The organism is Microcoleus sp. A006_D1, from assembly GCF_036702805.1.
GTDB lineage: Bacteria > Cyanobacteriota > Cyanobacteriia > Cyanobacteriales > Microcoleaceae > Microcoleus.
Genome location: NZ_JAUBVZ010000004.1, coordinates 411,975 through 469,645, shown reverse-complemented (window position 1 = coordinate 469,645; position 57,671 = coordinate 411,975). Strand labels below are relative to the sequence as shown.

The window sequence follows — 57,671 nt, the reverse complement described above, 5'->3', positions numbered from 1 at the left end:
GTGAACGGAAATAATGTCAGCACCAGCCTTAGCAAAGTCTTCGACGTACTTCTCCGGCTCCACAATCATCAGGTGGACATCGATTATCTTGGTGGTAACGGGGCGAATTGCTTCGACAATCAGCGGCCCGATAGTAATATTAGGAACAAAGCGACCGTCCATCACATCTACGTGAATCCAGTCAGCCCCGGCTCGATCGACAGCCTGAATCTCTTCTCCGAGACGGCTAAAATCGGCGGATAATATTGATGGAGAAATAACGATCGATTTTTGGGATTGGGTCATGGCTAGGTCTGTGTCTCCTGTCTCCTGTGCTGTATCCAGTTTATCAAAATACGGCTCTCCAGGTCGAAAACTTGCCAACGCTCGATCGCGGGCGATGGATGCGCCGAAAAATTTTGCATCTGACAGACAAGTTTTGTGCAAAACCTGCGCTACTGGTAATCTTGGTTTAGGATATAAATTTTTCATCTAACAAATAACTTTTGTGCCAAACCTCACCTCCTGCAAATTTTGAGTAGCGAATTATGAAAAATAGAGATCCCTTAGAAAATCCTGAACTCGATCGGGCAAGTCTGTTTGTATTAATGATCCCAGTCATTGGCTTTTTCCCCGCCCTGTGGAATCTTTACCGCCGTCAGGGCAGCCCCGAACGCCAAGCCGTCAGCCGCTTGGCAATTGCCCTTGCTTTTAGTTGGCTCTTAGGACATATTCTTTTAGAAGCGGGAGCGATTTCTGCGGAATCTCCGACACTTACCATGTTATTAATGAGTAGCCTGCTGACAACCAGCTATTTCATCGTCGCTCTGGGACTGATGGTTCGCCTCTGGAAACGTCAACCGCTATGGTTGCCCGGAATTAGCCGCGTAGCCGAGCAAGTGGTTGGCAAACATTTATCATAATTTAGGGTTCCTTTAAGCCCCTACTGTATTGATTGAGTGCGTCTTCAGCTTGATACTACATATTGCTACGATCTTTTTTATTTTTGTTGTGTGTGAGGAAGCCAGTGCCAGCTCAAAAAACTCCTAATCAAGACCCTATCAAACAATCAACCGCTCAACCTCCAACCAAAAAATCGCACCAGCCACATCGAGGCCGTTGGCTGGGTTTTGGTTTTGGTTTGGCTGGAGTAGCCATGCTCTCAGCCACAGCCGGAGCACTGCTAGCCGTCTCCCTTTCCACAACGCCGCTTCAGCAACAAAAGTTGACTCCTGAAGAAGCGGCGGTATTTTCTCAAGGCGACATGGCAAAGCTCAACATGAAGATGCCGGAGCTGACTCGCCCAGTTAATATTTTAGTTTTAGGACTGAAGGTTCTGAGTTCAGATCTCGACGGCCATCCCGACGAAAAGTTGGGATACGATGTCTGGCAAAACTCCTTCAAAGGGTTAACCGATACTATGCTGTTGGTGAGGTTTGACCCTCAAAATAAAAAAATAAGCGTGCTGTCCATTCCGCGAGACACCCGCACCTATGTTGAAGGTAGGGGTGTCGTGAAAATCAACGAAGCTAATTACTACGGCGGCCCGGCTTCGTCAGCGAAGTCAGTCAGCGGACTGCTGGGCGGCGTGGGAATTGACCGCTATGTCACAGTCAATATTCAAGGGATCAAAAGTTTAGTAGATGCCCTTGGCGGGATTACTATTAATGTCCCTAAAGACATGAAGTATACCGATGAAAGTCAGCATTTATATATAGATTTAAAGGCTGGCAAACAGCGTCTCAACGGCGAACAAATCGTGCACTATTTGCTTTACCGACACGACGATTTAGGCGATATCGGGCGGGTGCAACGGCAGCAAACTTTGATGCGGGCTTTTGTGGAAGAGCAAGTTAATGTTAGTTTGCTGTCTCGGATGCCGAAGATTTTGTCGGTGATTCAATCTCACATTGACACGAATCTGAGTATAGAAGAATTGGTGGCTTTGGCTGGTTTTGCTACTCAAACCGATCGCGCTGGCGTGCAGATGTTGATGGTTCCGGGCAAATTCAGCGATCCTAAGGACTACAAGGCAAGTTTTTGGTTGCCAGACCAAAATGCCATCGAAACTCTGGTGGCAGAACATTTTGACTTCGGTCAAAATACTTGGAAAATTGATAATGTTGATTCAACTTTTCTGAAGGTGGCGATTCAAGACAGTACGGGCGATCGATCGGCGGTTGAAGATTTTGTCAGGACTTTAACTCGCGCAGGCTATCGCAATGTTCAGGTTTCTAGAGCTTGGTCTGAACCGCTGGAAGTAACTACTCTAGTGGCTCAAGATGGCGATATTAAAGGTGCCCAAGCGGTTCGCCAGTCTATAGGTTTTGGAGATGTACTGGTTGAGAGTACGGGTGCTTTGCAGTCGGATGTGACAATTAGATTGGGTAAGGATTGGTTGAATAAAAGAACTCAGTCTGGTCGGGGAACTTAAGCATTTTTAAACTGGCTTTTAAACGCGGTATTTGTAGGGACACAGCAGTGCTGTGTCCTCTTTTTCGGTTGACTTATTGCAGAAATATTTGATAGAGCCGGTCAACCGCTCCTTCCAGGCAGATCAACGCAGATAATTTCAAGAATTGAGAGCGAATGAATGCAAGAGGTCTGATTTAATACCATGTTGAAAAATTAGACAAGATTGCAAAAGTCCTTTGAATCAAATTTTCGGACGATGCTCAGAGCAACGTCCCACAAGAAGAAAAAAAAAGTTTGTGGGATGGGCCGGAGAGCCCGTCCTAGCTATTTTTGCAAGAAGTCTATTGTTGCTACGGTTATTAACCGTATAGAAATTATCTGTCATTGGCATAACGAGAGAGCCGGACACGGCAGTGCCGTTTCCCTACAGGTGAGAATCTCTAATTTCTATGTAGCAATATTTTTCATAATTGGTATAAATCTAAAATCTCCAATCTCAAATCTAAAATCGACTGACTGGCGCAAAATCGTAACTTGCACCGGATTGAGTATCGGGTACAATTTGCAACAGAACTACATTGCTGTTGCGATCGCCACTCGACAAAAATCTAATTTCCCCAGTCGCACCGCTAACTTTGAAATCCGCACCAGCTAAGGTTTTAGCCAACATCACCCGCCCGGCTTGACCGCTAGAAGGAGCAATTTTGCCGATCGACCTTCCCAGCCGCAAAACCTGCACCGCATCGTAGCTCATCGCCGTCCGCCAGTTAACATCAATTCCCCACAAGTTTCTAGCTAATTCTACAAAATTTTGATTTTTACTATCAGCAAAATGCCAAGGAACAGAAATTACTGCTCGGTTCAAAGCTGCTCCACCTTGTTTTAATAAATCCGTATTGTAGAGAGCATCGCCGCCAATTATTGGCAAACCTTTTTCATTATTTCGAGCAATTTCTAAAGCATAATTCACTGTATCTGAATCCGGCAACAATACTAACACATCTGCTTCAATCCCATCCAGGTGCGCCCTAGAATTTGGCTCAGACAAATCTATTTCCTTAACAACTTGACCGCCTTCCAAAATCAAAGTCGTAGAAAAAGCTGTTTGCAGTGACTTGCTGTAAGAACTTTTGGAATTGTAAAAAACCGCAGCCGTACTTTTTTTTATGCTATTTAACATATAACGAGCTAAAGCCGTACCTGTGAATTGGTCGCTCGGTATCGTCCGAAAGAAATAGTTCACGCCGTCGGCGCGCCTCGGAACCGTTGCTAATTCAATGCTCGTGCTCGTAGGTGCGATCGCCACCATTTGATTTTGACTGTAAATTGGAGCAACTGCGATCGAGGTTTTGCTGGTTCCGTGACCGACAACCGCTAAAATACTGCTGTCAGCTATCAGACTATTCGCAATAGCTTGCGCCCGATTTTCATCGTTACCGTCATCAGCAATTACCACCTTCAAAGGCACTCCCACCTTAATTGCTTCATCTTGAGCTTGAGCTATCCCGCGCAAGATTTCCGCCGCCGCGCTGAGATTGTCGCTAATCGGAACTACGGCGGCAATTTTTAGAGCTGGAGCAGTACCGAGGCGAGCGTTATTGAGATAAATCAAACTTTCCGCGTCAGTGCGATCGACTTTAAAAGCCGCTTCTAGCTTATTTACCGCCGTTTTGAAATCACCGGCGGCGATCGCGCGAACTCCTGCTTGCTTGTCAGGAGTATTGGTGCTAGCAAACAAAATGCGATCGCCCGCACTGATGTAACTGCTGACATCTACAGGCGAGGAAGTCTGGGCATTTTCCGCTGGTAAATTAGGTAATTTATGAGTGCTAGGATTCAGGCTAATATCAGCAAGATCTACAGCACTTTTCAAGATGCTTGTCAACTGATTTTTGAATAAAAAAGCACCAGCACCTACAGCAATTAAAAATATCAAAAATAGATAAACAAGCCAGCTTTTTTTAGGAGGATTTTTCGAGTTTTTCGGCTTGTGAATCTGCGCCAAAGTATCCGAGGTAGGCTCCTGCAAAGCCGCCAACATTTCCTTAGCAGTAGCGAACCGAGTTCGCGGGTGAAACCTAATCGCCTTATCCAGAACCGCCGCAAATCTCACACTCACTTTTGATGCGTAATTCTGCCAAAGCATCTCCCGAGTTTGAGGGTCAGTTTCTAATTCCTGCGGCCACTTTCCAGTCAGCAAATAAATTGCAGTCAATCCCAAACTGTACAAATCGCTCGAATATTCCGGCCTACCTCCGGCTTGTTCCGGGGACATAAATTGCGGCGTTCCAATGGAGATAGTTACATCATTTCCCCCAGTAGTTACCGCTTGATTAATTGTTTCCTTAACTACGCCAAAATCTATCAAAACTGGTTCATCGTCAGACTTACGTAAAAGAATATTTTGCGGTTTAACATCTCGGTGAATAATCTGTTTTCCGTGGATGTAATCCAAAACTCGCAGCAAACTTGCGATAATTTCTTTAACTTGCTCCTCGCTCATTTTTCCAGCAACTTTTACCCGGTTGTTGAGCGTTTCCCCGTTGATCCATTCTAAGGCTAAGAAAAATAAACCATTTTCCTCAAAGTGCCCGTAGAGTTTGGGTATTTGAGAATGTCCTTCGCCCAACTTTTCCAAAACAGCAGCTTCTTGAGAAAAACGCTCTCGAACGCTTTGGTCAATATCAGGATTATCAGTCTGGGGTTTTAGCTGCTTAATCACGCAACACCGGTGCGAAGGCATTTGCGTGTCTTCGGCGAGTAATGTTAAGCCGAAACCTCCTTCTCCTAGCTTGTCAATCACCCGGTAGCGATTGTTTAAAAGTTGCTCGCATTCAGGGTTTGGTTCCGGCGGCTGCAAAATTTCGCCGTTGATTTGCACGGGATTTTCTAATGCTAAAATGCCATATTTGCCGCTCCCGTTTGGTTCAGCATGAATTAGCGTTGATGTATCGCCGTTGTCTTTTAACTTTCTCCTGAGTTGCAAAATGCAATCGACGATTATTTGATTTTCGTCACCTGTGGGCTGACGCTTGTAGAGCACATTGAAAATCGCGGCCGGTGCGACATATTTGCCGTAGTGCTTGCTCAACAGCAGCAGCACGATATATTCTTCTTTGTTTAGCTCTATGCACTCAGAACCCAGCTTGACGGCGCGGGTTTTAGTGTCGATGCTCAAGTTGTCCATATCGACAAAAATTATTGTTCACAGCAGAAGGAAGTTCGGCAACGGATTATGTAACGGATGGATGTTCGAGGGAAAAGGGCATAAATTTACCGCTAATACTTGAGAAAGTAAGAATGTCCTAACTATCTTGGCGGTTGCCAAAACATAAAATTAATAAACTGGCAAGTAATTGGGAATAGAGTTAGTAGTTATGAGTTTTAAGTGCACAGTTGTGAATTGGGAACTGTTTAACTTAAAAGTTAAAACTCATAACTCAAAATTTTTATTCAGGTTAGCTTTCGGTGATGCTAGTTGCCAAGCTTACGGAGACTGATTTTCTGTCAAGGCAGATCGCTCCATAATCCATTCGAGTAAAATAGGATTGACTAATTCCGGCGCTTCGTCTTGGGGACAGTGGCCCACCCCTTCCAGGGGAATAAACTTTTCCACAGCCGGAAACTTGGCCAATTCTCGCCCCAGGGCGATCGGCTCCCAAGGGTCATTTGCGCCCCACACAATCAAAGCCGGACAGCTCAAACGTGGCAGCAAATCCTCCGGTAGCGGGCCTTGAGAATAGCTGATAAATGCCACAAATACGTCCACTGCGCCACTGTCTTTAGCCGGTTCCAGCAGGATATTTACCAGCTCGTCGGTGACAGCTTCGGGACGGTGATAGGCTTGCAAAAGCACTTTTTTTACTGTTTTTGGCGTTGCTAATTGTTTAAAAAATAATTGACTTATCCACTTGATATTTAAAACTTTTTGTGCTATTGGCGCTCCAAAACTGCGATACCAAGGCATTTCGGCGCGTTTGCGATCGTGCAGCAAGCGCAGGGAACAATTGAGTAAAATTACACCAGAGGCAATATCGGGAAAATCAACGGCGGCTTGCATAATTGCGACACAGCCGATCGAATTTCCCACCAAAAAAGCAGGCCCGCCCGCAACTTCCCGACAAAAATCAGCAATTAACTCTCCCCAAGTTTCAAAAGTATAATCAATCTCCAGCTTAGGCGCGGGTTTAGCAGAACCGCCAAAACCGATAAGATCAATCGCGTAACAGCGACAATCAGCAGCCAATGCTGGTAAATTCTTGCGCCAGTGGCCCCAAGACGCGCCGAAACCGTGGACAAACACCACCGCAGGGCCCTGGGTTCCCGCAGCCTGGTAACAAATCGGAAAGCCTTTCCACAGCCAAGTTTGAGGTGCGGCAACTGTTGACAGAACGGGAGTAGAAGGTGTCATAAGAGTAAAAATTTAAGAGTAAGAAGGACTGAAGTCCTTACTACAAACGGTAGCGTAATTCGAGGCAACCACGGAAGATTGCTCCCACTGCATAAATCCTCAGCCTTCTCTCCCTCGAACCCCTTCCCTCGAACCTCTTCCCCAGAACATCCGTTAAATCCGCTACACAATCCGTTGCCAATCTTCCTTCTTTTTGCAGTTAGAGCCGCTATTATGCCACCATTAAAGATGCTGAATTTTTTGCCTTATTGAAATTTCCCCTATGCCAACGATCGCTCCAACATCCGTATTACCGTTTCTCGGTTCCGAAATTGTACCCGACTACGACACAGCCAAAGTAGTAATCTTGCCAATTCCCTACGAGGCAACCACCACCTACCGCCGGGGCTGCGAAAACGGGCCAGCTAAACTGCTAGAAGCTTCTCACCAGCTCGAATGCTACGACGAAGAACTCGATTCGGAAGTTTGCTATGATGTTGGCATTTATACCGCAATGCCGATCGCCGATACTCGCAACCAGCAACCAGTGTCATCCTTAGAAATGCTGCGAGTCACGCAAAAAACCGTACACCAGCTAATTACTGAAAATAAATTTGTGATCTCCCTCGGAGGCGAGCACAGCATCACCGCCGGCGTTGTCGAAGGTTATCGCCAAGGATACCCGGATGAACCCTTCACAGTCGTGCAAATCGACGCCCACGGCGACTTGCGCCACGAATACGAAGGCTCGATTCACAACCACGCCTGCGTGATGCGGCGGATTGTAGATATGGGATTACCCACACTGCAAATCGGGATTCGCGCTATCTGCAAGGAAGAAGCAGACTTGATTAAAGCCAAACAGCTAAATGTGATTCGAGCTAGGGAAATCGCTAATCAACCGGATTGGGCCGATCGCGCCATTGCCAGCATAACAACGAAACGAGTATTTTTGACGATCGACCTAGACGGCATCGATCCAACATTAATGCCAGGGGTTGGCACACCCGAACCGGGCGGGTTAAATTGGTATTCGCTCACCGGATTTTTGCGCCGCGTCTTCGAGTCCCACGAAGTAATCGGCTGTGACATCATGGAATTAGCACCTGTGGTAGATTCTGTAGTCTCAGAATTTACCGCCGCCAAATTAACATACAAAATGATTGGATATCAAGCTCTGGCGAAAGGTTGGCTAAAGCAAGACGAAGAATAAATCGCCACGCACGAATCAAAACTGGCTGTTGGCAAGGCTAAAATCAAGCTCAACCCAAAAACAGCCCATTTTATTCGTGCAGATCCTGTCATATTTGATAATAGCAAATACTGCTATTCACTTGCTGCAAACATAAGTTTACCAAGGAAAAAATGGGTACTCCGATTAACAGCTACGCTCCTGATTTTGAACTGCCGGGAGTTGACGAAGAAGTTCACCATTTAGCTCGATATTTAGAAAAATTTAGTGCGATCGGGGTAGTATTTATGTGCAATCATTGCCCTTACGTACAGTTGTATCTCGATCGCCTCAAAGCACTGCAAGCAGATTTTCAAGATCGAGGTGTTACCTTAATCGGGATTAATGCTAACGATGCCAACCAGCATCCCGACGACAGCTTTGAAAACATGAAAATTTTTGCGACAGACAATCAGCTCAACTTCCCGTATATCAGAGATGTTGCTCAAGATGTCGCTGAAAGTTTTGGAGCTTCTAAAACGCCGGAGGTTTTTTTGTTAGACCGAGATGGCAGATTGCGCTATAAAGGTTTAATTGACGACAACGCCGACGATCCGGCGGCGGTGCAGGTTTCTTATTTGCGAAGTGCGATCGACCAATTGCTCAAAGACGAATCGGTAGAGCCTTCGAGTACAGAGGCAATTGGTTGTTCTGTCAAGTGGCGAGAATAGATAAGACGGCGGTTGAAACCGCGACTACACAAACGATGTCCGCCTCCGCGGACTGAAGAAAATCACATATTTTAACCGTCTGCTCTTCAACCCGCTCCCGTCGGGTTTCGTCTGTATCGACGCGGTTTCAACCGCCGGGTCTTCTATTTCCCATGAACTTAAAAAATACACGCATCCTCAACTTGATTATCGCAGCAATTGTGGCGATCGCACTATTGATCAATTGGACTCCAGCCACAGCGCAGCAGCGTACATCATTAACCGTATCCGCTGCAATCAGTCTCTCGCCAGCCTTAACAGAAATAAAGACTGTTTATCAAAGCAGCAATCCCAATGTTAATATTACTTATAATTTTGGTGCTTCCGGGGGACTAGCGCAGCAAATTCAGCAAGGAGCCCCGGTAGATATATTTTTCAGCGCCGCTACCAAACAAATGGATGCTTTGCAGCAAGCTAACTTGCTCCTTAACGAGACACGGCGCAATTTGCTGACAAATCGCCTGGTTTTGATTACTCCTAAAAATGGCGTATTTTTGAACGATTTTAAACAGTTGACAGATGCTAAAATCAAGAAAATTGCGATCGGCGAACCCAAAAGCGTACCCGTCGGACAATACGCTCAGGAAATGTTAACTAAACTTGGATTGTGGCAGCAACTCCAGCCAAAATTAGTGCTAGGAAATAACGTCCGCCAAGTGCTGACATTTGTCGAAAGCGGTAACGTTGATGCAGGAATAGTTTACACGACTGACGCCAAAGCATCCGACAAAGTAACGGTGCACCTAACCGCTGCCGAAAATTTGCACTCGCCCATTGTTTATCCCCTGGCAGTTATCAGAAACAGCCGCAATTCCGCTGCGGCTAAAGCGTTTGTTGAGTTTTTGGCGGGCGATCGGGCTAAAATAGTATTTAAGAAATATGGATTTGGTCTAGCCCGTTAATTAGTTTTTGCGCTGGTAAGATTAAGACGGCGGTTGAAACCGCGCCTACAAAAACAAAGTCCGCCTCCGCGGACTGAATAAAACAATCTAATTTTAATCGCCTGTTCTTCAACCTGCGGAGGCAGGTTTTGCTTGTATAGACGCGGTTTCAACCGCCCGGTCTTCTTAATCCCAAATATGGAATTCGACTTATCTCCATTATGGATATCCCTAAAATCATCAGCCATCGCCACATTCTTTACCTTCTTTCTGGGAATAGCCGCCGCCCGGTGGATGCTTTCAACTCGCATCCGAGGTAAAGCCTTGATTGAAGGCATTTTCATCTCTCCCTTAGTTTTGCCGCCCACAGTAGTCGGATTTTTGCTGCTGCTGCTGTTTGGGAGAAATGGCGCGATCGGTCAATTGTTGCTAAAATTCGACTTAACAATCATCTTCACTTGGCAAGCCGCAGTAATTACAGCAACTGTCGTATCATTTCCCCTGATGTACAAAACTGCTTTGGGATCTTTTGAGCAAATTGATGCCAATCTCCTCAATGCAGCCCGCACTTTAGGCGCATCGGAGTGGACAGTTTTTAGGCGGATTATGTTGCCGCTAGCGTGGCCAGGAATTCTCGCAGGAACTATTCTCGCATTTGCCCGCGCTTTGGGTGAATTTGGCGCGACGTTGATGTTAGCTGGGAATATTCCCGGACAAACTCAAACTATCCCGATGGCAATTTATTTTGCTGTGGAAGCCGGGGATATGAGGCAAGCTACTATTTGGGTTTTGATTATTCTCAGTCTTTCTCTGAGCGTTTTAACTGCTGTTAATTTTTGGACTGATTTACAAAGGATCTCGGCGAAACAAAATTCCAGTTATCGCAATCCGCAGTCAGCTATAAAAGTGGTTCAGGGTTCTTCTAATCGGGACGGGCAAGATGCCCATCCCACGACTTATTTAGAATTCCCATATAAACGGCAATCTAATATTGCCACTCCCGCTCATTATACTACAACAAAACCCCAAAAACAATCAGAAAGTGGACTTTGTTTAAACATCTTTAAACCTCTCTCTGGCTTTGCCTTGGATGTCGGCTTTGAAATCGGCGCGGAAGTGCTGGGAATTTTGGGCGCGTCGGGTTCGGGCAAGAGTATGACTCTGCGCTGCATCGCTGGTTTGGAAACTCCAACCAGCGGTAAAATTGCAGTCAACGGCAAGGTTTTGTTTGACTCCGCACAGGGCATTAATGTAGCTTCTAAAGACCGTCGCATCGGTTTTGTGTTTCAAAACTATGCTTTGTTTCCTCACTTGACTGTGGCTGAAAATATTGCTTTTGGCTTGCAGCATTTATCTGCAAGTGAGCAAAAACTTCGGGTGAAAGAACAATTAATCTCGGTGCAAATGTCTGGACTGGAAAACCGCTATCCGCACGAACTTTCGGGTGGCCAACAGCAGCGGGTGGCTTTGGCGAGGGCTATAGCGAGCTCGCCGGATTTGCTGCTGTTAGATGAACCGTTTTCGGCTTTGGATACGCACTTGCGGAGTCAACTGGAACGGGAGTTAATGCAGACTCTGGCTAATTATCGGGGCATTACTTTGTTTGTCAGCCACAATTTAGAGGAAGTTTACCGGGTGTGCGAGAATCTGTTGGTTTTGGCTGACGGAAGTGCGATCGCCTTTGACAGCAAACAGCACATTTTCGATCGCCCGCGCAACTCCACCGTCGCCCAGTTGACAGGCTGTAAGAACTTCTGTGCCGCTAAACCAATTGCTGAAACTCTCGTGGAGGCGATCGACTGGGGCTGCACTTTGACTGTTGTCGAACCAATTCCTACATCCTTAGTTTTTGTGGGAATTCGAGCTCATCAAGTCAGTTTTGTGAGCGGGTGCGATCGCGAAAATACATTTGCTTGTTGGATCGCCTCAACGGTGGAAACTCCGCACCGGGTGACATTATATATCAAGTTGCACTCGCCTCCCCATGATTCCCAAGATTATCACTTGCAAGCTGAATTTTTCAAGGAAAAGTGGCGGGCGATCGAGCACAATCCTTTTCCCTGGTATGTTCATTTGGAGCCAATTAGGTTAATATTAATGGAGGCATGAGTTAACCAGATCCGACGTAGGGTTGAAACCCCATCTATACAAACAAAGATTGTCGGACGGCGGTTGAAACCGCTCCTATACAAACGATGTCCGCCTCCGCGGACTGAAGATAAGACGCGGTTTCAACCGTCCGGTCTTCTTGGTCTTCAACCCGCGCACCATCCGGGTTTTGTCTGTATCGACGCGGTTTCAACCGCCGTGTTTTCTTCAACCCGCGCACCATCCGGGTTTTGTCTGTATCGACGCGGTTTCAACCGCCGGGTCTTCTTATCTAATTTCATCTACACCAAACATTAAACCATGACAGACAAAGTTAAGAAAACCGATGCCGAATGGCAACAGCAACTAACCCCGGAACAGTTCAAAGTCACCCGAAAAAAGGGAACAGAAAGAGCTTTTAGCGGCGAGTATCACGACAACAAAAAGCCCGGAATTTATAAGTGCATTTGCTGCGGTACTGAGCTATTTGAATCGGGAACCAAGTACGATTCCGGCACCGGTTGGCCGAGTTTCTACGCTCCCATTAAAGAAGAAAATGTCAGGAATGAGTCGGATAACGCCTTGTTCATGCGCCGCACTGAGGTACTGTGTGCTGTTTGTGACTCTCATCTCGGTCACGTATTCAACGATGGGCCCCGGCCAACCGGTCAGCGTTACTGCATGAATTCTGCTGCGCTTGATTTCGTTCCCAAGGAATAAATTCCGTCAACACTTGTGGGCCAAGTTTTCTGGAACAAGCTCAAAAGCCTGTTCCAGGCAATTGATGTTCAAAATGCACCCGTGCTGCTATCTTATGGTGGAGACAAAAAGAAAAAATAGTGGCGGCATGGGGATGGTTTATCAGCGGGTTTTGCTGAAGCTCAGCGGTGAAGCGCTGATGGGTGGCTTGGGCTACGGGATCGATCCGGTAGTCGTTCAGTCGATCGCCCAGGAAGTCGCTAAAGTCGTGTCCGAAGGCATTCAAATCGCGATCGTTGTCGGCGGCGGCAACATTTTTCGCGGCGTGAAAGCTGCTTCCGCAGGCATGGATCGCGCAACAGCCGATTATGTGGGTATGATTGCTACGGTGATGAATGCTATCACTTTGCAGGATGCCCTGGAACAAGCAGGAGTGCCCACAAGGGTGCAATCGGCGATCGCCATGCAAGAGATAGCTGAACCCTACATTCGGCGGCGGGCAATTCGTCACCTGGAAAAAAAACGGGTAGTGATTTTTGGTGCCGGTTCTGGCAATCCTTTCTTTACTACGGATACTACAGCCGCATTGCGGGCGGCTGAAATTGATGCAGAGGTGATTTTTAAAGCTACTAAGGTAGATGGGGTGTACGATGCCGACCCCCACGTCAACCCCAACGCGCGCAGGTATCAAAGCCTCACCTACAGCCACGTCTTGAATCAAGACTTGCGGGTGATGGACAGTACCGCGATCGCCCTTTGCAAAGAAAATAATATTCCTATTGTGGTATTTGACCTGACGGTATCGGGAAACATCTACCGAGCAGTAATGGGAGAATCTATTGGAACTCTTGTCGGAGGATTTTGTGAAGTTAGCTGAAGCAGAAGATCATATGCAAAAGGCAGTTGAGGCTACTCAACGGTCTTTTAATACTATTCGTACGGGACGAGCCAACTCCTCCCTGCTCGATCGAGTCATGGTAGATTACTACGGTTCTCCAACTGCGATCAAATCCCTTGCAAATATTAGCACGCCGGATGCGACTACGATCAACATTCAACCGTTCGATCGCACAGCGCTAACCTCCATCGAAAAAGCAATTTCCCTGTCAGATGTCGGACTTGTTCCTAACAACGACGGTTCAGTTATTCGCTTGAACATTCCGCCGCTGACCAGCGAGAGACGGCAAGAATTTGTCAAAATGGCCGCCAAGTTTGCCGAAGAAGGTAAAGTCGCAATTCGCAATATCCGCCGCGATGCAGTTGACTCGATTCGCAAGCAGGAAAAAGGCAGCGATATCTCTAAAGATGAATCGCGGGACTTGCAAGATAAAATTCAAAAGCTGACGGATAAGTACATCGCCAAAGTAGAAGAAGTTCTGGCAGGCAAAGAGAGAGATATCACGACAGTATAAAAGTCAGTTGACAGTTGACAGTTGACAGTTGACAGTTGACAGTTGACAGTTGACAGTAGTCAGTAGTCAGTAGTCATTAGTCATTAGTTGCCAACTCAAAAATCAGTGACAATGACTAATAACTAATAATATCAACAGTCAAGGACGCACGATAGTCTTGAGAAACCCGGTTTTTGCGACAATCTTGCTTCCATGACTATTGATATTAACAAACCGGCTTGTGTGTCCAGGATTGCTCAACTAATAACTAATGACAACAGACACTAAAAATTGACTACTGACTACTGACTACTGACTACTGACCAATGACCAATGACTAATGACTAAGTGACTAATGACTGATGACAACAATATTTGATTGCATTATTGTCGGTGCAGGCCCGGCAGGCAGTACAGCAGCTTATCATCTGGCAAAGCACGGACGTTCTGTTTTGGTACTAGAAAAAGCGTCTTGGCCCCGCAATAAGCCTTGTGGCGGTGGTGTTTCTCCGGCGATCGCCCAATGGCTCGATTTTGACCTGACGCCAGCTATTTCCATGAAAGCTAACAAAATTAGCTACACCTGGAAAATGGCAGACGCGGTGCAAGTTCAGGTAGATTCGCCAATGTGGATGGTACAGCGAGATGTATTTGACGACTTTTTAATCAAACAAGCTCAAAAAGTTGGTGCCCAACTGAGAGACTCAACAGAAGTTAAAGGTATTGAATTTAAGAACTCTATTTGGGAAGTTAAAACTAACTCAGAACCAGTTTGTGGCCGCTATTTGATTGCTGCTGACGGTGCTGGCGGCCCGATGACTAAGTGGCTGGGATTGAAAGAACCAAAACTCTGTTTGAGCGCAAGTTTAGAAACTCGCTCAATCAAGGGCGATTCGCTCAATTTCGATTTTGGCACGATTAAAAAAGGTTTTATCTGGAGCTTTCCCAAAGCTGACGGCTACTCTTTGAGTATTGCTGCGATGCGCGGCGACAAGCCAAAAGATCTCAAGAAAATTTTGGCAGACTACGCAACTAAGTGCGGTGCGGATGTTAGTGTCAGCAACGTGCGCGAACACGCGCTTTGTCTCTGGGATGGCGATCGCCAATTGCACTCCCAAAATGCGCTGATCGTAGGAGAAGCCGCCAGTCTCGTAGACCCCCTCACCGGAGAGGGGATTCGACCAGCCATATTTAGCGGATTTAAGGCCGCTGGGGCGATCGATCGAGCTCTCTCAGGTGCCGGCGACGCCCTAGAGCAGTACACTCAAGCGATCGCCGAAGAATGGGGAACTGACATGGTTTGGGCCAGTCGCTTGGCTCGGGCTTTTTATCAGTTTACTGGATCTGCTTACAGAGTGGGCGTCAAATCGCCGAGCGCTACTCAGTTGATGAGCAAAATTTTGTGTGGCGAACTGCGTTATGCCGATATTGCTAACCGTGCTCTGAAAAAGCTGATGCCGTTTTAGAAGTCCGATGGAAGTCGGAAGAGGTTCGAGGGAAGAGGTTCGAGGGAAGAAGAAATAGTCTTAAATCCCCATAAAGTAAGGTGCACAGTACGCACCCTACATTCTAGACTTTACCAGAAAGAATTGGTTTAAAGCCCCAAGCCCTAAAGGCTAGAAATTAAAATCAGACTATTCATTACTCCAATCCTCGGACTTCTAGGTCTAGGCGAGCTGTCAACCCTTCGACTGCGCTCAGGGCGAGCTGTCAAGCGGTCAACTGTCAACTGAATGAAGCATAAATCTTGTACAATTTAATATCTAATATCTAATATCTCAAATAGTTATGATAATTTATTTTTATAAAGTAGAGGAGCCTTACGGCTGCTTTTCCAATTTTTCACTACACGATATTTGCCTGCAAGGGCAAGATTGGTTGACTGTGGAACATTACTATCAAGCCCAAAAATTTGTCGGTAGCGCCGATGAAAGATTAGTGGCGGCGATTCGAGCCGTACCAACTCCTCAGGAAGCCGCCCAATTAGGTCGCGATCCCAGCCACCGGATGCGCCCTGATTGGGAAGCGGTGAAAATTCCGATTATGCGGAAAGCAGTTTTAACTAAGTTTCTGGCTCATACAGATATTCAAGCTATTCTCCTCGCCACAGGGGATCGAGTGATTGTGGAGGATTCGGCGACGGATTACTACTGGGGGTGTGGCTGCGATCGCACTGGCCAAAATTATTTGGGTAAAATTCTGATGAGCGTCCGCAGCGAAATTTTCAGCGCCGGATGGGCTGATCAAAACTCAATTTTTTCTAGTTAACTTTCATTATATGAAGTTATCTAAACAAATGTCAAGTTACCCTAAAAATCAATAATTATGATAGTGAGATTTTAAGATTGCCATAAATTTATGAGATTATTATAATAATAATTATCATTTGGTTAAGTTGCTCTGCCTGTTGAAGGCAAAGACTAAAGCTGAAAGCTGCGCGATCGCCGATTTTTGTTCTTCAGGGTGCCACAGCCGATACACCGTCGTCCCTAACCAGTACGTCGCCGATTAATAGTAAAGCTCGGTTTAGTCAAAAACTCAGGCTGAGGCAGTGCGCGTTCGATCGCGACCGCATCACATCAAAACTTCTTACGATCGTTATATTATTTCAAAAGGAGATTTATGCAACTCACAGAAAATACACAAGAATTAAATCATAAACTAGACAGAGAAATTTTGGTGCGGCTGATAACTGAACGCATCCGCCAATCTCTAGAATTAGAAGATATTTTAACCAGTACAGTAGCAGAAGTGCGCTCTTTTTTGAAAACAGATCGCATCATGATGTACAGGTTTAGTGCCGACGGCAGTGGAGAAGTTGTTGCCGAATCAATTAATAACAACCGTCTCCCTTCCTTGAAAGGCCTGCACTTTCCAGCAGACGACATCCCTCCCCACGCGCGGGAAATGTATGTCAGTATGCGGCAGCGGACAATAGTAGATGTTAACTCCGGGACGATCGTCCTAAGTCCCCTGGATGCCGCAGACACCGGTCAGCCTTTAGTCGATCGAGAGATACACTACCGATCGCTCGATCCTTGCCACACAGCTTACCTGATGGCAATGGGAGTGCAATCTTCCTTAGTCGTGCCGATTTTGCACCGCAGGAGTGTGTCGCAAAACAGCAAAACAGATATCTGCGAGGCCCCCGCGTGCATGACTAGATACGAGCCAGGAAGCGACCGAAAAACTCACATCGAACTGTGGGGACTTTTAGTGTCTCACCACTCCACCCCCCGCAATATTTCACCAACAGATTTAGAAGTAGTTCAGCTCGTAGCAGATCAATTGTCGATCGCCATTAGCCACTCGATCCTGCTCCAGCAAACCCGCTCTCAAGCAGCCCGGGAAGCCACCGTGAGCCGCATAGCAGCTTTGTTGTACGGTGGTCACGCCAACATTCAACTGCAACAGGCTTTAGAAGCCACTGTCACCGCTTTGGGCGGCAGCGGCGGCAGACTGTATCTCAACCCCCCGAAAATCAACAGTGAAAAGTCATCAGATCCCAAGATCGATCGAGCATTTCCCATTACCGCTGCTCAAAGGGATACTAACTTTGAACTATTTACCACAGGCGAGCAACCGAAACTTCCCGACTGGGAAAAAGTCAGGGAGCTGGAAGCTCATCCCCTGTGGCAGCAATGGCTAACCAAAGGAGGGAAAAATACCGCAGAGATTCCCAATTTCCTAATTCCTGATTCCCAATTCCCAGTTTGGATAATTACAGACTTATACAATGAACCTCTATTTAGAGTATTAGTTCCAGCTTTTAAACCTACTCAAATTCGGGGCTTGCTGGTAATTCCTCTCCACTATAAACAACAAGTAGTCGGCTGTTTAACTATTTTTCGCAATGAAATTGATACCGAAAAAATGTGGGCGGGGCGCTTTGATAGCAGCGCTGCACAAATCCTTCCCAGACAATCCTTTGAAGTCTGGCGAGAAATCAAAAAAGGTCAGTCGCCCGAGTGGAAGTGGGAGCAGATCGAACAAGCTTTGGCTATAGGCAGCCAATTTAGTGCGGCAATTGGGCAATACATTCTTTATCAAGAAGTGCAAGCCCTGAATGCCAACTTAGAGCGCCAAGTTCAAGAACGCACCGCCCAATTGCAAAAATCCTTGGACTTTGCTCGAGTATTGACGCGAGTTAGAGACCTAATTCGCAGCACCTTGGATTTGAAAACCATACTGCAAACTATTGTGCGAGAAGTGAGAGATTTGTTGGATACGGATCGCACGGTAATTTTTCAATTTGCGGAGGGCGAACAGGGCGAGGTAGTTGTCGAAGCTGTTCGCGGTCAATTTGAGTCAATTTTGGGTCTCAAATCTCCACAAAATTGCTTTCCCGAAGGCTCAGACTGCTTTTATCGAGCCGGACGGGTGCGAGCAATTAATGATATTTATACTGAGGATTTAACGCCCTGTCACCGCGATTTTTTGGAAAATTTGCAGGTGAGGGGAAGTTTAATTGTGCCGATGATTGGCAAAAATTCCCAATTGTGGGGGTTGCTGATTGCCCACGAGTGTGCTGGGCCGAGGGTTTGGCAAACTGCTGAACAGGAATTGCTGCAACATTTGACTGCTCAAGCTGCGATCGCCATTCACCAAGCAGAACTTTATCAAGAAAGTCTGAATGCAGCAACTGCCGATCGAACAAAAGCCGAACAACTAGCTAAAACCGTCACAGAATTGCACAATACCCAAGCCCAACTGATTCAAACCGAGAAAATGTCCAGTCTCGGACAACTGGTGGCCGGCGTCGCCCACGAAATCAATAACCCCGTTAACTTTATCTACGGCAATCTGTCCCACGCCAGCGAATACACCAAAGATTTGCTCTGCTTGGTGGAACTCTACCGCCAGCACTACCCCAATCCCAACCCAGAAATTAGCGAGTGCTCCGAAGCGATAGAGATAGAATTTCTGGTCGAAGATTTGCCCAAAATATTGGGTTCCATGAAAGTCGGAGTTGAGCGCATCCGCCAGTTAGTTGTATCTTTGCGAAATTTTTCCCGGCTCGATCAAGCTCAAAAGAAAGGCGTGGACATTCACGAGGGCATCGAGAGTACCCTGTTGATTTTGCAGCACCGGATCAAAGCCCAGTCAGATCGCGAAACCGTAGCAATTATTAAAGAATACGGTAATTTGCCCCTCGTAGAATGCTATGCCAGCTCGCTCAATCAGGTATTTATGAATCTGATCGGCAATGCCCTTGACGCCGTAGAAATGGGACAAAAAGAGCGATTTATAAATCTTCCCTCCCTAGGGGTAAGTGTAGCGGCGACACATTTAAGCTCCCAACAATCGGCGATCGAGCCAGTAGATATCAATGCCAGCACCGATAGCTTGATTCCTAATTTACCCTGCCCTTGCATTCGGATTCGTACCCAATTAATCGATGAAAAAACAGTGGGAATTTGCATTGCCGACAACGGTCACGGCATCCCCAAAGAGTTAATCTCTCACATATTTAATCCGTTTTTCACCACTAAACCCGTCGGTCGGGGCACGGGTTTAGGACTGTCTATCAGTTATCAAATTGTAGTTGAGAAACACCAAGGGGTACTCAAGTGTGTTTCTGTACCAGGTCTGGGTACTGAATTCTCGATCGAGATTCCGCTGAATTAACTACAACAACTTAAAAGCCTGAACACCCAGAGCCCCGACTTCTTAAAGAAGTCGGGGCTCTAACCTTGGACATCAAGAAATTATTTGATCTTCATCGCAGAGAGAGATAATTCGATTCACAAAAGCTTTTAGCTCTGGACAAGCTTGAATCGCAATCATCAGATCGTTTTTTTTCAAAATAGCCACTCCATCAATCACTTTGTTATAGTCTTTTCCGCGTGTTCCAGAGCTAAAAATTTCCCTAATACAATAGGAAGGTGGCCTTTGGTGATTCACAGTTTCAGGCAAACCGCTAGGAGCAGAACGGTTGTGTTTCGCTAGCTTCTTGATAGTTGTCCAGTAGGGAAGAAGCCATGCTTCAAAATCATGTAATGCTGTGTGAGGATAGAAGTTTGGGTTTTTACCTACCCATCTCCTCATTTTCTCTTGAGCATCATTGGCATCTTTAAAGTCCTGCTTTCCCGTATAAACGTCTGTAAGTGCAATTACAGCATCATAGCCATCATTATCGAGGAGATTTTCAACAATACGCTTGAGTTTCCCTTCCTTGGGAATTCCACCATGTTGTGGTTTAAAGTCGAGTTTTGGCATTTTTTGCTCTAAACGACTTTGCAGAAACTGACGAAGCTTCTCTCTAAATGCCATTTCAGTAGCACCTTCAACCAAAATAGCAATTCTCATGGACGGCCACCCATCACATTCATTTCCCAAACCTGGTCAAGGCTGTAATCTTCTAACCATTTATCCAGGTTAAGAGTGTCAGCCCACCTCATTTTTGCCTCACCTTCTTCCAAGTCGCAGACCAAAACTTCCCTTGGCTCAAGAAATCTGATGAGTCGATCTGAGTGTGTTGCAACTATCAGTTGAGTGTGTTTTGAAGCTTCTCTCATTAGATAAACTAAGTGTCTTAAGAGTTCCGGGTGTAGGCTAACTTCGGGTTCATCTAGCAACGTGACGGTTGTTAAAGTTTGACTTTGCAGGAGCGCAACCAACCAGAGGAAACGCAGCGTTCCCTCTGATAACTCATGGACATAGAAAGGCTGAGGAAAATTCCTATCTGTCCAAGTCATAGACATAGTTCCTGCGGCAACCGGAGGAAAGTTTAATCGCTCGAAATCTGGAAAGGCAGCAGAAATGATATTTTCAACCATTTCAAAACTGTCTCGATCGGTCTCCCGAAGGTCATAAAGACAGGAAACCAGGTTTTCACCGCTTGCTCCAGGCAACTTTGCAGGGCGCATTGCTTGAGGTAGACGGATTGGACTTTTCTCTGAAACATCGAGTGCTCCATAATATGTGCAAGAAGCAAGGCTCTTTCTCAGGTTCTCAGGTTCGCGATACATTTTAGGAACTTGAGAAAGGGATGTTTCAAGAGGATTATGCTCCCAATTCGGTCTCACAAATCCTCTGCTTTCTTCTTGAGAATATTTAATATCCAAACCTTGTGATTCAATATACTTGAATGGTTCAGCTCTGTGGGGATTTCTCTGCTGTGTTAAAGATTCGTCTCTAACTTCATAAGATAAACCTTTAGGTGACAATGTTAAGCTGTAATTCAAAGGAGTTTTTTTATCTGGCACTTGCATTGAAATTTCAATTTCAAGTTCTTGTACTTTACCTCTTGTCAAAATTTCATTCAAGCCGCCTTTAAGTTGCAATAAATTCTGTAAATTTCCACTTGCTGAAGCGGCTAGTATTGAAAGAACATCTAAAAAAGAAGTTTTTCCTGCTCCGTTTGCACCAATCATGACGATGAGATTTCTCATCTCAAGCTCAATATTTTGAAGACGCCGAAAACCCCTTACTGATATATTTTCAAATCTATTCATATTACTAACCCTCCTTACTATCAATAGTTAAACTAGCCTAGACAGATATATCCAGACTAGGCTAAGTATACCTGCCTTACAGACATTAGGGGTTTAGTAAAGTCAGATGGGTGTATGAAACGCTCTGCATCGCTTGGGTTGGCGCAGCATGAAAAGTCGTTGGAGCAGGCCGTTCACAAGTCTTTAAGGCAAGATCAACTTGATCAGCACAGAACCGATCGATCCTAGAAGACCCATAAAGTCGCCACGGCTGGCTGTGCGGGGCTCCGTTGGCTTTTGGCGCGCCACAATCGCTTCGACTAACTGCTTTGACAACTCCTGACCTTGGAGATTTCCTTCAGCGGCAAAGAGTTGATTTGCTCTAGCAGCGTCTTGAGTTGCGCCGCCGAAGTCTCCCAAGTCAGCGCGAGACATACTGCGTGCAAAATAAACGGCTGCTAAATCTGGCTTCAAATTCAGGGATTGATTGTAATAATCAATGGCGTTTCTGTAATTTCCCGCTTGAGCTTCTTTCACTCCCAACCGATAGAAGTCTTCAGCGTTGCCGATATTAGTTGGCATTCCTCTAACTCCCAGCAGTTGGGCGTTAGTTAAATTGGCGTCAGTTAAATTGGCTTCGCCGAGATAGGCACTTCTCAAGTCAGCCCCGGTGAGGTTGGCCCCCGTCAGGTTTGCTCCCGTCAGGTTGACGCCAAACAAACTGGTGCCGCTGAGGTTGGCTCCGCTGAGGTCGGCCCCGGTAAGGTTGGCTCGGCTGAGGTTAGCCAATCTCAAGTCAGCGCCTTTGAGATTGGCTCCTGTTAAGTTGGCTAAAACCAGACCTGCACTGCTCAGGTCGCAGTTGGGGCACTGTCGGGTGGCTAGTAATTGTTGCGTGTGTTGGATGTTCTCGGCGCGTGCAGGAGCTAGAGGGGCGATCGCGCTCAGCAGTGTTGCAGCAGCCAGGATTCTGAGTTTCATCTTAACCTTCCAAAATTTAAAATGTTAAATCTAAAATAGCTTTTATCGAAGCAATTGAAAATCAACCTCGCAGATATTGCTAAATATTGCCGGATGCTCAGCTATCTATGTAGACATCATACATTGAAGTTCACGGCCTTACCTGATTTTCAAATAAACATTTCCCTCCCCATAAATTAGGGTAACAAAAAGCTTGTTACCCTTGAGCAGCGGTTCTGGCAAACCATAAAAATTAACACATAAATTAATCGTGGATCGTGCCGTCGGGCATCGTCGTACCCTTAAGATATACTCCGCTTAAATTGACTTTTGTCAGATTTGCTCCCAGCAGATTTGCCCCGCTTAAGTCTGACGCACTTAAAATCGCTTCCGTCAAATCTGCCCTAATTAAGCTCGCTCCCATTAAGTCGGCTCCGCTGAGATCCACTTTGCTCAAGTTAGCCCCAATTAAATCGGCTTCTGTGAGCACCGCCCTGCGCAAGTTTACTCCGTAAAGATTGACTCCGTGCAAGTCTGCACGGGAAAGTATTGCCCGAGATATGTTGGCTCCAATTAAAGTTGCTTCGATCAAGGAAGCTCCGCTCAAGTCTGCTTTGCTGAGATTTGCTCCCATCAACTCCGCTCGATTCAGGTTAGCTTCAGCTAATAGTGCTTCTGTGAGGTCGGCTCCACCTAAGTCTGCTCTGCTCAAATTAATCTTGCACAAATTGGCTTTGCTAAAGTTGACTCTGTTGAGTTTGGCTTTACTGAGATTGGCTCCAATCAGGTCGGCTTCATACAGATTGGCTCCAATCAATTCTGCTTCGTAGAGGTAGACTTCGTGCAGGTAGGCCCCGCTAAAATTTCTTTCTCCTATTGCGTATAGCTTGAGCAGTTCGTCAACGTTCATTTTGGCTTCTCTACACCTTTTAAATGCAGAATACTCTCAGCAAGCTGGTTGCACCGGATGTTCTGCCATTTTAGATTTGAGTTGCTGAAAGATTCACAGCGCCAGACTTCCCTAAATCTGCAAGCTGAGAGAATAAATTAAATTGTTTGGCGACGGTGAAGCACAAAACTGCATTGTTTTTTTATTTCATAAAAATAATATTAAAAATTTTTGATGACCAGCTCGATCGCACCAACTAACTAAATCCCAGGATGCTACCTGGAAAGTGCGATCGAACCCAAAACTTTTTGTAGCTAGTTGAGTTTACTGAGTAGTAGTGTGACAACGATCACTCATTCATGTTAGTAGTATCACATAGAAATAACCGTTTCGATCACGGCAGGCAGGCAAAAATAACCGATAGTGGTACTGTGATGATGAAAAATTGACAATTCCACCGTCTGCGTGATTTACTCAACTGGCGATCGATCGAGTAGTTTCACAGAGACCTGCCCGCAGCAGGAAAGTTGGTTCCAACGTGACTCGGCGCGACCCGCTCCGCCCCATGAGAGTGCTAATGTCTCAGGATTTCTCGCACAGCGAAAGCCAGAAATGCACTTCTGAGTACAGGGGAATGTATGTGTAAAATTTCGATCGCTGGTGTACAGACCAAGCCTGTTTGCTCGCAGCTAAAAAGTAAAAATCGGCAATACCTTTGCAAAAATTACCAAGAAACACAGGAAAACTATGATAGATGTTTAGCAAAAAGAGAATAAATGGTACTCCTTAAAAGTCAAGTATTGCAGCCGTTGCAGTCGAACGCTTAACTGATATCAGTGTTAGCAACGACGCTGGTGCCATCAAATACAAAACTGACCAAAAACTCTGCTCTTTTAGCAAAAAACTTGGTAGCAGCCCCTGTTCCCGGTTAAACAAAGCACCGGCTTCAGGGCGTCTGAGTCCCTCCAGGACTGAAAAATTTTAATTGAAATCGCTTTTGTATGGCTTTCTTAGCAAACAAAAAGCGAACAGCTAGGACGGGGGTAGATTTTTCTCCCTTGTCAAACAAAGTAATTGTAGAGCGCGCATCTTCGTGAGGTAATTGATATGGCTGGAGTATGTAAACTGAGCATCACAGAGACAATTGAAGAACTGAAAAGCTTGTTAACCGAACAAAAAACGGCGAGCGGCTTTCAAAAAATTCAAGCACTTTACCTGTTCAAAATTTGTCACGTTAAGACAGTTAAAGAATTGGCAATGACGATCGGCGTAAACCGAATTACTGTGCAGCGGTGGCTGAGAAAGTACCGCTCTGACGGACTCGAAGGACTCCTGGAAACAAAGCACAGCGGCGGCCGCAAGCCGGCAATTCCTCCTCTGGCCCGCGCTAGTTTGGCAATGCGCCTCAGCGACCCCCATAAAGGCTTTAAAAGCTATGGAGAAATTCAAGAGTGGTTGCAGCAGGAATACAGTATTGAGGCTTCCTATAAAGCCGTTTATGCAACAGTGAGATACCAGCTAAAAGGTAAGCTGACGAAAGTCTAGAAACTTGGTACTAAGTGGGGGTTAATCAGCGTCAAATTTTTGCCAGTCAGCCTTTGAAGCTTTTGAGGACTTGCGTCTTCACTACAAACCCAACTAATTCTTTTTTAACAAAAGTTGCTTTCATAAGCGGCGAAGCAGATAATTTATGTTCGATTAATTACCCACTATAAAAGTTGTTTGTAACCAGGAATGCAAGTCCTTATTGACTAAAATCCTGATGAGAGGACTATTCGTCCTAACTGCAAACTTTATGATGGTTATACGATCGCACATGATATAAATTATGCGGCGGCGATGGAGGTGAGGGCGAGAAAATTTGATGCTTTCCCGGGTTTGTGAAAGAAAGATGCTTAAAACATCCGCCATGACTTATAACTTGCAAGTTTTTGTCTAATTTGCAGGTTTTGTTATAGGATCAGGAATCGGGAATCAGGAACACCGCATGAGTTTGCGATCTCAGCCAGAACTTCCTCAGCGTCGGGCGCGGTTGTTATCTGTAAAAAAATGGCATTTGCTAGGGCAAAAATCGATCCAAAGCTGCTTTCAGCTCTTCTATTTCCGTATCGATATTGCCTTCTTTAGCGGCTCGGGCAATACACTGAGTTAAATGTTCGTCGAGAATGATTCTCGCTACGCGATCGAGCGCTCCTCGAACCGCAGCAACTTGCACCAGCACTTCTGGACAGGGACGGTTTTCTTGTACCATGGTTTTGATGCCGCGGACGTGTCCCTCTATCCGAGACAAGCGATTGACTAGCCGCCGCATCGATTCTTCATCGTGATGGTGAGGGTGGACTGATTCATCGCCGTGATGGTGGTGGGAATTTGAGGGTACGGATTTGTCAGTAGAAGTATCAGATAGAATCATTGGGGTTACGAGGGAAAATTTTAAAAGTTAGAAAAAGTTAGAATTGAGAATATGTTGAGTTGGTGCTGGCTCCTGACTCATGTATTGTAACTGTCAAAATATATTTAGGATCTATTTATGATCTACAGAGCGGCAGATGATTGAGTCCGATCGATCGCACACCTTTACCAGAATAACCCAGACTAACAAAGATTGACGCTATGCGACTATTTAAGTTTTTTCGCCCCGCACGCGGCACCGATGCTCGCTGGTTTGCCCTAATCTTAGGAATGACGATCGCCCTGAGTGCCCTCTTCCTCAATCCTACATCCGCGAACGCCACTGGCAAAAATCCGCCCAACTGGCTGCAACAGCCTCAAACAGCCGTGCAGAAAGTGCAATTGAGTTCCGCAGCAGCAACTCCCCCGAATCGGCAACTGTTAGCGCTGCGAAGCCCGGAACTCCCGGCGGTGGCGGCGGATACCAGCAGTTTTGTGACGGCGGCAGTCGATCGAGTCGGGCCAGCAGTTGTGCGGATTGATACCGAGCGCACTGTCAGCCGCAACCTCGACCCGTTAATGGAAGACCCCTTCTTCCGCAGATTTATGGGAGAAGATTTACGCAGCATGACTCCCAGACAAGAACGCTTGCGCGGTCAAGGTTCCGGCTTCATCATCGACAAAAGCGGGATTGTTTTAACCAATGCTCACGTAGTTGACAAAGCCGATCGAGTAACTGTCACCTTAAACGACGGTCGGACATTTCCAGGAGAAGTCCAAGGTACTGACGAAGTAACAGATTTGGCTGTTGTTAAAATTGATACTAAGCAATTAAACTTGCCCGTGGCAACACTGGGAGATTCCGACGCGGTGAAAGTGGGTGATTGGGCGATCGCCGTGGGCAACCCCCTGGGATTTGACAACACCGTCACTTTAGGCATTATCAGCACCCTCAAACGCTCCAGTGCAGCCGTCGGCATTCCCGACAAGCGCCTCGATTTCATTCAAACCGACGCGGCGATCAATCCCGGCAATTCCGGCGGGCCGCTGTTAAACAGCAGAGGAGAAGTGATTGGTATCAACACGGCGATTCGAGCTGATGCGATGGGTATTGGGTTTGCGATTCCGATCGACAAAGCTAAGGCCATCTACGCGCAGTTAGCCAAGGGAGAACAAGTCAGCCATCCGTTTTTGGGGATTCAGATGATTGCTTTGACTCCGGAAATGGCCAGAGAGAATAATGCTGACCCCAACGCTCCTTTGATTGTGCCGGAAGCTACAGGGGTGTTGGTGATGCGAGTTGTTCCCAATACGCCTGCTGAGAAAGCCGGGATTCGCAAGGGGGATGTCATTGTTCAAGTTGAGGGCGACGGAGTGACTCAGCCCGAACAGTTGCAAAATTTGGTGGAAAACAGCAAAATCGGTCAAATTTTGAAACTGAAGGTGCGCCGCGGTTCCCTGATGAAAGAAATTGCTGTGACAACGGCTCAATTAAGGGATTTTTAACTAGAAGGGGAAGGGGGGAAATCGTTAAAAAACCCTCCTCCTTGTTTCTTTTTTCTCTGAATTGATTCAGTAGTTTTATATTTTTAATAGTTGCATTTTTTATTGTAAAAACTGATAGTATATTTTAAAAGAGTATCAATGTCCAAACAATGAATAGAAATCAAATTTTAAATTACCAAAAAAGTCAAATTATTGAGTCACTAAAGCAGGATTATTTTCAAATGACCGCGCAGCTTCAGAGGAACTGGACACAAGAGCAACATGAAAAAAATCGTTTGAGCCGTTCTTTGGCTGCATTTGCGATCGCCAATCTTGCCGATCTTACCCCAGCTCAAGCGGCTAACTCAATTATTAATGGAGAAAATGATAATGGGATTGATGCCATTTATTTCGATCGGATGAAAAATTTGCTTTTGTTGGTGCAGGCTAAGGCGGGAAATGCTCCAAATATGGGTGATAATAAAAAATTTTGTGATGGAATTAGAGATTTAGTCCATCGACGTTTTGATAAATTTAATGACGGCTTGGCGCGGTTGCAGCAAGATGTTGAAGATGCTTTAAATACTAACGGGGTAAAAATAGTTGGCTGTAATATATATCTTGATGAAAGCCTTAGCTCTCATGTCATTGCGGATCTTAATCAGTTAAAAACTGAACTGAATCAGTTTGATCAACGTTTTGAATGGCAAGATCTAAATACTGCCATAACACATGGTTGGTTGACAGCCAAACAAGCGATCGCCCCTGTTGATGTAGTCTTGACGTTGGAAAACTGGCATTGTTTATATCTACCGCGTAGGGCATTTTATGGATTGGTTAAGGCTTCAGAACTTGCATCTTTATATCAACAACATAATAAGTCGCTTTTTGAAAAAAATATCCGCTATTACCTGGGTGCAGAGGATGTTAACTTAGCAATCGCTGAAACTATAAAAGAACAACCATCTGAACTGTTTTATCTCAATAATGGATTGACAATTACTTGTTCGGCAGTTAGTCTGCCATCTGGTCATAATCAGGACTCAACTCGATTCACTTTGCAAGGTTTTTCGGTGGTTAATGGAGCGCAGACGGTAGGGGCGATCGCTTCTGTTGATCAGGCTAGTGGCTCAATATCTGCTGATGCAAAGTTGTTGGTGACTATTATTGAAGTGGGTACGGCTCTAGATAGTATTGGGGTAAAGATTACTAAGGCAAGAAATACGCAAAATGCTGTGCGCGATGTTTATTTTGCTGCGTTAGATTCCAATCAAGAGCGTTTGCGACAGGAATGTATGGTATCGAATATTGTTTATCAATATCGACCATCAGCGGATCGGGATAGTCAGGATGGGATTACGATTGAACAGGCCGCAGTTGCTCTTGCTTGTTTTAGCACTCAGACGGAAATAGTAGTTGCAGCAAAGAGAGAAATTAGTCAGCTTTATAAGCTTTATTATGATACGTTATTTAGTAATACACTTTCAGGAGTTACGCTTTGTCGTTATGTGCGAATATTCCAATATCTCGATCAAATTTTTTCCGATTCTGAAAAAGCGGAGACGGAGAATCGCCGCAAAATGTTTTATCGGCATGGTAGATTTTTTATTCTAAATATTTTATCAAGACATTATAAATCATTGCTAAATAAGCCAGAGGTTGATTTGTCAGATTCAGACAAGACGCAATTTTCACGAATTAGCTTAGAGGTTGCCGAATTGATTTATAATATTACTGAATCTCAATTTGCTAGTGAGCATAAGGGCTATCTAGCAATTTTTAAGAATTCCACTGATGTTAAACCTTTAACGAGTCAGGTGATGCAGGAGTTAGATCGTAGGGATGCTCAGGCTAACAATCCGAATATACCTACAGTTTAACTTGTGAGATAGATATTAATTATGAATAAGAAGCAGAGACTAGAATTAACTTGGATTGGTAAGGATATTCGCCCCAAGCTGGAGCCGCGAATTTTGCTGGAAGATCCAGAGAGGTGTTATCATGCGGCGCATCAGGTGAGTGAAAATGATATTTTTGATAATCGCTTAATTTTTGGGGATAATTTGTTGGCTCTCAAGGCTTTGGAGTCTGAATTTGCAGGAAAAGTTAAGTGTATTTTTATTGATCCGCCATATAATACAGGCTCAGCTTTTGAACATTATGATGATGGTGTGGAACATTCTATCTGGCTTGGTTTAATGCGCGATCGTTTAGAGATTATTCGACGTTTATTATCAGAAGATGGATCGCTCTGGATTACGATTGATGATAATGAAGCGCATTATTTGAAAGTAATGTGCGACGAAATTTTTGGACGTTCCAACTTTGTCGCGAATGTAATTTGGCAAAAGAAATACTCGCCTCAAAATAACGCTGTATGGCTTTCAGATAGTCACGATCATATACTTGTCTTTGCAAAAAATAAAAATATCTGGCGACCGTATCCCCTTCCACGCAGCCAAGAAATGAATGACCGTTACAAGAATCTTGATAATGATGTACGTGGACATTGGAAAGCTAGTGATTTTACTATTAGTCTTACTGGTGGACAGCGTGGTGCTCAATTTGCTAAGACTGGATTTTCCGCTAATATATACGAAATTACGACACCTTCAGGGCGTAAACTTATGCCTACAAATGGAAGATGTTGGGCCGCTTCTTACGAAAGATTTCAAGAATTACTGGCAGATAATCGTATCTGGTTTGGCGAAAGCGGAAATAATGTCCCTGCTCTAAAGCGTTTTCTTTCAGAAGTACAGGAAGGAAGTGTGGCAAAAACAATTTGGCTTCGGACTGAGGTTAGTGATAATCAAGATGCAAAAAAAGAAGTAATGATGTTTAATTCTAAAGAAGTATTTTCGACTCCCAAACCGGAAAAGCTAATACAAAGAATTTTAGAATTATCTACAAAACCTGATGACCTTATTCTTGATTCCTTTGCAGGTTCAGGAACCACAGGCGCAGTCGCGCAGAAAATGGGAAGACGCTGGATTATGATTGAACTCGGCGAACATTGTCATACCCATATCATTCCCCGACTCAAAAAAGTAATTGATGGCGAAGATCAAGGGGGAATTAGCAAAGCATTTAACTGGAAAGGTGGCGGTGGGTTTCGATACTATCAGCTTGCACCATCCCTACTAGAAAAAGATAAATGGGATAATTGGGTGATCAATAAAAACTATAACGCCGCGATGCTTGCCGAAGCACTCTGCAAAATTGAAGGTTTCACCTACGCACCATCAGACACCTTCTATTGGCAACATGGCTATTCCACGGAAAGCGATTTTATCTATGTCACCACCCAAAATTTTAGTCATGAACAACTATCCAAACTTGCAGATGAAGTAGGACAAGAGCGCACCCTACTTGTTTTATGTACCGCCTTTCGAGGCCAAACTGACATATTCCCAAACCTCACAGTTAAAAAAATTCCTAAACAAATCCTTTCACGGTGTGAATGGGGACATGATGATTACAGCCTCAAAATAGAAAACTTGCCAAAAGCACCTCCCAAGTTCGGACAACTATCACTATTTGACATGGATACCTATGATAAATAAACTTGTTAATAATATTTCTAATCGTCTCAGTCTGCGCCATCCCCAGCGCCAATCATTAGAAATTCTCGATCGCATTTGCGAACTCTTATCCATCCCAAAGGAAGCAGATAGAGAAACAAGTCTAGCCGCCATCAAAAAAGAATTCCCAACGTTTACTGACTTCGAGCGCGACTTTCCATCCCTATGTTTCGCCCTAGCCACAGGTGTTGGTAAAACGCGACTCATGGGCGCATTTATCAGTTACTTATACCTAGAATATAAGATTAAAAACTTCTTTATCCTTGCCCCAAACCTAACCATTTACAACAAACTGATTACCGATTTTACGCCCAATACCTCAAAATATGTATTTACGGGGATCTCTGAATTTGTGATCGATGTCCCAGAAATCATTACGGGAGATAACTACGAAACGTCATCTACCATCAAGGATTTTTCCCGGTGCAGAATCAACATCTTCAATATTTCAAAAATTAACTCGGAAGTACGGGGAGGCAAAAGCCCCAAAATCAAACGACTATCTGAATTTATTGGCGAAAGCTATTTTGATTACCTGTCTGAATTAAAAGACCTCGTAATTCTCATGGATGAATCGCACCGATATCGCGCCTCAGCCGGAGTTCGCGCCATTAACGAATTAAAACCATTAATGGGGGTAGAACTTACCGCCACACCCTTTATCGAAACCAATAAAGGTTCAGTAGCTTTCAAAAATGTCATCTATGACTATCCCCTCGGACGTGCCATAGCCGATGGATTTGTCAAAGATCCAGCAGTCGTTACCCGCAAAGACTTTAACCCTAGGGCAATGTCACCAGATGCGATCGAGCGTCTTAAACTAGAAGACGGCATCTATCTCCATGAAAATATTAAAGCTGAATTAGAAACCTATGCTATTCAAACTGGAAGAACGATTGTTAAACCGTTTATGTTAGTGATTGCCCGTGACACTAGCCACGCATCCAAACTCATGGAACTCATTCAATCCGATGAATTTTCCGAAGGGAATTATAAACATAAAGTTATTCAAGTTGATTCTAGTAAAACGGGTGTTCAAGAAGATGAAATGGTAGAGCGATTGCTCAAAGTAGAACATACCGATGAACCTACTGAAATAGTTATCCATGTAAATATGCTCAAAGAAGGTTGGGATGTCACCAACCTCTATACAATTGTCCCTCTGAGAGCCGCAAATTCTAAAATTCTGATCGAGCAATCTATCGGAAGGGGCTTGCGTTTGCCCTATGGAATGCGTACAGGTGTAGAAATTGTCGATCGCCTAAATATCATCGCCCATGACAAATTTCAAGAAATTGTCGATGAAGCAAAGCGCCCAGAATCCCAAATCCGCCTGAAACAAATTATCCTCACAGATGAAGACTTACAGCAAAAGACGCAAACAGTAATTTCGCGATCGCAATTAGCCCAAAATCTAGGACTTCACCCCGAACAACCCATTAATTTACCTGATAATTTACCTGAAACAGCACCCCAAAATATTCAACAACCCCTATTTCAATCACCTATAGAACAAAAGATTGCACAGCTTACATACCAAGAAATCCTAAAGCTTGAAAGCCGCCCCGAAGAAGTCCCAACTACCGCCGATCTCGCATCCCCAAAAGTTCAGGGAAGGGTGCGCGAAGCGGTAACAAGAAAATATCAACCCGCACAAATGGAACTTGAGGGCATAATAGCACCTCCAGATATTGAAGCGATCGTTGCGAAAACAACGAACTTAGTTATCCAGCAAACCATCAATATTCCTAAGATTCTTGTGATTCCTAAAGGGGAAGTGCGATCGGGTTTCAGGTCTTTTGCCCTAGATGTTACTGACTTAACTGACTTAAATTATCCCATTCCATCCAAAGAACAATTACATATTCAATCGCTAACAACGAATGAAGTTGAATTGATGGAAATTAGCAAAGAAAACTCTGAAGAATTACGGCTAGAAAACTATATTGTCAAAAATTTAGTCAACTTCAATGATATTTCCTATGACGAACACGCTGATTTACTCTATGACCTTGCGGGTCAAGTTCTCAGTCATTTTATGACCTACTTATCCGAAGAAGATACACACAAAGTTTTACGCTATTACCAAAGGGAAATTGCCAATTTTGTCCGTAGCCAAATGCAACCACATTTCTGGGAAGAAACAACAGGTTATGAAGTCAAAATCAGTAAAGGTTTTACAGCCCTAAAAGATAGCGCATACACTACAAATGCTAAGAATTGCCTTGATTATCAATCTTCGCCACGAGACAAAAGCAATATGTCCAAATATCTGTTTACAGGCTTCTCCAAATGCCTCTATCGAGAACAGAAATTTCAATCGGAAGCAGAAAGAATACTAGCACTGATTTTAGAACGGGATGCAATCAAGTGGTTTAAACCCGCAAAAGGACAATTTCAGCTTTATTACAAATGGCATGGAGACTATCGAGAATATCAACCCGATTTTGTTGCTGAAACTGAAGAAGTTATCTATATGCTTGAACCAAAAGCTCGAAATGAAATGGACAATCCTCAAGTGCTTGCTAAGAAAGATGTCGCTGTTCAATGGTGTCAATATGCTTCGGACTATATGCTCAATCACGGTGGTAAATCGTGGCAATATGTCTTGATTCCCCATGATGCGATCAAAGAAAATATGACACTCCAAGGAATAAGCGATCGCTATACCGTCACTACTAAGGGTTAATTCATGGGCACTCTTAAAGCTCTAAATATCGAGCCAAAATCAGTACCGACTGAGGGATCGAAATTCACGAGCCAGATGCTTCCCAGTCGGTAATCGCTGCTTGCTGCCATGCTTCATCCTCATCAGTTAATTCATCACTCAGTTCATCGAGCAATAAACAGGCTTCTACCATTGCCTGCTGTTCTTGTTGTTTACGCCATGCTTGCAATAAAACCTCAACTAGGCGACTGCGATTTTCTACACGCTGGTCAATGTAACGCACTAACTCATCTGGCAAAGAGATAGATACTTTCATAGACAGTATTTATGCTACTTTTAATACGACCAATGGTAGCAGAAATATCGACCAGATTGCAAGCTTATGAAGTAGAGCAGCAGCAATGATAATTTCGCCTGATTCCGATCGCCCCCTACACAAAATTAGCCGGATCTTGATCTCGCCGATGCTTCGCGAGAATCGGAGTACCTTGGCCGTCACCCGCTAAAGCCGCCGTTTCCTCCAAAGCTTCCCTCAAGCGCTTGGCTGCGTAAATCGACATATCGCGAGGCACATTTACCCGATCGCGCAAATACCGCAAAGCCCCATCAGATCCGGCCGGCGGTTTACAAACTTCACCAGTCATCATCAAAGTTAAAGCACAACGCAAAGCCTCATCAAATAAGCTGTCATCAGCAGGATTGACTCGAACGATGTTGTGCTGGTGCTTGATGACGCGGTGGAGTGCTTCAGCGCGGGAAGTTTCCGGTTCTGGATACATCACATCTGGTAATCCAGCCCAAGGCCCATTGTCCACGCGGGCTTTGTTGAGTAGCATCTGCGGTTCGCCGTTTTCCCAGCAGCCGCCCATCTGAGGCGGTAAATCATGGACGTGGGTATGGAAGTCGCTCTGAGTACCGCGATAGGTGGGGCGACTTTCCATCCCCGCAAACCAGTCAGCAAAGCGCGGGTTTTCTTCCCGCAGGGAGTATCCTTTGTAGTAGTAAAGACTGGCATTCATCCGTTCGACGTAGGGCGTAAAAATTACATCGACTGTGCCAAATTCATCGAGGAAATAAGGGCCGGGCGTGCGCGAGAGTGCTGCTTCCACTTGGGCGACAACGCTGGTGAATTGGTTGCGGTTGCGCTGATCTGCTCCGCCTGTACTGACGCGGCACAGCCAAGAGCACCAAGCACTAAACAGCATTCGCTCTAGCTGTCGCAGGGGAAGCACTTGGGGGTTTTTCATGCCCAAACTCAAGGGGCCGAAGACTTGTTCTAGGGCGATTAAGATATCATCGCTTTCGGTAATGATGCGGCCGTCTAGCTCGATCGCGGGTAACATTCCCGACGGCACTTTGCGCTTGTACCAGTTCTCTTTTTCCCCGTAGCAGAACATAGTAACTTTTTCAATACGGTAGGGGATTTGTTTTTCTTCCAACCACAGCCAGATTTTTTGGCAATAGGGACACCAGGCATGATGATCGCGGTACAGTGTGACTCTCACGTCTGATTCGGGATGTCCGAAGAGGCGCAACCGGGATTGGGCGTTGGTTGGGCCGTTGGTGCGATCGATTTGAAAGTCTGTGAGTGCCTCTAGTTCGGGCCAGCTTAGGGGAGTGGCGATCGTGGTAGATGTCATAGGTAATACTATTTTAGATTGGGGATTTTAGATTGGGGATTAACTGGTTTAACTGGTTCCAAGGCTCTGCCTTGGAATCCATATCAGCGAGGCTCTGCATCGGCACAGAATTAAGGAGGCAGAGCCGACCGATCTGCGTTACCAGGCACTGCTAGTAACGAGTAGAAATATTGGTGCGATATTCGGAAGTGTGTGATTGATGCTGTTGAAACATATTACATCTTGCTCCGCTAAAAAATGCTCTGAGGACTGAAGTCCTCACGACGAACCTAACTAGAATTAAGGCGATGTCTGGGGAGGGGGAGGAGTTTCTTGAATTTTAGTGAGTGCTGCTTTAATTTGGGGAGTCGCAAGGAAGCTTTGGGTGGCTGCAATCAACCGATCGCCCCAGAGGTTTTCTTTGAGAAAAGTTACAGTGGCATAGCGTTTGTCCAATTTTAGCGCGGCTTCTCCCATTGCTAAACCTTTTTCTTTGTCGCCTTTGGTATAGAGTGCTACTGCTAGAGCTAGCATTGGTTCTGCTGCTTTGTCGTCGATCGCGATCGCTTGCTGCCAGCGGCCGATGGCGCTATCGACATCTCCCATTTCGTATTTGACTAATCCGATATTGTTGATCGCGGGCCAAAGGTTTTTTTCTAAAGCAAAGGCTTTTTCATATTGGGCGATCGCATTATCGAACCGCTTGAGCTTGTAAAAAGCATTCCCCAAGTCAAATAATGCGCCCGGAGTCTCTGGCTTTATTTTCAATCCTGCTTGCAAATATTCGGCTGCTTTTTCATACTTTGCTTGCCGAAAGTAAGCTTCTCCCAAGACAAATTTAATTGAGGCATTTTCTGGTGCTAGAGATTGAGCTTGCCCCAAAGCTTCAATTCCTTTGTCAAACTGTTCGACTTGAAGATACAAGCTGCCTAACAAAGTCCAAGTTTGAGCATTCTTGGGGGCTAACTGTGTGGCGAGTTCGGCTCTGGGGACGGCGAGTTGGTACTGCTGAAGTCTGGCTAGCTGCACGGCTTCTTCTGCAAGGCTCAAGGCTGTCTGTTCGAGCTGGGCTGAGTCGATTTGCAGGGTGTAAGGCAGGAGTGCCTGTGCGACAACTGGCTTGGGCATTGTCCACAAACCGAGTGCGAGCACCAGAGATATAAGAGGAATGCGATTCGGCACTGTACAGCCCCAGAAAAAAGTATAAGGGTTTCTCGATCGCCCATAATAACTCATATTCTTAACTTTTGATATTGTTTCCTGACTCGCAACCCTTTATGGTTTTCAGATCGGACGTACGGTTGAAACCGCGTCTACACAAACCATGTCCGCCTCCGCGGACTGAAGATAACAAATGTTAACTGCCCAATCAACTTCAATGAGTTAATAAAGTCTGTTGAATTTTGTCTAACAATTGTGCTGCTGACAAGGAAGAAGGCAAAATTTTGGCAGATACTTCTTGCAGCAAAAAGTCGATCGCCTGGGATTCGGAATTTACAGCAGACCGATAATCCCAGACTAAAATCGGCAGTTGTACTGCCATTTGCCGCAGGTTCGATAGCGCCTGCAACATGGGGGGCGATGCTGAGGGGGAATCTCGCAAGCACAGCAACACTAAGTCAACGCTTTGATATTGTAACTGCTGCAAAACTTCTGTCCAACAGGGGGCGATCGCCCCTCGGAATCCTGCGGTTTGGATGTACTGAATTAAAGCTTGAAAGTTGGGAGTAGAAAACTGGGAATTGGCAATGGGAATCTCGGCATTTGTCGATCGATCGCCATTCTCCAATTCTCCCGTCGCATTCCCCGAAGCCGCGCGGTGCAAGTCCGGTAAACTCGAAATGTCGGCAAACAAAATGCTGGGCTTCCAACTCATGCCAGCAGCTACTTGAATCACTTGCCACAACGCAGAAGCTACCAACCCGGTGCCATCGGGACTGCTGGCTGCCAAACAGGGAAATACCGACAATCCTTTGACTTGATTTGCTAGTTGCGTGGTTGCAGAGTCTAAAGTTACTAAGGGGAGATCACCCAAATTTCGAGACTGACTTAACTGTTCGATGAAAGCTAAGGGGTTTTGCAGTTGACTTGTACTGTCCAAGACGATCGCATCAGGCCGCCAAATTCGCGCTACGAGTTCTGCTTGGCCGAGGTCATCTGCTTCTAAAACCCGGCAGTAGGTGGGGTTTAGCAGTAAAGCGGAGCCTTGAGAGGAACTGTTTTGCGGGCTGAGCCACAACACGGTTAAAGAACTCCTCACTTTGCTGGTACTGGCATTACTGTGGCCGATCAAGTCTGCCAGCAGCCGCCGCAAAGCGGGTTCTTCCACCGGCAAGCTCAAAAAGCCTTCGGCTCGGTTGACACTGGCCCGTTCTTTTTCGCCTCTGGTGGCTGTGACGATCGCCGGTATCGATCGGGTATCCGGGTCACTCTTGAGCAGCGTCAGCACGTCCCAACCGGACAGCAGCGGCAGCAGCGGGTTGAGGAAAATCGCTTCGGGACTGAACCTGCGGGCTTTTTCCAGCGCTTCGGTGCCGGAACGGGCGACTATTACTTGGTAGCCCAAACCGGAGAGGACGTTGGTTAAGTCTTCGATATATTTGGGAACTGCTTCGACTATTAATACTAAGCGAGAGCGAGAATTGGCGATCGGAGTTTGATATTTTGGTTGTAATAATTCTCCCTCGGTGGCTGTACCTGATGGCGATTCTTCCCCGCTATTTCCCGGAGGATTTGGCGGCAGCAGCAAGGTAAATTCAGAGCCTTGATTTTCTGAGGAAATAAACGAAACATCTCCGCCGTGGAGACGGGCGAGGCGTTGAGTTAATACCAGTCCCAGTCCGGTTCCTTGAAATCGGCGAGTCATGGTACTTTCTAGCTGTTGGAATTTCTGAAAGATCAGGTGCTGTTTGTCGGCGGGGATGCCGATGCCAGTATCCCAAACTGTGAATGCAATCCAGCCTTCCCAAACATTTACTTTCAAGCCGATTTTGCCGCCCGCTGCGGTGAATTTTAGGGCGTTGGCAAGCAGATTGACGAGCATTTGCCGCAGCCGCAGTTCGTCGGCAACTAAATAGCTCAGTCCCGGTTCTATTTCGAGTGTAAATTCGATTTCTGCGGAGGGTTCTGCGTTTGTTTCGTCGTTTTTTTTGCTCGGCTGGGGAGGGAATTTTTCTTCTTTTTGCAGTTGTTTTGCTTGTTCAAAGGCTCTTTTGCAAGTGGCTGCTATTTCGACTGGTTCGGGAATTAGTTCTAGCTGCCCGGTTTCCATGCGGGTCAAGTCTAAAATGTCGTTCACTATTGTCATCAAATGCCGCCCGCTTTTATGGATTAGTTTGGCGTAGCGTGTTTGGCGATCGTTAAGTTCTCCGATTAATTTATCTTTGAGCAGGCTGGACAAACCGAGAACGGCTGTGAGCGGGGTTTTTAGTTCGTGGCTGATGCAGGATAAAAATTCATCTTTGAGTCGGTTTAGATGAATTAAATCTGCGTTTTTGGCTGCTAGTTCTTTGGCGACTAAATGTTCTTCGGTGACATCTTGTCCCATGACTAAAATTAGGTTGTCCGACAGCGGTTGCTTGACAAATTGCCAGATCCGTTGTTGACCTTTTTGTACGGGACAATCGCAAGTGTAGGTGTCTGGTTTGCCGGCGCTGGGGCACCAAGCTGGAGCGGTTAAGGTTGAGGGGCAGGCGGCTGCGTACAGGGGTAGGGAGCAACTGGTGGCGGCTGTTGAATCACGCGCGGCGAAGCTATCCCGCAGTCCATCGCCCGATCGAGCTACTCCTACTAAGCTCTTGCACTCAGAGGCGATCGCTTCTACCTGCGCACTCGTGTATTCTGTTGTGAGATGGCTTGGTTTGTGGGGCGAGTGTTTGCCCAAATTTGCTGCTGGTTCTGGAATTGGTTCTGGGCCTGCTCCCAGCAAAATCCGCCACGATGCGTTTTGACTGACTATCTGTCCGCTGGGGGTTTGCAATCTCAGGGGTAGGGGCAGTTTTTCCAGCAGTTGGACTAGGGAGTTGAGGTTTTCCGAGGGCTTCAATCCAGCTTCGAGAAAGTGCACTTGAGCGCCAAGGGCGGTGGCGATGGCTGCGGAAACGGGTATTAATTCGATTTCTTTGACTGCTGTTGGCTGTGTTGTCAGGCTGCTGTTTGCGGCGAATTGCAGTAGGCTCAGGCTGTCTAACAGTCCTAAAAATTGACCGCTGGCATCTGTCAGACCGATCGGGCTTTTGGAGAAACCGCTGATGGTTTGGCTGTGGTTTGGGGTGTTAAGTTCTTCTGTTTGCAGGTATTCCCAGAATTCACTGATGCTCAAAGCGGCCGATACTATTCTGATCGGCTCGATCGCGATCGAGCTTTCCGACAAAGGTTGTTCCCAGTCGTTTGTGCGATCATCCGCGGCGCTGGCCCAAAGGCTGCGCAGGTAAACTAATCCCAGGGGCTGTAGGTGTTCGTTGACTACTGCGACTCGATCGCAATTGCCCTGGCTGAAAATTGACCGCAGCGATTCGAGTGCCGCCGTGGGTTGGCACAGCGGCACTGGCTCGATAAAATTCTTGAGACTGGGGCTGGTGGTTGGCATAACAAACCTGAGAGTCTGCTATCAATAGCAGTAATATCTTTGATACCGAATGTAGCTGCGGATTTTTTAATCTTATTTGTTTTATATCAGTTCGCTATCAGGGCAGGGATCAGCGCCCAGACCTGCGAGTTCTATGCCTGCAAATGATTTGAGGCGACTAGCACTTATTTTAAGCCTTAAGCTTAATTGCAGAAATCAGGCTTAGGGTGCTTGACGCAAGAGCAGAGGATTACAGTTTAATTATCCCTCTGTTTAAAGGTTGTCACCAATTTTGCTGTTAAGATTGGTTACAGTAAATGTTGCAATAATTGTTAAAATATTAAATCTTTTGTAAAGGAGATATCAACTCTGAGCGCTCCAGCACTTTCGAGCAACTTGGCTGGTTTACCTATAGCTTTGCTTCCCCAACTGTCGATCGGTATTTTTGTCCATTCTGAGAAAATCGCAGGCTGTGCGATCGAGCTTTTGAGGAGCGATCGCTATACTTTAACGCATCTTAAGTCAGCAGTGGAGTTTTTGGGATTCCTGAAGCACAATAACCACGTCGATTGTTTGGTTGTTGAGGTAGATCGGGATTTGCGATCGCTTCTGAGCAAACTGCAAGCACGATCGCTTTTTTTGCCTACTGTAATTTTTTCGCCCCAGCCGGGGGAGGATGGAAGGCCCGAAGCACCACCTTCGGATGGTTTTGAGGCCGCAGCCAGTAGATCCCAGAAGAGTCAAGAGCAAAGTTGTGCTTTTTTTTATCACCCGGCTGAGGTGCAACTGGCGATCAATCGATCGACTGAAATAGCTGCAAGTATCGATCGGGCGATCGCCCAATTTCTGAAACTTTCAACTCCGGTTCCTATCAACGACCAATCCGCAATGGTCGATGCGACAGCCCAATTGACTGCTCAAAGTTTGCTAAGCCGACATCAGCGCCGGCTTGCGGAAAAATTACGGGAGCGATTAGGATACTTAGCTGTGTATTATCAAAGAAATTCCCAGATTTTTTTGCGAAATCTGCCAAGCCCAGAGAAGCAAAAGTTCTTAGAGCAACTCAAGTCAAGTTATCGCGAAATCGTTTTAAATTATTTTGCTGAAGATACTGCGGTCAACAATCAAATAGATGAATTTGTGAATTTGGCTTTTTTTGCTGACGTTCCCGTGACTCAAGTTGTAGAAATTCACATGGGATTGATGGACGAATTTGCTAAACAGCTCAAACTAGAAGGGCGCAGCGAGGAAATATTGCTCGATTACCGCTTGACTCTGATTGACGCGATCGCCCATCTATGCGAGATGTACAGGCGATCCATCCCGAAAGAACCCCTACGGTAGAAGCTAGAAGGCAAACCGCCGAATTTAAGCAAGCAGAATCTAGAAGGTAGAATTTAACCAAGCAGAAAGCAGAAGACTGAACGCAGGGCGATCGAGAACCTGAAATTATTATAAAATAACAAAGAATAGCGGATTTAAGACAAATAACAACTACAACTAACATCTGACAACGAATACTCAACATTTAAAAAAGTTCATGAGTCCTCTAAAGAAAACCTACATTCTGAAGCTGTACGTTGCGGGGAATACTCCCAACTCAGTGCGAGCTTTGAAAACCCTAAAAGACATCCTAGAACAAGAATTTCAAGGAGTATACGCCCTGAAAGTCATTGACGTTCTCAAAAATCCTCAGCTAGCAGAAGAGGACAAAATTTTAGCAACTCCGACGCTGGCGAAAATCCTGCCGCCACCGGTGCGAAAAATTATAGGCGATTTGTCCGATCGCGAGAAAGTTCTGATAGGATTAGATTTGCTCTATGAAGAACTCCGCGAAGAAGACCTGAATTCATAAGACAATCAGGTGACAGTAATTAGTCCGCAGTCCGCAGTCATTAGTTATTGAGCAACAGCCCAAACTAAAAATTGAGTACAAAGACTCATGAGCTGCGGTTAATGACTCACAACTAAAGAATACTGACAATTGACAAAAATCGAAATGAATGAAATTAGTCAAACGCTGCAACCAGAAGGATTTGTAACGGCAGGAGTTGAAAAAATTCGCACCATGATTGAGGGTTTCGATGACATCAGTCACGGCGGAATGCCCATTGGCAGAACCACCCTAGTCAGCGGCACGTCAGGAACCGGAAAAACATTATTTGCCGTACAATTTATCTATAACGGAATCACCCATTTTGACGAACCTGGAGTGCTCGTAACTTTTGAAGAATCTCCAGCAGATATTATTAAAAATGCTTGCAGTTTCGGTTGGGATTTGGCACGGTTAATCGACGAAGGCAAGCTATTTATTTTAGACGCTTCCCCCGATCCAGAAGGTCAGGATATCGTGGGAAATTTCGATTTATCTGCCTTAATCGAGCGAATTCAGTACGCCATTCGCAAGTACAAAGCCAAGCGCGTTTCTATAGATTCGGTGACAGCAGTATTTCAGCAGTACGAAGCTGCATCTGTGGTGCGCCGAGAAATCTTTCGCTTAGTTGCGCGCCTCAAACAAGTAGGCGCAACTACAGTTATGACTACCGAACGAGTCGAAGAATACGGCCCGGTGGCGCGGTTTGGAGTCGAAGAATTTGTGTCGGATAATGTAGTAATTGTTCGCAACGTTTTGGAAGGGGAACGCCGCCGCCGCACCATCGAAATTTTGAAGTTGCGCGGTACAACTCACATGAAGGGCGAATATCCTTTTACTATGACGAATGACGGCATTAATATTTTCCCCTTGGGGGCGATGCGATTAACTCAAAAGTCTTCTAACGTGCGGGTTTCTTCGGGCGATAAAATTCTCGACGAGATGTGCGGCGGCGGTTTCTTTAAAGACTCGATTATTTTGGCTACGGGTGCGACGGGAACCGGCAAAACGTTGTTGGTGAGCAAATTCTTGCAGAATGCTTGTATGAACGGCAATCGAGCGCTGCTTTTTGCCTATGAAGAATCGCGGGCTCAGTTGTTCCGCAATGCTTATTCTTGGGGCATTGATTTTGAGGAAATGGAACAAAAAGGATTGCTGAAACTGCTGTGCGCTTACCCGGAATCTGCGGGTTTGGAAGACCATTTGCAGATGATTAAATCAGAAATTGCTGAATTCAAACCTTCTCGAATTGCGATAGACTCGCTTTCGGCTTTAGCTAGAGGTGTCAGCAATAATGCTTTCCGGCAATTTGTGATCGGGGTTACAGGCTTTGCGAAGCAGGAAGAAATTACTGGCTTTTTCACGAATACCAGCGATCAGTTTATGGGTTCTAATTCGATTACTGACTCCCATATTTCTACGATTACTGACACGATTCTCATGCTTCAGTATGTAGAGATTCGAGGCGAAATGTCGCGGGCACTTAATGTTTTTAAGATGCGCGGTTCGTGGCACGATAAAGGGATTCGGGAATATACAATTACTGAAAATGGCCCGCAAATTAAAGATTCGTTCCGCGGTTACGAACGGATTATCAGCGGTTCTCCGACTCGGATTACGGTTAATGAGAAGAGTGAGTTATCGCGGATTCTCCAGGGGGTGCAAGGTCAAAACGATGACGATATTTAATAGTGAACAGTATGCTTGTAGGTGGCGCGGCGCGCACCGCGCACCGCTGTGGTGTGAGTTCGCCCATAAAGCCATCACTTCTTAACAATTGGTCATTAAAAAAGATCGATCGCGATCGATCTTTTGATTAACTTAAATGAGCACGGAGGGATTTGAACCCCCGACCCTCAGGACCGGAACCTGATGCTCTATCCACTGAGCTACGTGCCCTCGACTTTTTTGAGTATAACACGTCTTGTCGAAAATGGCTAGTCGATCGAGCAAATTCGATCGCCTGCCTCGAAATCCCTTGGCCGATGCGGGTTGTACTCGCCCGCAACCGCAGGTATCAGACAGTTCTCGCAGCCAGAGACTGCAAATTTTGCCTAAATCGGCCAAATAATACGACAATGGGTAAAATAATAAACTTTAATCTAGCAAAAATTAGGTTGATGTGCGATCGGGGTTCAGCATCTACTACGGCTAATGTGGCGTACAGGAATTCCTTTAGCTAGCTCGGCATTAGATAGCGCTCCTGTTAAGGCAAACTCTGCAATAAGGGTTCTAGGCTAAGTTCACCAAACCTCTGAATCTTATGGTTTCTAAAATTTTAGATAAATTACCGCTGCGAACTGTTCTCATAGTTCCATTTGTAGTGCAAATCGTGGGAACCGTGGGACTCGTAGGATATCTTTCTTTTAGAAACGGACAACAAGCAGTTAATAATCTGGCCAGTCAGTTAATGAGCGAGGTGAGTTTGCGTGTCGAGCAAAACCTAGAAGTTTACCTGACAACTCCCCATCAAATCAATCAAAGCAAGCTGGATACTGTCAAGCTCGGGTTGTTAAAAATGGAAAATTTATCAGCTTGGGAGAAATATCTTTGGCGCCAAGTACAATTATATCCCTATATCAATTTTACATCTATTGGCAACGAGAATGGAGATTATAGATCCGGAGAACAACTGTCTAACGGCTCCCGAACGATGAATGTGGTTGAGAAATCTACTGGAGCAAATTTTTATTCTTACAATACGAACGAGCGAGGCGATCGCACCACAGTTGTCACCGTTGTCAAAAACTTTAGTAACAGAGAACATCCCGCCTACAAAAGTGCAGTAAAGGCAGGTAAACCTAGTTGGACTTCGGTTTTTATTTCCTTACTAGAACCGACATTACTCATCAGCGCTAGCCAGCCCGTATACAGCGACAAAAATGAACTAGAAGGAGTATTATTTGCAGCCTTGCGTCTCGATCATCTGGGAAGATTTCTCAACAGTCTCAAAGTTGGCAAATCCGGTCAAACATTTATTATCGATCGCCAAGGCACTTTATTAGCAACTTCCACCCCCGAAAAACCGTTTCGCACTCGTGGCAATGAAAAACAATTGTTTAAAGTAGCAGAAAGCAGCAACCCTTTTACTCAAGCTACAGCTAAATATTTGACAGCACAGTTTCACAACTTAAACCAAATTAAAAAATCTGAGTTATTGAAATTTGAAATAGATGGCAAACGACAATTTTTAAAAGTCCTGCCGTTTCAAGATGGCAAAGGTTTAGACTGGCTGATTGTGGTAGTGGTTCCCGAAGCAGACTTCACAGAACAAATCGATGCCAATACCCGCATAGCGATTTTGCTTTGTTTGGCAGCTTTAGGAGTAGCTGTAGTTATCGGCATTCTGACATCTCGGTGGGTGACAAATCCTATTTTGCGCTTAAATACAGCAGCAAAAAATATTGCTAAAGGTGAATGGGACACCACAGTAGAAAGCAAACGCTCCGACGAATTGGGGGAATTAGCCAAGTCATTTAACAGCATGGCTCAACAACTGCAACAATCTTTTGAAACTTTAGAACACCGAGTGCAAGAGCGGACTGCCGAATTGGCTGTAGCTAAAGACAAAGCGGAAGTAGCGAATCAAGCTAAAAGTACGTTTCTAGCTAATATGAGTCACGAATTGCGATCGCCCCTGAATGCAATTCTCGGCTTTTCCCAACTGATGACTCGCAGCCAAACCCTATCCCCAGAACATCAAGAAAATATTAGCATAATTAGCAGCAGCGGAGAACACCTGCTCACCCTGATTAATAACGTCCTCGATTTATCTAAAATTGAATCGGGGCGCACCACCCTCAATCCCAAGAAATTCGATCTTTATCGCCTGCTCAACGACTTGGAAGATATGTTTCAACTTAAAGCAGATGACAAGCACTTGCAGTTAGTTTTTACTCACAGTCCCGACGTTCCGCAGTACGTAGAAACTGACGAGTTAAAGTTGCGGCAAATCTTGATTAACCTGCTCAATAACGCTCTTAAATTCACTAATGAGGGCGGTATTTCGGTCAGAGTAAGCAAGCATTCTTCAGGTGAAAATCACCAGGCAGAAGGCGAAAAAAATGAGCTGTCAGAAGAATCAAAGAATACAGAAAGTTCAGCAAGTATTAATCTTAAAACATCCCAATTAACTCACTCAGAGAACGCGAGTTATGCAACAAAAAATGACTATTCAGCTTCTGTCTCTTCCTTCTTCCTTGATTTTGAAGTCGAAGATACTGGCCCCGGTATTGCTGCCAATGAATTAGACAATCTTTTTGAAGCTTTCGTGCAAACCCAGACAGGCAAAGATTCGCAAGAAGGTACAGGCTTGGGATTGCCAATTAGCCGCAAGTTTGTGGAATTAATGGGGGGCGAAGTGAGCGTCAGTTCTGCTGTCGGTAAGGGGACTAATTTTACATTTGACATTCAAGTTATTGCTGTCGATGTGGCTGATATTGAAGCCCCAAAACTGATTCGCAATGTGATTGGCTTAGAACCAAATCAACACCCCTATCGAATTTTGATAGTAGACGATAAACCGCTCAATCGCCAACTGTTAATTAAACTGCTCAATCCTCTGGGTTTTGACCTTAAAGAAGCTACTAACGGTCAAGAAGCTCTTGACATTTGGGACTGTTGGGAGCCGCATTTAATTTGGATGGACATGAGAATGCCCGTGATGGATGGCTACGAAGCAACAAAACAAATTAAAGGCACTATTAAAGGTCAAGCTACTGCTATTATTGCACTGACTGCGAGCGTTTTGGAGGAAGAACGGGCAGTTATTTTGTCGGCGGGCTGCGATGCTTTTATGCGGAAACCTTTCCGGGAAGCGGATATTTTCGATGCTATGCACAAACACATCGGAGTGCGCTATATTTATGAAGATCCGGGTCAAGCTAACTTATCGGTAATCCAAGAGCGCGATCGCGAAATGACTGCGGCTGACTTTATGAAATTGCCTGAGTCGCTGGTAGCTGATTTAAAGCTGGCAATACTGAATGCAGATATGGATTTCATTGAAAGTGCGATCGAGCAAATTAGATTAAAGGATACAGTAACCGCTGGTGCGATCGCCAATTGTATAGAAAATTTCGAGTACGACAAAGTTTTAAAGTTAATCTCTCAAGCAAGCTCACATGAATAACGACATTCCTAGCACCGATCGCGGTAATATTTTAGTAGTTGACGACACCCCAGCTAATTTGCGGCTGCTAGCCGGAATTTTGAATGGCAAGGGCTATAAAGTCCGCCCCGTACCTAGTGGCGAGTTAGCGCTTTCGGCCGCCAAAGGAATGCCGCCCGATTTGATTTTGCTGGATATTATGATGCCCGAAATGAATGGGTATGAAGTTTGCGAAAAAATCAAAGCTGATGAACGCACTCGCGACATTCCAGTGATTTTTATTAGCGCGATTAATGACGTGCTAGATAAAGTCAAAGCCTTTGCTGTCGGCGGGGTAGATTATATTACCAAACCTTTTCAGGTGGAAGAGGTTCTAGTTAGGGTAGAAACGCATTTAGCAATGTGCCAGTTGCAAAAAAAACTCCAACAGAAAAACGAGGAACTGACAGTCACTTTAGACCAACTGCAAGCAACACAAAATCAATTAGTTCAATCGGAAAAAATGGCTGCATTAGGGCAACTGATTGCGGGCATTGCTCACGAAATTAATACGCCGCTGGGGGCGATCCGATCGTCCATTGGCAATATTACCAGTTTTTTGGATAACAATCTTGAAAGTTTGCCAGTTTTTTTCAAAGAACTTTCAGATGAACGTCAGCATGATTTTTTGAGTTTGATGTACAGTTCCCGCCAACAAACTTACTCTTTATCTACGCGAGAAAAACGGGAATTAAAAAAAGGGCTGAAGCAGCAATTAGATGCGGAAGGGATTGACAATGCTGACAGCCTTGCTAGCATTTTAGTCAATATCGGATTGCAGGGAAATCTGCAAGAATTCTTGCCGTTGCTCAAAGACCCTGAAAGCGAAAATATTATCAAAACCGCCTACGAATTTGCTAGCATTCACAGAAGCGCCAGAACCATCGCTACCGCTACAGAACGCGCTGCTAAAGTCGTCTTTGCCCTGAAACATTATGCGCGTTACGATGTGAATAGCCAAAAAATACAGGTGAATATTACCGAGGGAATTGAAACTGTATTAACTCTTTATCAGAACCAGCTAAAGCAAGGAGTGGAAATAGTCAGAAATTATCAAAATCAGTTACCAACTGTACTGTGTTATCCTGACGAACTAAATCAAGTTTGGACAAATTTAATTCACAATTCCTTACAAGCGATGGACAATCAAGGAACTTTAACCGTTGACGCAGCACAACAAGATACCAACGTTGTGTTAAAAATTACCGACAGTGGTAAAGGGATTCCACCTGAGATTTTGCCGAAAATTTTTGAGCCGTTTTTTACTACCAAACCTGCGGGAGAAGGCAGCGGGTTAGGATTGGATATTGTCAAAAAAATCATTGAAAAACATCAGGGTAAAATTGAGGTGGAGTCGGTGCCAGGTCAAACTGCATTTACAGTGTCTTTGCCGATTAATTTAACTGAGTAGGTAAAGCGCTCCAGACTGAAGTCTGGGGCTAAAAATTTGCAGTCTACCGGCGCGGAATGTAGAATTTGGAAAACGGTGTGCTTACCCATTGGGTTTGCCCTGCCAGACTAAATGAGGAAACTAGCAATGTCTAAACCAGCAATTTTGTGTGTTGACGATGAAGTAGCGGTGTTGGAGAGTCTGGAAATTGAACTGCAACAGGCCTTTAACGGTAAATATCTTTGCGAATTTGCTGAAAGTGCTGCCGAAGCACTGGAAATTATTGCAGAGCTATGTGAAGATGAGGTTAACATTCTAGTGATTGTGTCTGATTGGTTGATGCCCGGAATGAAAGGAGATGAGTTGCTGATTAAAATTCATCAAAAATATCCGCAAATTGTGACAGTGATGTTGACGGGACAAGCAGACCCAGAAGCAATCGAACGCACAAAAACTCAAGCCAATCTTCATGCTTTTATACAAAAACCTTGGCGCAGTCAAGAATTAATTGAAGCCATTAAGTCTGGTCTAGCAAATTTATGAAAAAACCCGTCATTATTTGTGTCGATGATGAGCCGACTATACTCGATAGTCTGGAAATAGACTTGCTAAAAGCCTTTGAAGATAAATATTTAATTGAAACTGCCCAAAGCGGCGAAGAAGCTTTGGAGTTGCTGTCGGAACTTTTAGCAGAACAGTATGAAGTTCCTTTGGTTATTTCCGATCATATCATGCCTAACATGAAAGGAGACGAGCTATTAAGGAGCGTTCATGCTATCTCGCCGCACTCTCTCAAGATTATGCTGACGGGGCAGGCGGATTTGGAGGCGGTAGCCAATGCGATTAACTATGCTAAATTGTACCGATATATAGCTAAACCTTGGCAATCTGATGACTTGAAATTAACTGTTACTGAGGCAATATACAAATATTTTCAAGACAAACAATTAGCTGAAAAACAAGTAGAACTTCAGGATATGAATCAGGAGTTGGCAAAATTAAGTCGCAAGCAGGCGATGCTGATTGCCAAACTCCACGAAAACGAAAGTCGGTTGACGCAATACCTGGAAGCTATGCCGTTGGGCGTGTGCGTGTTGGATGCGAACGGTCAATCTTTTTACGCAAATCAGAAGGCGCGGGAGGTATTTGGTAAAGGCACTGTGCCGCATATTAATTCGGAGCAGAAAGCGGCAATTTATCAATTCTATAAAACTGGAACTAATCAGAGATGCCCTGTGGAAGAATTGCCAATTATGCAGGCGCTGCGGGGCGAAAATGTGCGGACTGAGGGAGTAGAAATTCGGACGGGTAACAAGATTATTCCGGTGGAAAGTTGGGCGACTCCTATTTATGATTCTCTCGGGGATATTTCCTACGGGATTATTGCTTTTACTGATATTACGGAACGGAAGCAAGCTGAAGCAGCGCTGGTGCAAGCTGAAGAGAAGTATCGCCGGATATTTGAAAATGCTCTTGAGGGTATTTTTCAGACTGCACCTGACGGAACTTTGATCAGTGCTAATCCTGCTCTGGCTCAAATCTATGGGTATGATTCTCCTGAAGAATTGATGGCAATTGTTAATGATATTCAGCGACAATTGTACGTGCAACCGCACCGCCGTCAAGAGTTTTTTGCCCTGATGGAACAGTACGGTACTGTGTCTGAGTTTGAGTCGGAAGTTTACCGCCGAGATGGCAGTATTATTTGGATTTCTGAGGATGCGCGCACTGTTTTTGATGCTAGCGGTGAGGTGCTTTACTATCAGGGTTTTGCTGAGGATATTACTTTGCGAAGATTGGTAGATGTGGAACGGCTGAGGTTTACGAATGATTTGGAAAAAGCTTTGGTGGCTGAAGAAAAATTAAATGAAGCGCTGTTAGAAAGCGAAAATCGGCTGACTCAATTGCTGGAAGCGGTGCCGGTGGGTATATTTGTGGTAGATGGTATGGGGAAACCTTGCTACATGAATTCTTGGGCTGAGAAAATACTGGGCCAAGGCTTGGTTTCTGATGTTGTTTGTAGCACTTTGCCGGAAGTTTATCAAATTTACTGCGCCGGAACTAATGAGCTGTATCCGGGCGAAATGCAGCCGATTACGCGGGCGCTGCGGGGAGAAGTGGTGCACGCTGACGATGCGGAAATTCACCGCCCGGAGAGGATTGTGCCGATCGAGATTTGGGCGACTCCAATCTACGACGAACGGAAAAACATAGTTTACGCGATCGCAGCTTTTCAAGATATCACAGAGCGTCAAGAGGTAGAAACCGAGCGCCGCCAATTCACAGACGAGTTGGAAAAAGCTTTAGCAGCGGAAGAAAAATTAACAGATGCTTACGGGCGATTCGTGCCGCACGAATTTCTCCACTTTCTGGGATATGAAAGTATTTTGGAGGTAAAATTAGGCGATCAGGTACAGAAGGAAATGTCGGTGCTGTTTTCAGATATTCGCGATTTCACTGCTCTTTCTGAAACTATGACTCCCCAAGAAAATTTTCAATTTATCAATGCTTATTTGTCGCGGATGGAACCTGCAATTACGGAAAATTTTGGGTTTATTGATAAATACATTGGCGATGCGATTATGGCGCTGTTTAATGGCAGTGCGGACGATGCTGTGAAAGCGGGAATTGCGATGCTAGAACAGCTTAACGAGTATAATAGTAGTCGCAGTCTGCCCGATCGCCCGCCGCTGCAAATTGGCATTGGCATCAATACGGGTTCTTTGATGTTAGGCACGGTTGGCGGCCAAAGTCGCATGGATAGCACGGTGATTAGCGATGCGGTAAATTTAGCCTCCCGCGTGGAAAATTTGACAAAAGAGTATGGAGTTTCGATGTTAATTACTCACAATACTTTTATACAGTTGACCGATGTTTATGATTTTAGATTGATCGATCGCGTCGCAGTCAAAGGTAAATCGCGCATGGTAACGGTTTATGAAGTATTTGCAGCAGATCCGCCGGAGCTGCGACAGAAAAAGTTAGAGACAAAGACAATGTTTGAGCAAGGTTTGGTATTCTACAATAGTGACAGGTATGTCGAAGCTACAAGATTGTTTTCGGCGTGCCTGCAAATCAACCCTAGGGATAAGGTAGCTCAAATTTATATCCAGCGATGCGTGAAACGGGCAATATCTCCGGCATAAGCTTTGCTCTCCATCTGGAATTGTCTGTTATGTTCGAGAGGGGGAGGGGGAGAAAGGGAGAGGGGGAGTAGGGAATACGGCATTGAAATATACAATAGACAAGATTGCAAAAGTCCTTTTAATCAAATTTCAGGACGGGCTGGCGTGCCCATCCCACAATTTTTTTTCTTGTGGGATGGGCACGCGAGCCCGTCCTAATTATTTTTGCAATTCAAGTCTAATTTAAATGCACAGTGTAATTATTATTTAGACTGGCAGGGAAACGGAAACTATTGTTTCTTGTTGCGGCAAACTTTCGATTTTAAATTCTCCTCCGTGCAATTCTGCAAGGCGTTGAACGATGGCTAAGCCCAATCCCAAACCTGCTTGTTGGTAAATTTTGCGATCGAACTGCCTGTAAGCTTGTAGCTGTGCAATCTGCTCTGCTGTCATCCCGCGGCCTTGGTCTTTAACAGAGATAATAAAAGTCTGATTTTCCACGAAAGTGCTAAAGAAAACTGGCGTTCCTTCTACAGAAAACTTGAAGGCATTGTCCAGCAGTTCCTCTACAATTTTTGTGAGTCTGATAGAATCAATACCCACCGAAGAATCCTGCAAGTTTAATTGTAAATCATCTGTTCGATTCACTTGTTTCGCTTGTTGCCACGCTTTTTGAGTCAGCAAAGATTTGACGCAGCTAAATTGGCTGCTGCGCATCTCAAGAAGCAGTTCGGGATTTGTGGCTGCCATCTCTAGTTCTGCATACAGCAAAAAGTTCTGAATCAGTCGGTACAAGCGATGACCGGAAGTGTTAATTTGACCGATCATTTCTAAGATGTCTGATTCCTCGAAAACCTGATATTCTGACATAATGAGCTCGGAAAAACCCAGAATGGCATTCAAAGGAGTGCGCAATTCGTGGGGAAGCGACATACTAATGTTGGTGCGCAATTCGTCTAGGGTTTTTTGAGACTGTCTGCTAATTGTTTTGTGTTTCTCAAGTCGAATAGCAATTGCTTTTAGCAGTTCTTGCGGCGTACAGGGCTTAGTGATATAGTCGTCTGCGCCCAGTTCCATGCCCGTGCGAATGTCACTTTTATCGGCTTTGGCTGTGAGGAAAATAAACGGAATTGTGGCAGTTAGGGGTTCGGAGCGCAAAGCTTTGAAAACGCCGTGACCGTCCACTTCTGGCATCATCATGTCGCACAAAATTAAATCTGGGATTTGTGCGATCGCCAGTTGGATGCCGACTTTGCCGTTAGTCGCTCCAATTCCTTGAAAATTCTCGGCTTCCAGCAACTCTAAAATATTTTCTCTAATCGATTCTTCGTCTTCGATTACCAAAATTTTTGCCACGGTTGTCGCTCCTTGTCGCTAGTAGTTTGTTGAAAAAGCTCTGTTTTTGTACAGGTGAAAAGTTTATTTTTTTGTGGGGTTAACTGAGGGTTAAGTGGCGGATGTTTATAGTTGATAATTTAGTTGTTATGGGCTGGGAACGCAAATTAAAGGTAAGGTAATAGTGAAAGTTGTACCATTTCCTTCTTGAGAGTCGATCGCCAGTTTGCCACCGTGAAGTTCCACAGCCCTTTTCACAATTGCTAAACCGAGACCAGTTCCCGAAATATTGCCGACATTTGTAGCTCGGTAAAAAGTTTCTAAGATTCGCTCTAAATCGGCTTGGGGAATCCCAATACCCTGGTCTTGAACTTGGAAAACAGCTTCTTGGTTTTGACAGTTGAGCTGCAAGGAAACTGTACTGCCGGCGGGAGAATATTTGAGGGCATTGGAGAGGACGTTTCCCAACATTTGTCGCAGCAGTTTTTCATCCATTTGAGCGTCGCAGTTGCCGCCTTCATGTTGAAAGGCGATCGGATGTTGGTTGCTGTCGTTGAGCTGCTGTTCTTCTACCAGTTGACGGCAAAATTTTTCGAGGTTTAAGGAAATTGGTTGAAAATGTAAGGTATTTGCTTCTATTTTGCCAATTACGAGGATATCTTCTAATAACTCTGTCATGCGTTTGATGGCTAATTGAATCCGCACAAAATGAGTAGATTTTTTCGGTTCTGGCCACTGTGAACTGTAATCTTGTAGCAATCCAACCGAAAATTGGATGGTTGTCAAGGGGGTGCGGAACTCGTGGGAAACCATTGTCACAAATTTAGCTCGCAATTCTGAAAGTTCCTTTTCTCGTGCGAGGGCTTTGAGAGTTTCCGCTTCTGCTCGTTTGCGATCGCTAATGTCGCGGGCTTCAGCAATCAGCAGCAAAACTTGTCCTGTCTCATTTTTAACAGGTTTGAGTGAGAAATCAACTGTCACAATTTGGCCGCTTTTGCCTAACAAGTCGATTTCGCTGCGAAAAAACTCGCCCATACCAGCTTTGGCGATCCCTTCTTTTAATTGTTGTTTGCCATTTGGTGACTGTTGCCAAATCGGCTGTTCCCAAATGGGGTGGCCCACAATATCCTCCGATCGCATTCCGGTAAATTCTAGCGCTGTCTCGTTCACTTCCAGCACGATTCCTTCGGGAGTCAGCAGTTTGGTTAGCTGAAACGAAGAGTCAAAAATCGCCCGAAAACGTCGCTCGCTTTCCCGCAGCATTTGAAATGTTTGAGATCGTTCGATCGCGTAGCGGATCGTCCGCACTAATAATTGAGTAGTAATTTGACCTTTAACAATGTAATCTTGGGCTCCCAAGCGAACAGAGTCAAGTGCGATCGCCTCATCGTCCAAGCCAGTCATTACCACCATTGCTGTATCAGGGGCAACTTCTTGCAGGCGAGTCAGCGTTTCCAAACCGTGGCTGTCGGGCAAAGAAAGGTCTAGCAAGACTATATCAAAGGATTGTTTGCACAGTTGGGCGATCGCCTCGTGCAGGTAGTCAACCGACACCAGTTCCCACTGGACGCCCGCAGATACTTCTAACAGTTCTGCAAGCAAATCAGCATCAGCCGGATTGTCTTCTACTAACAGAATCTTAATCCACATAGCTCAGACGTTTTTGACTGTAAAAATTTTACTCTACAAATCTAAGATTAAACTTTTTTGCTTGACCTTGCCATTTTTAACTTGAAAGTTATTATTTGGTATTATTTGGGAACAATCACCACCACCAGCCACCAATCCTCAATCAATTAATAATTTACAGGAAGTTTGACAACTTCGAGCCAGAATTCCTCAATTAACCTAACTACTTTAGTAAATTCTACGAAGTCTACAGGTTTGGTTATGTAACAGTTGGCGTGGAGCGAGTAGGACTTGACAATATCCTCGGGAGCTGCTGAAGTGCTGAGAATCACTACAGGAATTAATTTTAACTTTGGGTCATTTTTAATTTCTTCTAGCACTTCAACACCGCTTTTTTTGGGCAAATTCAAATCTAGCAAAATCAAATCGGGACGAGGTACGCCCAGATAGGGTGCTTTTCTGCGCAAAAACTTGATTGCTTCGACTCCATCCTCGACAAAATGCAAGTTATTCAATATTTTACCCTGACCGAGGGCTTCTATTGCCAAATCGGCATCGCTGGGAGAATCCTCAATTAGCAGAATCTCAACGGGTCTCATAGTGCTTCGATCGCTCATAACTGGCGTATCCCTTGGATTATAGGAAAAAAATTGAACTTTAAGGCTTTAGCTACTAATTATAGGAATAGTAAAGTAAAAAGTCGCTCCTTTTCCTTCCTGAGATTCTACCCAGATGCGCCCGCCGTGGCGTTCCACAATGCGCTTGCACATCGCCAAACCTATGCCAGTACCGGAATATTCGCGACGAGAGTGCAGGCGACTAAAAATGATAAAAATGCGATCGGCATATTCCGGATCGATGCCAATGCCGTTATCGGCGACGCAAAACAGCCATTCACCCTCTTGTCTGCGGGCAGCGATCTGAATCAACGGGATATCTTCGCGGCAAAATTTAATGCCGTTAGCGATCAAATTTTGGAATAGTTGCACCAGTTGAGATTCATCTGCCATCACGGTTGGCATCGCGTCGCAGGTAATGACAGCTTTCTTTTCGGCGATCGCAATTTGCAAATTGCACAAACTGTGCTGCACAGCAGCGTTGCAGTCCGCAGGCTCAAACTGCTGACCCCTCGTTCCCAGGCGCGAATAGGCCAACAAATCGTTAATTAACTGCTGCATTCTGGTAGCGCCATCGACAATATAATTAATATACTTATCTGCTTTAGCATCCAAATTTCCTTGATAGCGCTGGGCCAGCAATTGAGTGTAACTGGTAACGGCTCGGAGCGGTTCTTGCAAATCGTGGGAAGCCACATAAGCAAATTGCTCTAATTCCTCGTTGGAACGCTTCAAATCAGTAGTAAGTTGGAGCATTTGCTGCTCTGCTTCTTTGCGGTCTGTAATGTTGTAAACTAGGGCGCAACATGACAGCAGATTACCCTGCTCGTCCAATACAGGACTGGTAGAAAGATAAGTCCAAATATCTTGGCCGTCCTTGGTTTTGAATTTTAATTCGTGTTTTTCACCAACACCTTGCTTGCGCCGATCGACATTATCAAGAGCTTGTTGTTTTTGCTGTTCGTCCATGAAATCAAAAAGCGGCCGCCCGAACATTTCTAATTCACTATAGCCGAGCATTCGCGCCATTGCGTGGTTCACGTAAGTCGTGAGGGCATTGCTGTCAATTACCCAAATACCTTCTTCTGCTAATTCAACTATTTGCCTGTATTTGAATTCGCTTTCCTGCAAAGCTGTTTCAGTTAGTTTGCGCTCGGTGATATCTTTCATAAAACAGTGGTGACCGTTAAATATCCCTTGTGCATCCCAAGCTTTTACCATCGTTAATTGCTTGTAAAAAAACGAGCCATTTTTCCGGACGCCTCTAGCTTCTACTTCTACTTTGCCAGAAATTAGCATTTCCTGATAAGCTGAGATCATCATCTCAACATCGCCCGGATGTACGGTGAGCGGCCATTCCATGCCGACCATTTCTTCCGGTTCGTAACCGCATCTGTGAGCGTAAGCTCGGTTAACATTGATGTAGCGTCCCTCAATGTCCAGCCGCGAAATGCCTTCCACCGCATTTTGCAGGGCAATAGTAAGATCTCGGAGCTCTTTTTCAGCTTGTTTGCGTTGCGTAGCTGCCGCCACGGCATCGCTAATATCCTGACCGATACCCAAAAAACCAGTAATATTTCCATTGCTATCAAATAAGGCAGTCACCGACAACAGTACCGGAAACCGCGAACCATCTTTGCGAATGAAAGTCCATTCATTTTCGTCAGCTATCCCCCGGCACGGCAAGGCCATAAAAACTTCAATTCCCGGCTCTATTTTTACTCCCAATTCTTGAGAAAGAACTTCAGCTCTTTTACCTACCTCCAAAGGATCGTGAATTATTGCTGGCGTGACTTTCCCCACCACTTCTTCGGGGGAATAGCCTAAAAGTTGCTGTGCTGCCCGATTAAATGTTTTAATTATACCGTCGGCATCTGTAGAAATAATTGTGTAGTGAGCGCTGTTAAGAATTGCATTTTGCAGTTGCGTCAATTCCAACAAAGCGATCGCAATTCTTTCTCGGTAGGCTATTTCTTGTGGCAATTTGTGGTGAGAAATTTCCATTTGAGCAGTGCGCTCAGCAACTCGATGCTCCAGAGTTTCATTGAGCAGTCGATTTTCATCTTCTACCTGCTTGCGTTCTGTAATATCAGTAATAGTACCAACATAACTTTTAACCTCCCCATTTTCTCCGATTTGACCGACAGCTTGACCGAATACCCAACTGATTTGAGTGTGATTAATGCCTTGAAAGCGGTACTCAGATTTAAACGGCAATTTCTGCTGCGCGGCGCTATACCATTGGGCAAAAACGCGCTGGCGGTCGTCTGGATGAATGCCTTGCAACCACCCTTTGCCCAAAGCTTCATCGCTAGCCATTCCCGAAATTTGACACCAGCGCTCGTTGACATACAAGCAGTCTCCTAAAGCGTCTGCATAAAATATTCCCACCGGCGAAGCTTCAGTTAAAGTGCGATAGCGAGCTTCTGTTTTTCGGCGTTCAATGATTTCTTTTTGCAGTATGCGATCGATCATCCCTAATTGAGTTGGACTGACGAGAGTTAATGCTTGGGGAACTAAAGGAATTAATGCAAAAGCGGTGTAAGCAGAAATTGCGGCGGTAATCATTTTCAGACTGCCAGAAACCCAATAAACAGGATGCCAAAGCGTCCAAACTTCCATTATATGAGTAGTGCCACAGGAGATAATAAAAGCTGCGAACAGCCAAAAGATGTTGCGAAAGGGCAAGTCTTTTCCCTGAGTGATAAAATAAATTAGCGATAGCGGTATTGAATAGTAAGCCAGGGCAATTATAGAGTCTGACACTATGTGCAGCGCGACTAGCTCTCGCTGCCAAAGGTAACAGTGGCCGTGAGGAATATAATTCCCGGTGAATAATAGGTTATTTAACAAATTCCAAAGCATAAATGGAATGGGGAATGGGGAATTTAACGCAATAACTTATAATTTATCTCAAATCTCTGAAATATACAGAAGACCCGGCGAATGGAATTCGCGGCGACACAAACTCTCACGTGCCTCCGCAGGTTGAAGAAATATACAGAAGACCGGGCGAATGAAATTCGCGTTTACACAAACTCTCACGTGCCTCCGCAGGTTGAAGATTCGCCCGTGGTTGAGATTCCCGGCGAATGGAATTCGCGTTTACACAAACTCTCACGTGCCTCCGCAGGTTGAAGATTCGCCCGTGGTTGAGATTCCCGGCGAATGGA

The 57,671-nt window shown here is 45.2% G+C and carries 40 protein-coding genes and 1 tRNA gene (1 of these 41 only partly in view); 24 read left to right on the top strand and 17 right to left on the bottom strand.

Annotation, left to right across the window (positions count from 1 at the left end):
* Positions 1 to 285: the start of a ribulose-phosphate 3-epimerase gene (rpe, locus tag QUB68_RS10320; protein ID WP_332991958.1), read on the bottom strand. The gene continues 417 nt to the left of window position 1, outside the view; only the first 285 of its 702 coding nucleotides appear in the window; its start codon is at positions 283 to 285; its stop codon lies beyond the left edge, outside the window.
* 242 nt (positions 286 to 527) lie between these two features.
* Here rpe and QUB68_RS10315 point away from each other — a divergent pair, with 242 nt between their 5' ends.
* On the top strand, positions 528 to 902 hold the full coding sequence (locus tag QUB68_RS10315; protein WP_332991878.1) for a hypothetical protein: 375 nt from the start codon (positions 528 to 530) through the stop codon (positions 900 to 902).
* A gap of 104 nt (positions 903 to 1,006) precedes the next feature.
* Positions 1,007 to 2,413, top strand: a complete 1,407-nt coding sequence (locus tag QUB68_RS10310) for an LCP family protein (RefSeq protein ID WP_332991876.1) — start codon at positions 1,007 to 1,009, stop codon at positions 2,411 to 2,413.
* Positions 2,414 to 2,896: 483 nt separating this feature from the next.
* Here the strand turns inward: QUB68_RS10310 and QUB68_RS10305 are convergent, their stop codons facing one another.
* Both QUB68_RS10305 and QUB68_RS10300 read right to left on the bottom strand, forming a co-directional pair.
* Positions 2,897 to 5,581 carry a protein kinase domain-containing protein gene (locus QUB68_RS10305; protein WP_332991874.1) on the bottom strand — a complete coding sequence of 895 codons (2,685 nt, stop codon included), beginning with the start codon at positions 5,579 to 5,581 and terminating at the stop codon, positions 2,897 to 2,899.
* A 300-nt stretch (positions 5,582 to 5,881) separates the two neighbouring features.
* Positions 5,882 to 6,805, bottom strand: coding sequence for an alpha/beta fold hydrolase (locus QUB68_RS10300; protein ID WP_332991873.1), 924 nt, complete (start codon positions 6,803 to 6,805; stop codon positions 5,882 to 5,884).
* A gap of 262 nt (positions 6,806 to 7,067) precedes the next feature.
* Here QUB68_RS10300 and speB point away from each other — a divergent pair, with 262 nt between their 5' ends.
* The 10 genes from speB to QUB68_RS10250 all read left to right on the top strand — a co-directional run bounded on the left by speB (position 7,068) and on the right by QUB68_RS10250 (position 19,412).
* Positions 7,068 to 7,997 (top strand): agmatinase, encoded by a 930-nt coding sequence (gene speB / locus QUB68_RS10295; protein ID WP_332991872.1) that lies wholly within the window; start codon positions 7,068 to 7,070, stop codon positions 7,995 to 7,997.
* A gap of 152 nt (positions 7,998 to 8,149) precedes the next feature.
* Entirely contained in the window at positions 8,150 to 8,686 is a 537-nt protein-coding gene (locus tag QUB68_RS10290; protein WP_332991870.1) for a thioredoxin family protein, read from the top strand.
* Positions 8,687 to 8,838: 152 nt separating this feature from the next.
* Positions 8,839 to 9,627, top strand: a complete 789-nt coding sequence (gene modA / locus QUB68_RS10285) for a molybdate ABC transporter substrate-binding protein (protein WP_332991868.1) — start codon at positions 8,839 to 8,841, stop codon at positions 9,625 to 9,627.
* A 177-nt stretch (positions 9,628 to 9,804) separates the two neighbouring features.
* Positions 9,805 to 11,715 carry a molybdate ABC transporter permease subunit gene (modB, locus tag QUB68_RS10280; RefSeq protein ID WP_332991866.1) on the top strand — a complete coding sequence of 637 codons (1,911 nt, stop codon included), beginning with the start codon at positions 9,805 to 9,807 and terminating at the stop codon, positions 11,713 to 11,715.
* Between the two features lie 300 nt (positions 11,716 to 12,015).
* Positions 12,016 to 12,414 carry a peptide-methionine (R)-S-oxide reductase MsrB gene (msrB, locus tag QUB68_RS10275; RefSeq protein WP_332991864.1) on the top strand — a complete coding sequence of 133 codons (399 nt, stop codon included), beginning with the start codon at positions 12,016 to 12,018 and terminating at the stop codon, positions 12,412 to 12,414.
* 127 nt (positions 12,415 to 12,541) lie between these two features.
* The gene (gene pyrH / locus QUB68_RS10270; RefSeq protein WP_332991956.1) at positions 12,542 to 13,270 is read left to right on the top strand and encodes a UMP kinase; all 729 of its coding nucleotides are present in this window, start codon (positions 12,542 to 12,544) and stop codon (positions 13,268 to 13,270) included.
* On the top strand, positions 13,257 to 13,805 hold the full coding sequence (gene frr, locus QUB68_RS10265; protein ID WP_332991861.1) for a ribosome recycling factor: 549 nt from the start codon (positions 13,257 to 13,259) through the stop codon (positions 13,803 to 13,805). The genes pyrH and frr overlap by 14 nt, the downstream gene beginning before the upstream one ends.
* 350 nt (positions 13,806 to 14,155) lie before the next feature.
* Positions 14,156 to 15,250 (top strand): geranylgeranyl reductase family protein, encoded by a 1,095-nt coding sequence (locus tag QUB68_RS10260; RefSeq protein ID WP_332991954.1) that lies wholly within the window; start codon positions 14,156 to 14,158, stop codon positions 15,248 to 15,250.
* Positions 15,251 to 15,572: 322 nt separating this feature from the next.
* The gene (locus QUB68_RS10255; RefSeq protein ID WP_332991860.1) at positions 15,573 to 16,052 is read left to right on the top strand and encodes an NADAR family protein; all 480 of its coding nucleotides are present in this window, start codon (positions 15,573 to 15,575) and stop codon (positions 16,050 to 16,052) included.
* 354 nt (positions 16,053 to 16,406) lie between these two features.
* The gene (locus tag QUB68_RS10250) at positions 16,407 to 19,412 is read left to right on the top strand and encodes a GAF domain-containing protein (protein ID WP_332991858.1); all 3,006 of its coding nucleotides are present in this window, start codon (positions 16,407 to 16,409) and stop codon (positions 19,410 to 19,412) included.
* A 72-nt stretch (positions 19,413 to 19,484) separates the two neighbouring features.
* Here QUB68_RS10250 and QUB68_RS10245 read toward each other — a convergent pair whose 3' ends face one another.
* From QUB68_RS10245 to QUB68_RS10230, 4 genes are all read right to left on the bottom strand, one after another.
* The gene (locus QUB68_RS10245) at positions 19,485 to 20,093 is read right to left on the bottom strand and encodes a DUF4276 family protein (RefSeq protein WP_332991856.1); all 609 of its coding nucleotides are present in this window, start codon (positions 20,091 to 20,093) and stop codon (positions 19,485 to 19,487) included.
* Positions 20,090 to 21,241, bottom strand: a complete 1,152-nt coding sequence (locus tag QUB68_RS10240; protein ID WP_332991854.1) for an AAA family ATPase — start codon at positions 21,239 to 21,241, stop codon at positions 20,090 to 20,092. The genes QUB68_RS10245 and QUB68_RS10240 overlap by 4 nt, the downstream gene beginning before the upstream one ends.
* 183 nt (positions 21,242 to 21,424) lie before the next feature.
* On the bottom strand, positions 21,425 to 22,201 hold the full coding sequence (locus QUB68_RS10235; protein WP_332991852.1) for a pentapeptide repeat-containing protein: 777 nt from the start codon (positions 22,199 to 22,201) through the stop codon (positions 21,425 to 21,427).
* A gap of 244 nt (positions 22,202 to 22,445) precedes the next feature.
* On the bottom strand, positions 22,446 to 23,090 hold the full coding sequence (locus QUB68_RS10230) for a pentapeptide repeat-containing protein (RefSeq protein WP_332991851.1): 645 nt from the start codon (positions 23,088 to 23,090) through the stop codon (positions 22,446 to 22,448).
* Positions 23,091 to 24,176: 1,086 nt separating this feature from the next.
* On the opposite strand from QUB68_RS10230, the gene QUB68_RS10225 reads away from it, so the two are divergent.
* A complete protein-coding gene (locus QUB68_RS10225) occupies positions 24,177 to 24,614 on the top strand; it encodes a helix-turn-helix domain-containing protein (protein ID WP_332991849.1) in 438 nt (145 codons plus the stop codon).
* Positions 24,615 to 25,128: 514 nt separating this feature from the next.
* Here the strand turns inward: QUB68_RS10225 and QUB68_RS10220 are convergent.
* Positions 25,129 to 25,482 carry a metal-sensitive transcriptional regulator gene (locus QUB68_RS10220; RefSeq protein ID WP_332991847.1) on the bottom strand — a complete coding sequence of 118 codons (354 nt, stop codon included), beginning with the start codon at positions 25,480 to 25,482 and terminating at the stop codon, positions 25,129 to 25,131.
* A 200-nt stretch (positions 25,483 to 25,682) separates the two neighbouring features.
* Between QUB68_RS10220 and QUB68_RS10215 the strand changes: the two genes are divergently transcribed.
* The 4 genes from QUB68_RS10215 to QUB68_RS10200 all read left to right on the top strand — a co-directional run bounded on the left by QUB68_RS10215 (position 25,683) and on the right by QUB68_RS10200 (position 33,215).
* Complete coding sequence (locus tag QUB68_RS10215; protein ID WP_332991845.1) at positions 25,683 to 26,966, top strand: HhoA/HhoB/HtrA family serine endopeptidase; 1,284 nt, start codon at positions 25,683 to 25,685, stop codon at positions 26,964 to 26,966.
* Between the two features lie 149 nt (positions 26,967 to 27,115).
* Positions 27,116 to 28,825 carry an AIPR family protein gene (locus QUB68_RS10210; RefSeq protein WP_332991843.1) on the top strand — a complete coding sequence of 570 codons (1,710 nt, stop codon included), beginning with the start codon at positions 27,116 to 27,118 and terminating at the stop codon, positions 28,823 to 28,825.
* A gap of 21 nt (positions 28,826 to 28,846) precedes the next feature.
* Entirely contained in the window at positions 28,847 to 30,508 is a 1,662-nt protein-coding gene (locus QUB68_RS10205; RefSeq protein ID WP_332991842.1) for a site-specific DNA-methyltransferase, read from the top strand.
* Positions 30,498 to 33,215 (top strand): DEAD/DEAH box helicase, encoded by a 2,718-nt coding sequence (locus tag QUB68_RS10200; protein WP_332991840.1) that lies wholly within the window; start codon positions 30,498 to 30,500, stop codon positions 33,213 to 33,215. Before QUB68_RS10205 ends, QUB68_RS10200 begins: the two co-directional genes overlap by 11 nt.
* Before the next feature lie 64 nt (positions 33,216 to 33,279).
* Here the strand turns inward: QUB68_RS10200 and QUB68_RS10195 are convergent, their stop codons facing one another.
* The 4 genes from QUB68_RS10195 to QUB68_RS10180 form a co-directional block, all read right to left on the bottom strand.
* Entirely contained in the window at positions 33,280 to 33,510 is a 231-nt protein-coding gene (locus QUB68_RS10195) for a ribbon-helix-helix domain-containing protein (RefSeq protein WP_332991838.1), read from the bottom strand.
* Between the two features lie 115 nt (positions 33,511 to 33,625).
* Complete coding sequence (locus QUB68_RS10190) at positions 33,626 to 34,834, bottom strand: glutathione S-transferase family protein (protein ID WP_332991836.1); 1,209 nt, start codon at positions 34,832 to 34,834, stop codon at positions 33,626 to 33,628.
* Between the two features lie 279 nt (positions 34,835 to 35,113).
* The gene (locus tag QUB68_RS10185; RefSeq protein ID WP_442923069.1) at positions 35,114 to 35,995 is read right to left on the bottom strand and encodes a tetratricopeptide repeat protein; all 882 of its coding nucleotides are present in this window, start codon (positions 35,993 to 35,995) and stop codon (positions 35,114 to 35,116) included.
* Positions 35,996 to 36,188: 193 nt separating this feature from the next.
* Entirely contained in the window at positions 36,189 to 39,401 is a 3,213-nt protein-coding gene (locus QUB68_RS10180) for an ATP-binding response regulator (protein ID WP_332991832.1), read from the bottom strand.
* Positions 39,402 to 39,797: 396 nt separating this feature from the next.
* Here QUB68_RS10180 and QUB68_RS10175 point away from each other — a divergent pair, with 396 nt between their 5' ends.
* From QUB68_RS10175 to kaiC, 3 genes are all read left to right on the top strand, one after another.
* Positions 39,798 to 40,724: a circadian clock protein KaiA gene (locus QUB68_RS10175; RefSeq protein ID WP_442923068.1), complete on the top strand. Its 927-nt coding sequence runs from the start codon at positions 39,798 to 39,800 to the stop codon at positions 40,722 to 40,724.
* 196 nt (positions 40,725 to 40,920) lie between these two features.
* Entirely contained in the window at positions 40,921 to 41,235 is a 315-nt protein-coding gene (gene kaiB / locus QUB68_RS10170; RefSeq protein ID WP_265233654.1) for a circadian clock protein KaiB, read from the top strand.
* Positions 41,236 to 41,379: 144 nt separating this feature from the next.
* Positions 41,380 to 42,942 carry a circadian clock protein KaiC gene (gene kaiC / locus QUB68_RS10165; RefSeq protein WP_332991828.1) on the top strand — a complete coding sequence of 521 codons (1,563 nt, stop codon included), beginning with the start codon at positions 41,380 to 41,382 and terminating at the stop codon, positions 42,940 to 42,942.
* Between the two features lie 137 nt (positions 42,943 to 43,079).
* Here kaiC and QUB68_RS10160 read toward each other — a convergent pair.
* A tRNA-Arg gene (locus QUB68_RS10160) sits at positions 43,080 to 43,152 on the bottom strand.
* A gap of 364 nt (positions 43,153 to 43,516) precedes the next feature.
* Here QUB68_RS10160 and QUB68_RS10155 point away from each other — a divergent pair.
* The 4 genes from QUB68_RS10155 (at position 43,517) to QUB68_RS10140 (ending at position 50,938) form a co-directional block, all read left to right on the top strand.
* On the top strand, positions 43,517 to 46,384 hold the full coding sequence (locus QUB68_RS10155) for a hybrid sensor histidine kinase/response regulator (RefSeq protein ID WP_332991826.1): 2,868 nt from the start codon (positions 43,517 to 43,519) through the stop codon (positions 46,382 to 46,384).
* The gene (locus tag QUB68_RS10150; RefSeq protein ID WP_332991824.1) at positions 46,377 to 47,813 is read left to right on the top strand and encodes a response regulator; all 1,437 of its coding nucleotides are present in this window, start codon (positions 46,377 to 46,379) and stop codon (positions 47,811 to 47,813) included. Before QUB68_RS10155 ends, QUB68_RS10150 begins: the two co-directional genes overlap by 8 nt.
* Positions 47,814 to 47,939: 126 nt before the next feature.
* Complete coding sequence (locus tag QUB68_RS10145) at positions 47,940 to 48,335, top strand: response regulator (protein ID WP_332991822.1); 396 nt, start codon at positions 47,940 to 47,942, stop codon at positions 48,333 to 48,335.
* A complete protein-coding gene (locus tag QUB68_RS10140) occupies positions 48,332 to 50,938 on the top strand; it encodes a PAS domain S-box protein (RefSeq protein ID WP_332991821.1) in 2,607 nt (868 codons plus the stop codon). Before QUB68_RS10145 ends, QUB68_RS10140 begins: the two co-directional genes overlap by 4 nt.
* 246 nt (positions 50,939 to 51,184) lie before the next feature.
* On the opposite strand, the gene QUB68_RS10135 is transcribed toward QUB68_RS10140, so the two are convergent.
* The 4 genes from QUB68_RS10135 to QUB68_RS10120 form a co-directional block, all read right to left on the bottom strand.
* A complete protein-coding gene (locus tag QUB68_RS10135) occupies positions 51,185 to 52,273 on the bottom strand; it encodes a hybrid sensor histidine kinase/response regulator (RefSeq protein WP_332991820.1) in 1,089 nt (362 codons plus the stop codon).
* 126 nt (positions 52,274 to 52,399) lie between these two features.
* Complete coding sequence (locus QUB68_RS10130) at positions 52,400 to 53,902, bottom strand: sensor histidine kinase (protein WP_332991818.1); 1,503 nt, start codon at positions 53,900 to 53,902, stop codon at positions 52,400 to 52,402.
* A gap of 146 nt (positions 53,903 to 54,048) precedes the next feature.
* Positions 54,049 to 54,498, bottom strand: a complete 450-nt coding sequence (locus tag QUB68_RS10125; RefSeq protein WP_332991816.1) for a response regulator — start codon at positions 54,496 to 54,498, stop codon at positions 54,049 to 54,051.
* 48 nt (positions 54,499 to 54,546) lie between these two features.
* On the bottom strand, positions 54,547 to 57,363 hold the full coding sequence (locus QUB68_RS10120; RefSeq protein WP_442923065.1) for a PAS domain-containing sensor histidine kinase: 2,817 nt from the start codon (positions 57,361 to 57,363) through the stop codon (positions 54,547 to 54,549).
* Positions 57,364 to 57,671: the final 308 nt, after the last annotated feature.

Excerpts from the sequence above, each read along its gene's own strand:
- QUB68_RS10315 (WP_332991878.1), top strand. The coding sequence starts at position 528 with ATGAAAAATAGAGATCCCTTAGAAAATCCTGAACTCGATCGGGCAAGT.
- QUB68_RS10305 (WP_332991874.1), bottom strand. The coding sequence starts at position 5,581 with ATGGACAACTTGAGCATCGACACTAAAACCCGCGCCGTCAAGCTGGGT.
- QUB68_RS10300 (WP_332991873.1), bottom strand. The coding sequence starts at position 6,805 with ATGACACCTTCTACTCCCGTTCTGTCAACAGTTGCCGCACCTCAAACT.
- speB (WP_332991872.1), top strand. The coding sequence starts at position 7,068 with ATGCCAACGATCGCTCCAACATCCGTATTACCGTTTCTCGGTTCCGAA.
- QUB68_RS10290 (WP_332991870.1), top strand. The coding sequence starts at position 8,150 with ATGGGTACTCCGATTAACAGCTACGCTCCTGATTTTGAACTGCCGGGA.
- modA (WP_332991868.1), top strand. The coding sequence starts at position 8,839 with ATGAACTTAAAAAATACACGCATCCTCAACTTGATTATCGCAGCAATT.
- modB (WP_332991866.1), top strand. The coding sequence starts at position 9,805 with ATGGAATTCGACTTATCTCCATTATGGATATCCCTAAAATCATCAGCC.
- msrB (WP_332991864.1), top strand. The coding sequence starts at position 12,016 with ATGACAGACAAAGTTAAGAAAACCGATGCCGAATGGCAACAGCAACTA.
- pyrH (WP_332991956.1), top strand. The coding sequence starts at position 12,542 with ATGGGGATGGTTTATCAGCGGGTTTTGCTGAAGCTCAGCGGTGAAGCG.
- QUB68_RS10255 (WP_332991860.1), top strand. The coding sequence starts at position 15,573 with ATGATAATTTATTTTTATAAAGTAGAGGAGCCTTACGGCTGCTTTTCC.
- QUB68_RS10250 (WP_332991858.1), top strand. The coding sequence starts at position 16,407 with ATGCAACTCACAGAAAATACACAAGAATTAAATCATAAACTAGACAGA.
- QUB68_RS10245 (WP_332991856.1), bottom strand. The coding sequence starts at position 20,093 with ATGAGAATTGCTATTTTGGTTGAAGGTGCTACTGAAATGGCATTTAGA.
- QUB68_RS10240 (WP_332991854.1), bottom strand. The coding sequence starts at position 21,241 with ATGAATAGATTTGAAAATATATCAGTAAGGGGTTTTCGGCGTCTTCAA.
- QUB68_RS10235 (WP_332991852.1), bottom strand. The coding sequence starts at position 22,201 with ATGAAACTCAGAATCCTGGCTGCTGCAACACTGCTGAGCGCGATCGCC.
- QUB68_RS10230 (WP_332991851.1), bottom strand. The coding sequence starts at position 23,090 with ATGAACGTTGACGAACTGCTCAAGCTATACGCAATAGGAGAAAGAAAT.
- QUB68_RS10225 (WP_332991849.1), top strand. The coding sequence starts at position 24,177 with ATGGCTGGAGTATGTAAACTGAGCATCACAGAGACAATTGAAGAACTG.
- QUB68_RS10220 (WP_332991847.1), bottom strand. The coding sequence starts at position 25,482 with ATGATTCTATCTGATACTTCTACTGACAAATCCGTACCCTCAAATTCC.
- QUB68_RS10215 (WP_332991845.1), top strand. The coding sequence starts at position 25,683 with ATGCGACTATTTAAGTTTTTTCGCCCCGCACGCGGCACCGATGCTCGC.
- QUB68_RS10210 (WP_332991843.1), top strand. The coding sequence starts at position 27,116 with ATGAATAGAAATCAAATTTTAAATTACCAAAAAAGTCAAATTATTGAG.
- QUB68_RS10205 (WP_332991842.1), top strand. The coding sequence starts at position 28,847 with ATGAATAAGAAGCAGAGACTAGAATTAACTTGGATTGGTAAGGATATT.
- QUB68_RS10200 (WP_332991840.1), top strand. The coding sequence starts at position 30,498 with ATGATAAATAAACTTGTTAATAATATTTCTAATCGTCTCAGTCTGCGC.
- QUB68_RS10195 (WP_332991838.1), bottom strand. The coding sequence starts at position 33,510 with ATGAAAGTATCTATCTCTTTGCCAGATGAGTTAGTGCGTTACATTGAC.
- QUB68_RS10190 (WP_332991836.1), bottom strand. The coding sequence starts at position 34,834 with ATGACATCTACCACGATCGCCACTCCCCTAAGCTGGCCCGAACTAGAG.
- QUB68_RS10180 (WP_332991832.1), bottom strand. The coding sequence starts at position 39,401 with ATGCCAACCACCAGCCCCAGTCTCAAGAATTTTATCGAGCCAGTGCCG.
- kaiB (WP_265233654.1), top strand. The coding sequence starts at position 40,921 with ATGAGTCCTCTAAAGAAAACCTACATTCTGAAGCTGTACGTTGCGGGG.
- kaiC (WP_332991828.1), top strand. The coding sequence starts at position 41,380 with ATGAATGAAATTAGTCAAACGCTGCAACCAGAAGGATTTGTAACGGCA.
- QUB68_RS10155 (WP_332991826.1), top strand. The coding sequence starts at position 43,517 with ATGGTTTCTAAAATTTTAGATAAATTACCGCTGCGAACTGTTCTCATA.
- QUB68_RS10150 (WP_332991824.1), top strand. The coding sequence starts at position 46,377 with ATGAATAACGACATTCCTAGCACCGATCGCGGTAATATTTTAGTAGTT.
- QUB68_RS10145 (WP_332991822.1), top strand. The coding sequence starts at position 47,940 with ATGTCTAAACCAGCAATTTTGTGTGTTGACGATGAAGTAGCGGTGTTG.
- QUB68_RS10140 (WP_332991821.1), top strand. The coding sequence starts at position 48,332 with ATGAAAAAACCCGTCATTATTTGTGTCGATGATGAGCCGACTATACTC.
- QUB68_RS10130 (WP_332991818.1), bottom strand. The coding sequence starts at position 53,902 with ATGTGGATTAAGATTCTGTTAGTAGAAGACAATCCGGCTGATGCTGAT.
- QUB68_RS10125 (WP_332991816.1), bottom strand. The coding sequence starts at position 54,498 with ATGAGCGATCGAAGCACTATGAGACCCGTTGAGATTCTGCTAATTGAG.
- QUB68_RS10120 (WP_442923065.1), bottom strand. The coding sequence starts at position 57,363 with ATGCTTTGGAATTTGTTAAATAACCTATTATTCACCGGGAATTATATT.